This is a genomic window from Micromonospora sp. NPDC050495 (assembly GCF_040655175.1).
GTDB lineage: Bacteria > Actinomycetota > Actinomycetes > Mycobacteriales > Micromonosporaceae > Micromonospora.
Window position 1 is genome coordinate 1 of the sequence record NZ_JBFAJK010000023.1, and the last position, 57,671, is coordinate 57,671.

The window sequence follows — 57,671 nt, forward strand, 5'->3', positions numbered from 1 at the left end:
GACCCCGTGATGGACGCCAGCGACCCGCAGCAGTGGAACGCGTACGGCTACAGCAACAACAACCCGGGCACCTACAGCGACCCGACCGGCCTGAATGGCCGAACCGCTCCGGGTCCTGGTTGGTGTTCCCCACCCCGCCGGGAAAAAGTGAGTCGCCGGTCCACAGGTGCGGCACGCCGGACGGGTCGCGGTAGAGCAGCGCGATCGAGCCCGGGGTGTGCCCCCGCAGGTGGATCACCTCCAGGGCGCAGGAGCCGACCGGCACGGTGTCCCCCTCGCGCAGCGGGGCGGCCTCGATCGGCAGGCCCTCGGCGTCCTCGGCGCCCACCAGCGGGCGGGCGCCGGTCTTCGCCACCACCTCCTCCAGCGCCACCCAGTGGTCCATGTGCTGGTGGGTGGTGACCACGCTGGCCAGTCCACCGTCGCCGATCAGCTCGAGCAGCCGCGGCGCCTCGTTGGCGGCGTCGATCAGCACCTGCTCGCCGGTCTCCCGGCAGCGCAGCAGGTACGCGTTGTTGTCCATCGGCCCCACCGAAACCTTGGTGATGGTGAGCCGGTCGAGGTCGCGGACGTCCGGCGTGCCGCCGGGCGTGACGTCTCCGGTGTAGGTCATGCGGCTTCTATATCCATTCCGGTGGGATCGGCAGGGGACCGTCGGGCGTGACGGTGAGCACCTCGCCGGCGCTGCGCCCGGTCAGCCAGGCGGCGAGTTCCGGCGCGGGGCCGGTGATCGTGGGCGCCCCCTCGGGGTCACCCACGACGAGTTCGGACCGGACGCCGTCGAAGCGCAGCACCATGGCCGGCGCCGCCGGGTTGCCGGCCAGGCCGGTGGCCACCTCGTGCAGCAACCGCTGGGCGAACGCGTCCGGCCAGTCCGCCGGCCGGTAGCCGGCGGCGAGGTCCACGTGGTGCACCTCGATCTCCCGCAGCCGCCCCCAGACCAGCATCGCGGCCGGCCACGGGCCGCGCCGGGTCTGCACCGTGGCCGCCCACGCCTCGACCGGCATGGCCGCCACCGCCGCGGTGAACCGCTCGGCGCTGTGCCGCAGGTCGGCCAGCAGGTCGGCGGCCGGCCGCCCCGACCCGGTCTCGATGTCGGCGGAGCGGGCCTGTGGGCTGGCGTACATCGGGATCGGCTCGCCGGTGCGCGCGGCGGTGAGCAGGTTGACGAAGCCGTCGGCGTTGCGGGCCAGGTGGGTCAGCACGTGGCCGCGGGTCCAGCCCGGCAGCAGGGACGCGGCGGCGACGTCCGCCGGGCCGAAACCGGACACGGTACGCAGCAGCCGCGCCATGGCCTCGTCCAGCTCGCCGGTCAGCAGGAGGGGATCGCTGGTCACGAAACGACCCTAGCGGTACGGCCTGGCAACGTCGCCGGGGAAATAGCTTTCGGCGCGCCGGCGCGCCCCCTACCGTCTGGTCGACGGCTTCGGTCGCGGCGCTGGTTCGGACGCGCCGGGTCGGTGTCGTCGCCGGACACGGCAGCCGGGAGTCGGAGGGGAGGTGGTGAGCATGCCGGTCGCAGCACCCGTGTTCCGCCCTGAACCCCCTCGACACCGATGAGGACACCATGACACTGGATCTGACCGCCCTCGGCTGGGACGCCGACCGGGCGGCCCACGTACCGCGGCACGCCGACCGCCGGCCGGGCCGGGTGGCCCGCGTCGACCGTGGCGTCTGCACCGTGCTCTGCCCGGACGGCCCGGTCCGGGCCAGCCTGGGCGGGGCTGTGCTGGCCGCCGCCGCCCGCGACCTGACCGCGCTGCCCTGCGCCGGCGACTGGGTGCTGCTCGCCACCTGGCCGGACGGGCCGGTGACGGTCGAGACGGTGCTGCCCCGGCGTACCGCCCTGATCCGGCGCACCGCCGGCAAGGACGCCAGCGGGCAGGTGCTCGCCGCCAACCTCGACGCCGCCGCGGTGGTCGAGCCGGTGCACCCCGCGCCGGACGCCGAGCGGATCGAGCGACTGCTCTCCCTGGCCCACGAGTCCGGGGCCGAGCCGCTGCTCGTGCTCACCAAGGCGGACCTGGCCGCCGACCCGGCGGCGGTGGCCCGGCAACTCACCGCGCTCGCCCCCGGGGTGCCGGTGCTGCCGGTCAGCGCCGAGCGGGGCACCGGGCTGGACCCGCTGCGCCGCCACGTCGCCCCGGGGCGGACGCTCGGGCTGCTCGGGCCCTCCGGCGCGGGCAAGTCGAGCCTGGTCAACGCCCTGGCCGGGGCGGACGTGATGCGTACCCAGGCGATCCGCCGCTCCGACGGCAAGGGCCGGCACACCACCACCTGGCGGGCCCTGGTGCCGATCCCCGGCGGCGGCGCGGTGCTGGACACCCCCGGCGTACGGGCCGTCGGCCTGCTCGACGGCACGGCCGGTCTGGACCGGGCCTTCGCGGACATCGCCGAGCTGGCCAGCGGCTGCCGGTACGCCGACTGCGCGCACGACGCCGAGCCGGCGTGCGCGGTGCGCGCCGCGCTGGACAGCGGGGAGCTGCCGCCCCGGCGCTGGGAGAGCTGGCGCCGGCTGCAGCGCGAGGTGGCCTACGAGAGCGGCCGCCGGGAGGCCCGGCTCGCGGCCGAGCGGCGGGGCGGCTGGCGGGGTGGCCGGCGGCGGACGGGGCGTCCGACGGCACCGCCGGCGCCGGGCGGATTCTGACCGGAGGACGGCGGCGGTCGGGTGGGGCGAGCGCGCCCCGCCCGACCGAGCTGACCTGGGGGAATGTGCGCGCGCGGAAACTTGTCATACCTCGGGGCTAGAGTTGCCCGGGCGTCTTCCGTGCGCCTCGACAACCCTCGAAAACCGCTCAGACCACGCTCCGAGCGGACAGATCCGCCTCCATTCTTTCTCCGGGAGCACAGGCACTGTGGCCGACCGACTGATCATCCGTGGCGCGCGCGAGCACAACCTGCGTGACGTCAGTCTCGACCTGCCCCGGGACGCCCTGATCGTCTTCACCGGGCTCTCCGGTTCGGGCAAGTCGAGCCTGGCGTTCGACACCATCTTCGCCGAGGGCCAGCGGCGCTACGTCGAGTCGCTGTCCTCGTACGCCCGGCAGTTCCTCGGCCAGATGGACAAGCCCGACGTCGACTTCATCGAGGGCCTCAGCCCCGCGGTCTCCATCGACCAGAAGTCCACCTCGCGCAACCCGCGCTCCACCGTCGGCACCATCACCGAGGTCTACGACTACCTCCGGCTGCTCTTCGCCCGCGTCGGCGAGCCGCACTGCCCGATCTGCGGCGAGCGGATCTCCAAGCAGAGCCCGCAGCAGATCGTCGACCGGGTGCTCGCGATGGCCGAGGGCACCCGGTTCATGGTGCTCGCCCCGGTGGTGCGCGGCCGCAAGGGCGAGTACGTCGACCTCTTCGCCGAACTCCAGGCCAAGGGCTACGCGCGGGCCCGGGTCGACGGCGTGGTGCACCCGCTGACCGAGCCGCCGAAGCTCAAGAAGCAGGAGAAGCACACCATCGAGGTGGTGATCGACCGGCTCAGCGTCAAGCCCGGCGCCAAGCGGCGGCTGACCGACTCGGTCGAGGCCGCGCTCGGTCTCTCCGGCGGCATCGTGCTGCTCGACTTCGTCGACCTGGCCGAGGACGACCCGGACCGGGAGCGCCGCTACTCCGAGCACCTGGCCTGCCCCAACGACCACCCGCTCGCGATCGAGGACCTGGAGCCCCGGGTCTTCTCCTTCAACGCCCCGTACGGCGCCTGCCCCGAGTGCACCGGCCTGGGCACCAAGAAGGAGGTCGACCCGGAGCTGGTCATCCCGGACCCGGAGCGGACCCTGCGCGAGGGCGCCATCCAGCCCTGGGCCACCGGGCACAACCTGGAATACTTCCTGCGCCTGCTGGAGGCCCTCGGCGAGGCCGAGCACTTCGACGTGGACACCCCGTGGCGGGCGTTGCCGTCGCGGGCACAGAAGACGATCCTGCACGGCTCCGACGACCAGGTGCACGTCCGCTACCGCAACAAGTACGGCCGCGAGCGCTCCTACTACACGGGCTTCGAGGGCGTGATGCAGTGGATCGAGCGCCGGCACGGCGACACCGAGTCGGAGTGGTCGCGGGACAAGTACGAGGGCTACATGCGCGACGTGCCCTGCGCGGCCTGCGGTGGCGCCCGGCTCAAGCCGGAGGTGCTCGCGGTCACCCTGGCCGGCAAGAGCATCGCCGAGGTCTGCAACCTCTCCGTCGGCGAGGCGGCCGACCTGCTCGCCGGCATCGAGCTGACCGACCGGCAGAAGATGATCGCCGAGCGGGTGCTCAAGGAGATCAACGCCCGGCTGAAGTTCCTGCTCGACGTCGGGCTGGACTACCTCTCCCTGGACCGGCCGGCGGGCACCCTCTCCGGCGGCGAGGCGCAGCGCATCCGGCTCGCCACCCAGATCGGCTCCGGCCTGGTCGGGGTGCTCTACGTGCTGGACGAGCCGTCGATCGGCCTGCACCAGCGGGACAACCACCGGCTGATCGAGACGCTGCTGCGGCTGCGCGGGCTCGGCAACACCCTGATCGTGGTCGAGCACGACGAGGACACCATCCGGGTCGCCGACTGGATCGTCGACATCGGCCCCGGCGCCGGCGAGCACGGCGGCAAGATCGTGCACAGCGGGTCGGTGCCGGCGCTGCTGGAGAACGAGGAGTCGGTCACCGGGGCGTACCTGTCGGGGCGCCGGCAGATCCCGACGCCGGCCGTCCGCCGGCCGCAGACCGCGGAACGGGAGCTGGTGGTGCACGGGGCGCGCGAGCACAACCTGCGCAACCTCACCGTCAGCTTCCCGCTGGGCCAGCTCATCGCGGTCACCGGGGTCAGCGGCTCCGGCAAGTCGACCCTGGTCAACGACATCCTCTACGCGGTGCTCGCCAACCAGATCAACGGCGCCCGGCTGGTCCCCGGCCGGCACACCCGGATCACCGGCCTGGAGAACGTGGACAAGGTCGTCGGCGTGGACCAGTCGCCGATCGGCCGCACGCCCCGGTCGAACCCGGCCACCTACACCGGCGTCTGGGACCACGTCCGCAAGCTCTTCGCCGAGACCACCGAGGCCAAGGTCCGGGGGTACGGTCCGGGCCGGTTCTCCTTCAACGTCAAGGGTGGCCGCTGCGAGGCGTGCTCCGGTGACGGCACCATCAAGATCGAGATGAACTTCCTGCCCGACGTCTACGTGCCGTGCGAGGTGTGCAAGGGCGCCCGGTACAACCGGGAGACCCTGGAGGTGCACTACAAGGGCCGCACGGTCGCCGAGGTGCTGGACATGCCGATCGAGGAGGCCGCCGAGTTCTTCTCCGCGATCCCGGCCATCCACCGGCACCTCAAGACGCTGGTCGACGTGGGCCTCGGCTACGTCCGTCTCGGCCAACCCGCCCCGACCCTCTCCGGCGGTGAGGCGCAGCGCGTCAAGCTCGCCTCCGAGCTGCAGAAGCGGTCCACCGGCCGGACCGTCTACGTGCTCGACGAGCCGACCACCGGCCTGCACTTCGAGGACATCCGCAAGCTGCTCATGGTCCTCGAGGGTCTGGTCGACAAGGGCAACACGGTGATCACCATCGAGCACAACCTCGACGTGATCAAGTCGGCCGACTGGATCATCGACATGGGTCCGGAGGGTGGCCACCGGGGCGGCACCGTGCTCGCCACCGGCACGCCGGAGGAGGTCGCCGAGGTGCCGGAGAGCCACACCGGCCAGTTCCTGCGCCCGATGCTCAAGCTCGACGGCGCGGCCAAGGGCGCCGCGGCGGCCACCTCGCGGGCGGCCAAGGCCAACGGCGCCACGCGGCCGCGGGCCAGCCGCAAGGTTCCCGCCGGGGCGCGCTGACCCGGGCGTACGACGGGCGGGCCGCAGGAGCGGTCCGCCCGTGCCGCGCTCGCTTCACGCCGCGCTCGCTTCACGCCGCGCTCGCTTCACGCCGCGCTCGCTTCACGCCGCGCTCGCTCCACGCCGCGCTCGCTTCACGCCGCGCTCGCTCCACGCCGCGCTCGCTCCACGCCGCGCTCGCTTCACGCCGGCCGCAGCTCGGGGTCCACGTCGGTGCGATATCTGCTCGGATATCCCATTGGTGACGCGCCGGTATGAACCGTGCGGCACCCTGGTCCGTGTTGCGAAGCGGGGCCACGGGATCATGGCGAGTGGCGGCAGCCGAGAGAAGGGCCGGACATGAGTGACGATCAGGTGCTGACCGGACCGGGTGGCCAGACCCGGCGCACCCTGCTGGCGGGCGCCGGCGCGGTCGGGGCCGCAGTGGTGCTGGCGGGCTGTGGCGACGACGCGGGGGACACCGCCGGCGGTTCGGCGCCGACCAGCGCCGGTCCTCCCGGCGCCACCAACGCCGGCGATCCGGAGGGCGGCGAGCGGGACAGCAGCGGCCCGCTCGCCCGGACCACCGACATCCCGGTCGGCGGCGGGGCCGTGTTCGCCACCAAGGGCGTCGTGATCACCCAACCGGCGGCCGGCCAGTTCAAGGCCTTCGACCCGATCTGCACCCACCAGGGCTGTCCGGTGTCGAACGTCGACGGCGGCACGATCAACTGCACCTGCCACAACAGCCGCTTCTCGATTACCGACGGCTCGGTGAAGCAGGGCCCGGCGACCAGGCCACTGGCGCCGAAGAACATCAAGGTCACCGGGGAGCAGATCACCCTGGCCTGAGCCGTACCGCCGCGTCCCCCGTCGTGGCGGGGGACGCGCGGCGGCGGGGTGTCGAACGGGGGTCAGTCTCCGGGGGGTTCGTCGTACGGCACCGCCTCGCCGTAGACCTCCCGGTCGGGCACGCGCATCTCGGCGCGCAGTCCGTTCTCGGTGTACTCGATCGGGTGGCGGGGATCGATCTCGAAGTCGCCGTCGCCGTCCGTGTCGACAGGCAGGCCGGCGGCCTGGCGTTCCACGTTCTCCGTGCCGGCCCGGACCTCAAGGTCACCGAAGACCGGGACCGTCTGGGTGTCCGGATCGTCGGGATTCACGTAGCGTCCGTCGAGACGGGTGTCGTTGTCGAAGTCGTAGACATGCGCCATCTCATGGAACAGCACGGCCGACGGCGGCGCGCCCTCGAAGCTGTCGAAGTCGGGGTTGTACTGGATCCAGTAGTCGTCACTGTCCGTGTTCCAGTGTGCCTCGGCGCTCTGCTCGTCGAACTCCTCGATCCGGAAGCGGTCCGGGTCGCCGTGCTGGGCCCCGTCCATCTCCGCCAGCATCAGCTGCCCGTTCGGCGAGGACCGGAGCATGTCCAGGTCGTCCTGCACCCGCTCGGTGAACTCGTCCGAGCCCTCGATCTCCAGGTCGGAGGCGAGGTCGTTGGAGACGTCGACGTGGTGGACCCGCTCGGTGTCGTCGAAGGCGTCGGGCCTCTCGGTGCCGGCCGTGCCGGTCTCGGTCTGCCGCTGCCCGTACACCAGATCGCCGTCGACACCGTCGGTGCCGCCCGAGACGGTGTCGGTGCCCTGACCGGTGTAGATGGTGTCGTCGCCGGCGCCACCGGCGATCGTGTCGTTGCCGCGTCCGCCCGAGAGCACGTCGTAGCCCTGGCCGCCGTCGAGGCTGTCGTCGCCCCGGCCGCCCTCGAGATAGTCGTAGCCGTCGCCGCCGGAGAGGCGGTCGGCGCCCGACCCGCCGTAGAGGGTGTCCTCGCCCGACCCGCCGATGAGGCGGTCCTGACCGGTGAAGGTCGCCAGGTAGTCCTGACCCGCGCCGCCACTGACGTAGTCGGCACCGGCGCCGGACTCGATGGTGTCCGCGCCGTAGCCGCCGAGCACGACGTCATCGCCGGAGCCGGTGTGGATGCGGTCGTCCCCCGAGCCGCCGAGCACGGTCAGCGCGCCGACACCCTCGCCGGCCTCCACATGGTCGTCACCGGCCCCGCCGCGGACCGTCAACGCGAAGCCGTCCGGCACCGTCTCGCTCCAGAGCACGAACGACCCGGCCACGATCTCCACCCTGAGCTTGCCGGTGAACGGGTCGCGGACCACCCGGACGTCATTGTCGCCGCCGCCGGCGTTGATGATCATCCGGCCGCCGACGAAGATCACTCCGGGCCCGGGCGGCTCGTTGGGCAGTGTGAACGGGGTCGCCCCGGCGGTGAATCGCCACCATGCGTCCTTGATGGTCTCCAGGGCCGCACTGACCGCCCGCAGGTCCGCCGCCGAGTCCTGCTGCACGTCCACGGCCGGCCGGCGGATCGCCTCAGCGGCCGCGACGGCGGCACCCACGACCGCCACGCCGGCCGCATCCGTCGGGGTGAAGATGACCCCGTCGGCCGACCGGGCCACCCGCACGGCCCCGGTCAACGCCTTCCACTCCTGGTCGAGCAGCAGTTGGGCGCGGCCCAGCGCGTCCGCCAGGTCGTCGACCGCCCGGGCACCGCGCTCGGCCAGCGCGGCGAACTCCTCGAGATCCACCACCAGCTTGCGGCCATGCTCGGCGTACGCCTCCGCGACGTCGCCACTCCACCCGCTGTTGAACAGCGCGTTCGCCCCGTTCCGGGCGTCCGCCGCGCTGTCGCGAGCGGCGTGGGCGAGGCTGCGCCACGCCTTGGCCGTGGCCAGGAGCCGCTCCGGATCGGCTCCCAGTGACCACAGATCGTCCGAGACGATCGGGGCGGGCTGCGCCGATGTGACGGGTGCTCCGGGGATGGTCATGTCAACCGCCGCCGAGTAGGCCACCCATGAGCCCACCGGCGTCGTCGTCGGTCTGCTGAATCGAGAACGCGACCAGGTAGAGACGGTCGACGTCACCTTCCAGGACCGCCTGCAGCACGCCGGCGGCGGTCATCGCCGCCTCCGTCGCGGTCTGGCAGGCGGCATGGGCCGGCTCCGCGGCCAGGGTGTCGCCGAAGGCGATCAGCGGAGCCGGAAAGTGCTCCTGCGCCAGCAGCATCCCGTCGCCGAACTCCTGCGAGGCGGTGAGCATCCGCCCCGCGAAGCCGGCGACCTCTTCGGGATCGACGGCGAAACCAGCCATGCCGCAAGCTAGCAGGGGCGACCACGCATTGACCCCTGCCGTTTCACGATCCGTCAATTCTGATCGCGGACGCTCGCACGCCGGGACGCGTCCGCGGCGCTGGCCGACCTGCGCGGGCTTTTTGACACAGGCCCTGGCTAGGCTTGCGGCGTGGCTGACCCCTCGACCTACCGTCCCGCGACCGGCACCATCCCGGAGTCGCCAGGGGTCTACCGCTTCCGGGACGGCACCGGCCGGGTGATCTACGTCGGCAAGGCGCGCAACCTGCGCAGCCGGCTCAACTCCTATTTCGCCGACCCGGTCAACCTGCACCAGCGCACCCGGCAGATGGTCTTCACCGCCGAGTCGGTGGACTGGATCACCGTGGCCACCGAGGTCGAGGCGCTCCAGCAGGAATACACCTGGATCAAGCAGTACGACCCCCGGTTCAACGTCCGCTACCGTGACGACAAGTCGTACCCCTATCTCGCGGTCACCCTCGACGAGGAATACCCGCGCCTGCAGGTGATGCGCGGCGCCAAGCGCAAGGGGGTGCGCTACTTCGGGCCGTACTCCCACGCCTGGGCGATCCGCGAGACGCTGGACCTGCTGCTGCGGGTCTTCCCGGCGCGGACCTGCTCGTCCGGGGTGTTCAAGCGGGCCGGCCAGGTCGGCCGGCCCTGCCTGCTCGGTTACATCGGCAAGTGCTCCGCGCCCTGCGTCGGCAGCGTCACCGCCGAACGGCACCGGGAGATCGTCAACAGCTTCTGCGACTTCATGGCCGGCCGCACCGACACGATGGTCCGGCGGCTGGAGAAGGACATGCTGGAGGCCAGCGAGCAGCTGGAGTTCGAGCGGGCCGCCCGGCTGCGCGACGACGTGGCCGCGCTGCGGCGAGCCATGGAGAAGCAGACCGTGGTGCTCGGCGACGGCACCGACGCCGACGTGGTGGCCTTCGCCGACGACCCCCTCGAAGCCGCCGTCCAGGTCTTCCACGTCCGCGGCGGTCGGGTCCGCGGCCAGCGCGGCTGGGTGGTGGAGAAGACCGAGGAGCTGACCACCGGTGACCTGGTGCACCACTTCTGCACCCAGGTCTACGGCGGCGAGCAGGGCGAGGCCGACGTGCCCCGCGAGCTGCTCGTCCCCGAGCTGCCCGGCGACGCCGACGCGCTCGCCGACTGGCTCTCCACCCGGCGGGGCAGCCGGGTGTCCCTGCGGGTGCCGCAACGCGGCGACAAGCGCGCGCTGCTGGAGACCGTCGAGCGCAACGCCAAGGACGCGCTCGCCCGACACAAGCTCAAGCGGGCGGGCGACCTCACCACCCGCAGCCAGGCGCTCGACGAGATCGCCGAGGCGCTCGGCATGCGTACCTCGCCGCTGCGGATCGAGTGTTTCGACGTGTCCCAGATCCAGGGCACCGACGTGGTGGCCAGCATGGTCGTCTTCGAGGACGGGCTGCCCCGCAAGAGCGAATACCGGCGGTTCATCGTCCGCGGCGCCACCGACGACCTCTCCGCCATGTCCGAGGTGCTGCGCCGGCGCTTCGCCCGCTACCTCGATGCCCGCGCCGAGACCGGAGAGATCGGTGAGGAGACCGCCGGGGACCCCGACCGGCCCGGCATCGACCCGACCACCGGGCGGCCGCGCAAGTTCGCGTACCCGCCGCAGCTGGTCGTGGTCGACGGCGGCGCGCCGCAGGTGGCCGCCGCCGCGCAGGCCCTCGCCGAGCTGGGCATCGACGACGTGGCGCTCTGCGGCCTGGCCAAGCGGCTGGAGGAGGTCTGGCTGCCCGACGACGAGTTCCCGGTCATCCTGCCCCGCACCTCCGAGGCGCTCTACCTGCTGCAACGCGTACGCGACGAGGCGCACCGGTTCGCCATCACCTTCCACCGGCAGCGCCGGTCGAAGCGGATGACCGAATCGGCGCTGGACAACATCCCCGGCCTCGGCGAGGTACGCCGCAAGGCGCTGCTGCGGCACTTCGGCTCGCTCAAGCGGCTCTCCGCCGCCACCGTCGAGGAGATCACCGAGGTGCCCGGTGTGGGCCGGCGGACCGCCGAGGCGATTCTCGCCGCCCTCGACGAGTCCGGCTCGGCCAAGACCCCTTCCTGACCCGCTCCCGGCGGGCCCGCCTCGTCCGCCGGGAGTGGCCAGCCGTTCATTGCGGTTGATCCACGCCGGGATGCGGCAAACGGGGCTATCCGGCGTCGAGGAAGGGCCGGATCGCCGCAAGTGGGTGGATCGTCCTCCCATCCGATGCGATCATCCTCCCGCCTGATGCGGCACCCGGGGCCGGTGTCCTTCCGCTCGCTACTGGTCTGTTGAGCTGAACGACTCGCCGTCACGGCGGCCAGCCGGTCAGCGCGGCTGATCCACGCCGGGATGCGGCAAACGGGGCCATCCGGCGCCGAGGAAGCACCAGATCGCCGCAACTGGGTGGATCATCCTCCCGCCTGATGCGGCACCCGGGGCCGGTGTCCTTCCGCTCGCTACTGGTCTGATGACATGAACGACTCACCGCCACGGCGGCCAGCCGGTCAGCGCGGCTGATCCACGCCGGGATGCGGCAAACGGGGCCATCCGGCGTCGAGGAAGCACCAGATCGCCGCAACCGGAGTGGATCATCCCTTCCGTGCCCCGGTGTGGGTCGTTTCCGCCATCGAGGTCGGTAGTGTCCGGACCCCCGGTCCCGGGCTTCGGCACCCCCGAGCATCGCGGCGCTGCCGAACTCTCATCCCGGGCTCCGGCCGCGCCGTCTGCCCGGGTCCTCCCGGATCTGGGTGGTGGGTGGTGGTGGCCGTTGGGTGGTTTGGGGCCTGGTGTGCCGTGGTCGGGGCCACCCGCAGGGTGGAATCATGCGGGGGTCGGGGTCGTTGAACATGGCAGACCGTAGAGCAGCCCCGCCCCAGGGTGCGTGGAGCCCGGCCGGAATGATCGGCCACCGGCCGTCGTTATACCCCCGGACCGCGCAGTCCACCCCGGGTCAAGCCGAGGGGAACGATCCCCGGCCCCGGGCCGTTACATCCCCCGGACCGTGCACCACCGGTCCACCCGGTCCCAAGGCCGAGGGAATGATCCCCGGCCCCGGGTCGTTACATCCCCCTGGACCGTGCACCACCGGTCCACCCCCGGGATACCGGCAGGCCGAGGGAATCACTTCCCCGCCACCGACGGTTACACCCCGGGCACGCCCGAGCAGGTCACCCCCTGACCGCCGGGCGCATCCCCCAAAAACTTCCCCCCCTTTTTGCGCGCGGCAGCAGACACCCCCCGTGTGGCTGTCGCGTCACCCCCGATCAGAGAGGCACTCACCATGCGTACCACTCTGCTGCGTAACACCGTTCTGACCGCCGCCGGCTTCGCCGCCACCGCTGGTGGCATCGCCGGCCCCGCCATCGCCGCCCACGCCGCCCCCGCCGAGAAGACCGCGCAGGTCACCACCGACCGCAAGGGCCACGGCGAGCGCGAACTCGACGTCCGCTACGAAGCCCAGCCCAACTTCTACTACTGCGGCCCCGCCGCCACCCGCAACGCCCTGTCCGTGCTCGGCAAGAACATCGACGTCGACACCATGGCCAAGGAAATGGGCACCACCGAGAACGGCACCAACAGCATCAACGACATCACCCCCGTCCTGAACAAGGAAACCGGCAAGACCTACCGGTCGGTGGAGATCAAGGACGGCAAGGCCGACGACAAGCAGACCGACACCCTGCGCGCCGACATCGTGCGCACCGTCGACGACGGCCGCGCCGTGGTCGCCAACATCGCCGGCACCGCCACCGACACCGACGGCAACACCCACTCCTTCGAAGGCGGCCACTACATCAGCGTCGTCGGCTACCACGACAACGGGAAGACCGTCACCATCGCCGACAGCGCCAACCCCAACACCGCCTCCTACCGCATCAGCGTCGACAACCTCGCCGACTGGATCGCCACCCGCGGCTACAGCGCCTCCTGACCGGCTATCCGCTGACAGGAGCGAGCACGAAGGGCCGGCCCCCACAAGGGGTCGGCCCTTCGTCGTGTCCGCGGACGGACCCGGTCTCAGGACTCGGCGAGGATGCCGAGGATCCCGTCGCCGTACTTGGCCAGCTTGTTCTCGCCGACGCCGCTGATCCGGGACAGTTCGGCCAGCGAGGCGGGTGCCTCCGTGGCGATCTGCCGCAGGGTGGCGTCGTGGAAGATGACGTACGCCGGGACGCCCTGCTCCTTGGCGGTGGCCGCGCGCCAGGCGCGCAGCCGTTCGAACACCGACGCGGCGGCCGGGGTGAGGTCGGCGACCACGGTGGCCGCCCCGCGTGGCTTCGCCGACCGGCTGGCCGCCGGCCGCTCCGGCTCCCGCCGCAGGGTGACCGTACGGCGGCGGCCCAGCACCTCGGCGCTGGCCTCGGTGAGCGCGAGGGTGCCGTAGTCGCCCTCCACGGCGAGCAGCCCTTCGGCGAGCAGTTGCCGCACCACGCCTCGCCACTCGGCCTCCCGCAGCTCGGTGCCGATGCCGAAGGTGCTCAGCGCGTCGTGACCGTACTGGTCGATCTTGTCGGTGTGCTTGCCGAGCAGGATGTCGATGCTGTGCCCGGCGCCGAAGCGCTGGTTGCGTTCCCGGTCCAGCCGGAAGACGGTGGAGAGCAGCTTCTGGGCGGCGACCGTGCCGTCCCAGGACTCCGGCGGCTCGAGGCAGGTGTCGCAGTTGCCGCAGTTGGCCGTGCCGCCTTCGCCGAAGTATTCGAGCAGCTGCGCCCGGCGGCAGCGGACCGTCTCGCAGAGCGCCAGCATGGCGTCCAGGTGGCTGGCGAGGTTGCGCCGGTGCGCGAGGTCGCCCTCGGACGTCTCGATCATCTTGCGCTGCTGCACCACGTCCTGCAGCCCGTACGCCAGCCAGGCGGTCGACGGCAGCCCGTCGCGCCCGGCGCGGCCGGTCTCCTGGTAGTAGCCCTCCACCGACTTGGGCAGGTCGAGGTGGGCGACGAAGCGCACGTCGGGCTTGTCGATGCCCATGCCGAAGGCGATCGTGGCGACCATGACCAGCCCGTCCTCGCGCAGGAAGCGCTGCTGGTTGGTCGCCCGGGTCGCCGCGTCCAGCCCGGCGTGGTACGGCAGGGCCGGGATGCCCTGCTGGACCAGGAACTCGGCGGTCTTCTCCACCGAGGCGCGGGAGAGGCAGTAGACGATGCCGGCGTCGCCCGGGTGCTCGTCGCGCAGCAGGGCGAGCAACTGCTTGCGCGGCTCCCGCTTGGGCACGATCCGGTACTGGATGTTGGGCCGGTCGAAGCTGGCCACGAAGTGGCGGGCGTCGGTGAGTTGGAGCCGGGTGGCGATCTCGGTGCGGGTGGCCCGGGTCGCCGTGGCGGTCAGCGCGATGCGCGGCACCGCCGGCCAGCGTTCGTGCAGCATCGACAGGTTGAGGTAGTCGGGGCGGAAGTCGTGCCCCCACTGCGACACGCAGTGCGCCTCGTCGATCGCGAACAGCGCGATGCGGCCTCGCTCCAGCAGGCCGAGGGTGGCGCGTACCGCCAGCGCCTCCGGCGCCAGGTAGAGCAGGTCCAGCTCGCCGGCGAGGAAGGCGGCCTCGACCCGGCGCCGCTCGGTGAGGTCCTGCGTCGAGTTGAGGAAGCCGGCCCGGACGCCGACGGCGGTGAGCGCGTCGACCTGGTCCTGCATGAGCGCGATGAGCGGCGACACGACCACCGCGACGCCGTCGCGGACCAGCGCCGGGATCTGGTAGCAGAGCGACTTGCCGCCGCCGGTCGGCATCAGCACCAGCGCGTCGCCGCCGGCCACCACGTGCTCGACGACCTCCTGCTGGAAGCCGCGGAAGGTGTCGTAGCCGAACACCCGGTTGAGCACCCGCAGCGCGTCCTCGGTCCGCTGATCGGTGGGGGAGACCATTCGCGCAGTCTACGAGCGGGCCCGGACAACACGGCTACGACTCGTCCCCGTCGCGGGAGGGTGTTGACGACGCGCTGAACAAGCGTTTAATGTTTTGAACATGCGTTCAGCTCCTGACGATGGCGACCTCACTGGCAAGGCCAACATCCGCAACGCCGCGCTGCGCCTGTTCGCCGAGCGCGGGCATGATGCCGTCACGGTGCGGGAGATCGCTGCGGCGGCAGGGGTGTCACCCGCGCTCGTCGTGCATCACTTCGGCAGCAAGGACGGGCTGCGGGCCGCCGTGGACGGCTACGCCGCGCAGGCGTTCGACGCGCTCTTCTCGATGGACGAGCGGGACGTGGCCGAGGCGATCAGCGGGGACAGCGGCGCGTCCATCGCCGAGATGTTCGCCCGGGCCTTCCCGCACGGCTCGCCGTTGCCCGCGTACCTGCGCCGCCTGCTGCTCGTCAACGACCCGGCGGGAGCGGCGTTGTTCGGTCGCTGGCACGCCCGCACTCGCCAACTGCTCGACTCGATGACCGAGATCGGCGCCGCTCGACCGGCTGAGGACCCCGCGGTCCGGGCGGCGTTCTTCCTGGTCAATGACCTCGCACTGGTCCTGCTGCGCAACCAGATCGCCGCCGCGATCGGAGTCGATCCGCTCACCCCGGAGGGCATCGCCCGGTGGGCCAGAGAAGCCACCGCCGTCTACACGGAGGGCGCGTTCGTGACGCCGCCCGGGGAGGAAGCCTCGTGAGTCAGCCGGCCCATGTCATCCACATCCAGAACCTCACCAAGGCGTTCGGCAAGGTGCGTGCCCTCGACGGATTGGATCTCACGGTGCGGCCGGGCGAGGTGCATGGTTTTCTCGGTCCGAACGGGGCGGGCAAGTCCACCGCCATCCGCATCCTGCTCGGGCTGATGCGGGCGACCCGCGGTCACGTCGAGTTGTTCGGCGCCGACCCCTGGCGGGCGGCCGCCACGCTGCACGGGCGGCTGGCCTACGTCGCCGGGGACGTCGCGCTGTGGCCCGCCTTGACCGGCGGCCAGTGCCTCGACGTCATCGGGGCCACGCACGGCGCGGTCGACGAGACGCGCCGGGGCCGTCTGATCGAACGCTTCGAGCTCGATCCGACCAAGCGGATCCGGGATTACTCCAAGGGCAACCGTCAGAAGGTCGCCCTCGTGGCCGCGCTGGCCGCCCAGGTGGACCTACTCATCCTCGACGAGCCCACGTCCGGGCTCGATCCGCTGATGGAGCAGGTCTTCCAGCAGTGTGTGCGGGAACGGAGGAACGACGGTGTCACCGTGTTGCTCTCCAGCCACATCCTCAGCGAGGTCGAAGCGCTGGCCGACCGGGTGAGCATCATTCGCCGTGGCCGCACCGTCGCCACCGGCAGCATCGCCGACCTGGGCCGCCACGCCCGGACCTCGGTGCACGCCGTCACCGTCGAGGAGCCCGAAGACCTGGCCCACGCGGATGGGGTGGCCGACTGGGCCTGCGAACGGCTCGACGGGCAGGTCGACGTCAGGTTCACCACCGACGCCGACCACCTCGACGAGATGATCGGCAGGCTGCACGCCGCACGGATCCGCACCCTGACCGTCGCTCCGCCGAGGCTCGATGCGCTGTTCCTGCGCGCCTACGGGAACGCTCCCGACGCCCGGGAGACCGGCGAACCGCTTGCTGAGGACGCGCGATGAGCGGCCGGTACCCACCGGCGGTTCCCGGCCGGAGCGGGCTGGGCGCCATGGTGGGCATCGTCTGGCGTACGCACCGCCGCGGCATCGTGGTCTGGGTGCTCGCTCTCGCCGCGAGCATGATCGCGACAGCCGTCGCCGTCGCCGGTCTCTACGACACCCCGGCCAAGATCCACACCTATGCCGAGGCGGTCACCGCCGGCAGCGCGCTGGCCGCGCTCAACGGCCACGTCGAGGGCATCGACAGTCTGGGTGGGGTGATCCAGGACGAGTTCGGCTTCCTGGCCTCGTTCCTGCTTCCGCTGCTGGGAATCGGCCTGATCGCCGGGTCGACGCGACGCGAGGAGGAGTCGGGCCGGCTCGAGACGATCCTCGGCGGTCGGATCGCCCGGCACCAGCCCGTCCTGGCGGCCCTCGTGGTAGCGACCGCGGCGATCGTCGTCACGTCGGTCCTGTTCGCCGCCGGCCTGGTGCTCGCCGGTGTCCCGACGTCCGGCGCGATCCTCTACGGCGCGGCTCTCGGCGCGCTGGCCTTCGTGTTCGCCGGGTTCGCGGCTCTGGTGGCGCAACTCGTGCGCCACGCCCGCGGGGTGTACACGTGGAGCCTGATCGCACTCGCCGGGGCGTACGTCCTGCGCGGCGTCGGCGACACGGCTACGAGCCGGTTGACCTGGCTGTCCCCGCTCGGGTGGGCGGAGAAGACCGCGCCGTTCGGGAACCAGCGGTGGTGGGTGCTCGCCGTCCCGGCCGTTGCCGGCGTGGCCTCGGGCGGCGCGGCGGTGTGGCTGGCCGCCCGCCGGGACGTCGGCAGCGCCCTGCTGCGTGGCGGCCCGGGCCCGGCCCGAGCGACCTGGCTGCGGCGGCGGCCGATCGGCTTCGCGGTCTGGCTGCACCGCCCGGCGACGGCGGGCTGGCTGGCGGGCGCGATCCTGCTCACCGGGATGATGGGCGCGCTGGCCCGACAATTTCTCGACGCGCTGGCCGGGAATCCCGCGCTGGGCGACGCCGTGGGCATCAGCGGCCCTCGGCCGTTGGACGGCTTCATCGCCATGACCCAGCTCTACCTTGCCGTCCTCGGCGCGGGGTACGTCACCCAGGCGATCGGCACCCTGCGGGCCGAGGAAGCCGAGGGCCGCCTGGAGACCCGGCTCGCCGGCACGCTCTCCCGGACCCGCTGGCTTGCCGCCCACGGCGCGGTCGTCGCGGCCGGGCTGGTGCTCATCGTCGCCGGCTCGTCGGCGGTCCTCGCCCTGTCGACCGCCTGGTCGGTGGGCAGCACCGGCGAGACCGGCGCCGTGCTGCGGGCCGGCCTGGACTACCTGCCGGCGGAACTGGTGTTCGCCGGCCTCGCCCTGGCCGTGTTCGGCCGCTGGCCGCGCGGCTTCGCGCTCAGCTGGGCGGCGTACGCCGTGGCGACCTTCATCGCCCTCCTCGGCCCCGGCCTGAAACTCGCGCGATGGGTGCTCGACCTCGCCCCCACCACGCATGTCGGGGCACCACCGCTGGCCGATGTCGACGCCGGCAAGCTGGCCGCGCTGGCCGTCATCGCCGTCGCGCTCGCACTGGTGGGGTTCGTCGCCTTCCGCCGTCGGGGCATCCCCCACGCCTGATGCGTCGGCCATGCCTTCCGCCCCGCCCACCGTCGCCGACCAGGTCGTCGCGCACTGCGCTCAGCACGCACACCGGGAAGCCGGACGGGCGGCCGGGCCGGCCCCGATCCCCGGCAAACCGGACAAGTACCTGTTCGGGTCCCCACCCGTGGAATCCCGGACGGGCGTGCAGCCGTTAGAGTCGCTGACTGACCATGCGCGGCCGACCGGCCGCGGCGCCACGGCTTGGGGGTAGCGGGTGAGCGAGTCGCGGACGGGAGACCCGGTGCCGACGGCCGGCACGGAGCCGGCCCTCGGCCGGCCGGCGCCGGCCGAGGCGGACACCACGTTGGTGGTGGTCACCGGCCTCTCCGGCGGTGGCCGCAGCACGGTCGCCCGGGCGTTGGAGAACGTCGGCTTCTACGTGGTCGACAACCTGCCCCAGGCGCTGATGCTCGACATGGCCGAGCTGGCCTTCAAGGCCGGCGGCGCGGCCCGGCGTACCGCGATGGTGCTGGACGTGCGCTCCCGTGCCTTCTCCACCGACCTGGCCGGGGCGATCCGGGAGCTGCGCGAGCGCGGCTTCCACCCCCGGGTGGTCTTCGTCGACGCCGACGACGAGGTGCTGATCCGCCGCTTCGAGAGCGTCCGCCGGTCCCACCCGTTGCAGGGCGAGGGACGGCTGGCCGACGGCATCGCGGTGGAGCGGGCGCTGCTGGAGGAGGCCCGCGACCAGGCCGACGTGATCATCGACACCAGCCATCTGAACGTCAACCAGCTGCGCCGCCGGGTGGAGGAGCTCTTCGGCGGCGAGGACGCCCGCCGGCTGCGGATCACCGTGCTCTCCTTCGGCTTCAAGTACGGCCTCCCCCCGGACGCCGACTTCGTGATGGACGCCCGGTTCCTGCCCAACCCGTACTGGGTGCCGGAGCTGCGCGAGCACACCGGTCGGGAGGAGGCGGTCAGCGCGTACGTGCTGGGCCAGGAGGGCGCGGAGGGCTTCGTGGCCGGCTACGCCGACCTGGTCAACGCCACCACGGCCGGTTTCGAGCGGGAGGGCAAGCGCTACCTGACCGTCGCGGTCGGCTGCACCGGCGGCAAGCACCGCAGCGTCGCCATCGCCGAGGAGCTGGCCGCCCGGCTGCGCCAGTCCGGCATCGCGGCCAACGCCCAGCACCGGGACCTGGGGCGGGAATGATCCCGACCAGGGTGGTCGCGTTCGGCGGCGGGCACGGGCTCTCGGCGTCGCTGCGCGCGCTGCGGCGCTGCGTACCCGAGCTGGACCTGGACATCACCGCGGTGGTCACGGTGGGCGACGACGGCGGCTCCAGCGGGCGGCTGCGCGCCGAGCGCGGCGGCCTGCCCCCGGGTGACCTGCGGCAGGCGCTGGTCGCCCTCGCCGGCGACCACCCGGCCACCCGGCGCAGCGCCGCGCTGTTCCAGCACCGCTTCCCGGCCGCGGCGCGGCCGGCGGGCGTCACCGTGGGGCCGCCGCCCGGCGGCGCCGCGCTGGCCGCCGGGGCCGGCGCGACGGCGGCCGACCCGCTCGCCGGGCACGCGGTCGGCAACCTGCTGCTGCACGGGCTGATGGAACTGCTCGGTGACCCGGTGGCCGCGCTCGACCACGCCGGGGCGATGCTCGGCGCGGTCGGCCGGGTGCTGCCGATGTCGTGCCAGCCGGTGGGCATCGAGGCCCGGGTGCGCGGCGCCGACCCGGACCACCCCGACGAGGTACGGGTGCTGCGTGGCCAGCACCAGGTGGCGGTCACCACAGGGCGGGTGGAGTCGCTGCGGCTCACCCCGGCCGCGCCGGCGGCCTGCGCGGAGGCGGTCGCCGCGGTCCGCGCCGCCGACTGGTTGATCTTCGGGCCGGGCAGCTGGTACACCAGTGTGCTGCCCCACCTGCTGGTGCCGGGGCTGGCCGACGCGATCGTGTCCAGCCCGGCCCGTCGGCTGGTGACCCTCAACCTGGTGGCGGAGAAGGAGACCCTGGGGCTCTCCCTGCCCGACCATCTGGACACCCTCGGGCGCTATCTGCCCGAGCTGAAGGTGGACATGGTGCTGGCGGACTCCACGGCGGTGGGTGATCCCGAGGCGGTCGAACGTGCGGCAGAATCGCTGGGTGCCCGGCTGGTCCTCGCCCCCGTCGCCGTCACCGACGGCACGCCCCGTCATGATCCAGCCGCGCTGGGCGCCGCACTGGTGCCCGTCCTGGGCGCCGATCGTTAGACACGTACGTAATCACCGGCGACACGCCGGTACCGGTCCGTGAGGGGGCGCACTATGGCGATGACGGCCGCGGTCAAGGACGAGCTGAGTCGGGTCGACGTACCCAAGCCGTGCTGCCGGCGCGCGGAGATGGCCGCCCTGCTGCGCTTCGCGGGTGGCCTGCACATCGTGTCCGGCCGGGTGGTGGTCGAGGCGGAGCTGGACACCGGCGCGGTCGCCCGGCGGCTGCGCCGGGAGATCGCCGAGGTGTACGGCTACCCGAGCGAGATCCACGTGCTCGCCTCCGGCGGGCTGCGCAAGGGCAGCCACTTCATCGTCCGGGTGGTGAAGGACGGGGAGGCCCTCGCCCGGCAGACCGGCCTGCTCGACGTCCGTGGCCGTCCGGTGCGCGGGCTGCCGCCGCACGTGGTGGCCGCGAACGTCTGCTGCGCGGTCTCCGCCTGGCGGGGCGCGTTCATGGCGCACGGCTCGCTCACCGAGCCGGGCCGCTCCAGCGCGCTGGAGATCACCTGCCCGGGCCCGGAGTCCGCCCTGGCGCTGGTCGGCGCGGCCCGCCGGATCGGCATCACCGCGAAGAACCGCGAGGTACGCGGGGTGGACCGGGTCGTGGTCAAGGACGGCGACGCGATCGCCGCCCTGCTCACCCGCATCGGCGCCCACTCCAGCGTGCTGGCCTGGGAGGAGCGGCGGGTGCGCCGGGAGGTCCGGGCGACCGCCAACCGGCTGGCCAACTTCGACGACGCCAACCTGCGCCGCTCGGCCCGCGCCGCGGTAGCCGCCGCCGCCCGGGTCACCCGGGCGCTGGAGATCCTCGCCGACGATGCCCCCAACCACCTCACCTCGGCCGGCCAGCTGCGGCTGGAGCACCGGCAGGCCTCGCTGGAGGAGCTGGGCGCGCTGGCGGAGCCGCCGCTGACCAAGGACGCCATCGCCGGCCGGATCCGCCGGCTGCTCGCGCTGGCCGACAAGCGGGCCCGCGACCTGGGCATCCCGGATACCGAAGCGGCCGTCACGCCCGACATGCTCGTGGTCTGATAGGACCGTGCGGCTGTTCGCGTGCGGGCGGGATCACCACCCGCCGCAGCGCGGTGGCGCACGCTCGGATAGGGTCGCTGCGTACGGCAAGGGGGCCGGCACAGGCATTCCTCGCCGTACTCACCGCCTCGGGCGGTCAGGTCTCCACAGACCGCGGCGGGGTGGCCGAGATGACATCGTCAACGGCCGGCTCCTACGGTCGGCGCACACACCTCCGCCGGCCGTGGTCTGACGCCGGCGGACCAGAACGCGAGGAGATGGGACCTGTGACCATCCGGGTTGGCATCAACGGCTTCGGCCGGATCGGCCGTAACTTCTTCCGGGCAGTGCTGGCGTCCGGTGCGGACATCGAGGTCGTGGCGGTGAACGACCTGACCGACAACGCGACGCTCGCCCACCTTGTCAAGTACGACAGCATTCTGGGCCGCCTCCCGCACGAGGTGAAGGCGACCGCCGACGAGATCACCGTGGGCGGCAAGACCATCAAGGCGTACGCCGAGAAGGACCCGGCCAAGCTGCCGTGGGGCGAGGTCGGCGCCGACGTCGTGATCGAGTCCACCGGCTTCTTCACCGACGCCACCAAGGCGAAGGCGCACATCGACGGCGGGGCCAAGAAGGTCATCATCTCCGCGCCGGCGAAGAACGAGGACGTCACCGTGGTCATGGGCGTCAACCAGGACCAGTACGACCCGGCCAAGCACAACATCATCTCGAACGCGTCCTGCACCACCAACTGCCTCGCCCCGATGGCGAAGGTCCTGCACGACACGTTCGGCATCACCAAGGGTCTGATGACCACGATCCACGCGTACACGCAGGACCAGAACCTGCAGGACGCGCCGCACAAGGACCTGCGCCGGGCCCGCGCCGCCGCGCTGAACATCGTGCCGACCTCGACCGGCGCCGCGAAGGCGATCGGTCTGGTGCTGCCGGACCTCAAGGGCAAGCTGGACGGCTACGCGCTGCGGGTGCCGATCCCGACCGGCTCGGCCACCGACCTGACCGTGGAGGTCGGCCGGGAGACCACCGTGGACGAGGTCAACGCCGCGCTGAAGGCCGCCGCGGACGGCCCGCTCAAGGGCATCCTGGTCTACAACGAGGACCCGATCGTCTCCGCCGACATCGTCACCGACCCGGCGTCGTGCATCTTCGACGCGCCGCTGACCAAGGTGATCGGCAACCAGGTCAAGGTCGTCGGCTGGTACGACAACGAGTGGGGCTACTCGAACCGCCTCGTCGACCTGGTCAAGCTGGTGGGTAGCTCGCTGTGAGTGCGAGGAGCGAGCTTGCGCCCGCAGCCACGAACGGAGGGCTGGCTCTGTGAGCATCCGCACCCTCGACGACCTGCTCGGCGAGGGGGTGTCGGGTCGGCGCGTGCTGGTGCGCGCCGACCTGAACGTCCCGCTCGACAAGCAGACCGGTGACATCACGGACGACGGCCGGATCCGGGCCGTGCTGCCGACGCTGAGCGCGCTGGTCCAGGCCGGCGCCAAGGTGGTCGTCTGCTCGCACCTGGGCCGTCCCAAGGGCGCGCCGGACCCGCAGTTCAGCCTCCGCCCGGTGGCCGGGCGGCTGGGCGAGCTGCTCGGCGCGCCGGTCCACTTCGCCGAGGACACCGTCGGCGACTCGGCCCGCGCCACGGTGGAGGGCCTGGCCGACGGCCAGGTCGCCGTGCTGGAGAACCTGCGCTTCAACAAGGGCGAGACCAGCAAGGACGAGGCCGAGCGGGGCGCCTTCGCCGACCAGCTCGCCGCCTTCGGCGACGCGTACGTCGACGACGCGTTCGGCGCGGTGCACCGCAAGCACGCCAGCGTCTACGACGTGCCGGCCCGGCTGCCGCACGTGGCGGGCCGGCTGGTGCTGCGCGAGGTCGAGGTGCTCAGCCGGCTCACCGGCGAGCCGGAGCGGCCGTACGTGGTGGTGCTGGGCGGGTCCAAGGTCTCCGACAAGCTGGCGGTGATCGAGGCCCTGCTGCCGACGGTCGACCGGCTGCTCATCGGCGGCGGCATGTGCTTCACCTTCCTCAAGGCCCAGGGCCACGAGGTGGGCAGCTCGCTGCTCGAGGACGAGATGGTGGAGACCTGCCGCAACCTCCTGGAGCGCGAGCCCGGCAAGATCATGCTCCCGGTCGACGTGGTGGCCGCGGTCGCCTTCGCGCCGGACGCCGAGCACCACACGGTCCCGGCGGACGGCATCCCGTCCAAGCGGGTCGGGCTGGACATCGGTCCGGAGACGGTGGCCGGCTTCGCCGCCGCGCTGTCCCAGGCGAAGACCGTCTTCTGGAACGGCCCGATGGGCGTGTTCGAGATGGCCGCGTTCGCCAACGGGACCCGCGGGGTGGCCGAGGCGATCGCCAAGTCCGGGGCGTTCAGCGTCGTGGGCGGCGGTGACTCCGCGGCGGCGGTGCGGACGCTCGGGCTGGACGAGTCGGCGTTCGACCACATCTCCACCGGCGGCGGCGCCTCCCTGGAGTACCTGGAGGGCAAGACCCTCCCCGGCATCGCGGCCCTGGAGAACTGAATGGCGAGCCCGACCCGCCGGCCGTTGATGGCCGGCAACTGGAAGATGAACTTGAACCACCTCGAGGCCAACCTGCTGGTGCAGAAGCTGGCCGCGAGCCTCAACGAGAAGCAGCTCACCGACGTCGAGTGCGTGGTGTTGCCGCCCTTCACCGACCTGCGCACCGTGCAGACCGCGGTGGACGGCGACAAGCTGCTGATCGGCTACGGCGCGCAGGACCTGTCGCCGTACCAGTCGGGCGCGTACACCGGGGACATCTCCGGGCCGATGCTCGCCAAGCTGGGCTGCACCTACGTGGTGGTCGGCCACTCCGAGCGGCGGCAGTACCACCACGAGGACGACGCGCTGGTCAACGACAAGGTGACCGCCGCGCTGGCGAACGGGCTGACCCCGATCCTCTGCATCGGTGAGGGCCTGGAGGTCCGGGAGCAGTTGCGGCACGTGCCGCACTGCTGCGACCAGCTCGACGGCGCGCTCCGAGGGCTCACCGGGGAGCAGGTCACCAAGGTCGTCGTCGCGTACGAGCCGGTCTGGGCGATCGGCACGGGCAAGACGGCGACGCCGGAGGACGCCCAGGAGGTTTGCGGCGAGGTGCGCAAGCGGCTCGTGGAGACCTTCGGCCAGGACACCGCGGACCAGGTCCGGATCCTCTACGGCGGCTCGGTGAAGTCGTCCAACGTCGCCTCGATCATGGCCCAGCCGGACGTCGACGGCGCCCTGGTCGGGGGCGCGAGCCTGGACGCCGAGGAATTCGCGCAGATCTGCCGGTTCCCGGAGCACATCTCCCGCTGATCGCTCGCTATCCTTGACGCTGCCCGTCCACCGGTCGGTGCCACCGTGCCCGACAGGACGGGCAGTGATCGCAACGAGAGGACTGACCCCCGCCATGCCGATCTGGTTCGCCTACACGATGATCGTGTTGCTGGTCATCACGAGCATCCTGCTCACCCTGCTGATCCTCCTGCACCGCGGCAAGGGTGGCGGGCTGTCGAGCATGTTCGGCGGCGGCGTCAGCTCCAGCCTGGCCGGCTCCTCGGTGGCGGAGAAGAACCTCGACCGTTACACCGTTCTGGTCGGGATCGTCTGGTTCGCGTGCATCGTCGGGATCGGGCTCTGGCTCCGCCTCCAGCTCAACAGCGCCACCTGAGTCGGCACTCAGAGGCGTACAATCTGCGCGCGGTCCGTCACGGACCGCGCGCAGTTTTGTTTTCCGCTGTGCACCGCGTCGCCCGCCGCCCACCCCCCCGGCGGTGGTCCCCTCCGACGACAGGAGCGAGCAGCCGTGCCGAGTGGCAACGTCATCCGGGGTTCCCGGATCGGGTCCGCCCCCGAACGCTTCGACCAGCGCACCGAGCCGGCCCCGCGCCGCCCGGTCGCCTACTGGTGCCGCAACGCCCACCGGGTCGAGTTCCTCATCGCCGCCGAGGCCGAGGCCCCCGCGGTCTGGGACTGCCCGCGCTGCGGCGAGCCGGCCGGCCCCGACCCCGACAACCCGCCGGGCCAGGCCCGCCCCGAGCCCTACAAGACCCATCTGGCGTACGTGCAGGAGCGGCGCACGCCCGAGCAGGCCGAGGCCCTGCTCGCCGAGGCCCTCGACGCGCTGCACCGCCGCCGCCGTCGGGGGGCGTGAGTGGGTTCGGCGGTTCGGCGCGTCCGTCTCGGTGGTGTGGTGCTGCGCCGCCGCCGTCGGGGGGCGTGAGCGGGCCGGGGAGCCTGACGCGAGCGCCCGCGCGAGCGTGCGGACCGGACGCCGAGGTGCCTGGTAGCCGCCTACGGACTTGACGACGCAGCTGGATCAGCCCCCCGGGGGCGACGCCGCTCGGCGACCGCAAGGCCGGTGGTGGGGCGACCCGCCGGGGCGATCCACTTGTGTCATCAAGTCGGTAGCGCGGGAGACCCTACCTGCTGGCGCCAGCGAGCCGGGCCACGGTGCATCAAGGTCCAGCCGCGACGGGCGATGCAGCCCGCGCCGAGCCGCCCCAAGGCGGACGCGCCGGGCCCATGCTCAGCGCAGGCTGCGCGACCTGGGCGGCACGTCGGCCGCCGCGGCCCGGTCCAGCAGCCAGAGGGTACGGGTCACCCCGTGCGCCCCGGCCGCCGGCAGCTGCACCGGACCGGCCCCGGCCAGGGCCATGCCCACCGCCCGAGCCTTGTCGCTGCCCGCCGCCACCAACCAGACCTCCTCGGCCGTGTTGATCGCCGGCAGGGTGAGCGTGGTGCGTACCGGGGGCGGCTTCGGGCTGCCCCGGACCGCGCTGACCGGGCGGTTGTCGTGGTGCACCGGGTGCTCCGGGAAGACCGAGGCGACGTGCCCGTCCTCACCGACACCGAGCAGGAGCACGTCGAAGTGGGGGAGCGCGGCGTGCCCGGGCCGGGCGGCCCGGGCCAGTTCCTCGGCGTACCCGGCGGCGGCGGTCTCCGGGTCGTTGCCGGCCGGTCCGTCGGAGGCCGGCATCGGGTGGATCCGCGCCGGGTCCAGCGGCACCACGTCCAGCAGCGCGGCCCGGGCCTGGGTCTCGTTGCGCTCCGGGTCGCCGGCCGGCAGGAACCGCTCGTCACCCCACCAGACATCCACCCGGGACCAGTCCACGGCGTCCCGGGCCGGCAGCGCGGCCACCGCCCGGTAGACCGCCGCGGCGATCCGCCCGCCGGTCAGCACCACCGACGCCTGGCCCCGGTCCGCCTGCGCGTCGAGCAGCTTCACCACCAGCCGGGCCGCCACGGCCTGCGCCAGCAGGTCGGGATCGGCGTGTACGGCGACACTCGCCTCACTCATCCATCGCGCCTTCGTGTTCCGACCGCCCCACGGCGGTCACCTGTGCTGTCCGGCCGCGGTGCGACCGGGCCATCGCCCGTCACCCGTTGGCGGTCGCGCCCGCGTGCGCGGAGATCCCGGCCTCGGCCCGCTCGGCGGTCGCCGGATCCTTCCACACGTGCACCCGCTGGCTGGGCCGCTGATCCAACCCGGAGAGGCCGGCGGTGGCGCCGAGCGCCTCCGCGTACACCTGGTCGGCGTCGAGGCGGCGCAGCTCCTCGGCCAGCTCGTCGCCGAGCGGGCGGCGGACCAGCGGCAGGGTGCGGTCCTCCTGCCCGGTACGCCGGAAGACGGCCACGCTGTCGTCCCGGGTCAGGGTCAGCGAGTCGCCGTTGGCGCAACGCAGCTGCACCTCCCGCATCCGGGGGTACTCGTCGGTGTCCTTGCGGACCGGGTCGATGCCGAGCCGGGCCGTGAGCCAACCGCGCATCAGCGCCGCCGTCGGGTCGCTCCGGGGCGCCACCACGGTCGCCTCGATGATCCTGGCCTGGGCGGTGTCGAACGCGCCGGCCACCAGGGTGCGCCACGGGGTGATCCGGGTCCAGGCCAGGTCGGTGTCGCCCGGTGCGTAGTCGGCGGCCCGCTGGCGCAGCGCGGCGATCGGGTCGGCGGCCTGCGCCGCGTCGGTGATCCGCCGGTCCGCCACCACGCCGAGGAAGTCGGTGGCGATCTCCTGGGGCGGCTCACCGTGCCACCAGGTCACCACCGGCACGTCCGGCACCAGCAGCGGCATGACCACCGATTCGGCGTGCAGCGCCAGCCGGCCGTACATCCGCATGACCACCGCCTCGCACGGGCCCAGCCGGCCGCCGACGACGATCTCCGCGTCGAGGCGGTTGCGCTCCCGCTCGACGTCGCTGCGTACCACCACGAGCAGCCGGCACGGGTGCGCGGCGGCCGCGATGGTCGCCGCCGCCTCCGCCTCCCGGACCCGCTTCTCGTCCACCACCACGATCAGGCTGAGTGCCATGCCACTGGCCACCCCGCCCGCGCTGCGCCGCTCGGCGGCGAGCGCCTTGACCACCTCGTTGCCGGTCGTGTCCCACAGCCCGATCACGGGAGCCTCCTGGTCCGTCGGCCCGCGCCGCCGTGCGACGCCGCCACGTTGCTGTGCCCGTTGGTCCGCTCGCTCATGCCACTCACGCCCGCCGCCAGGCCCGGCCGTCGCGGGCCAGCATCTCGTCGGCGGCCCGCGGTCCCCACTCGCCGGCCCGGTACGGCTCCGGCTTGGTGCCCACCCAGGCGTGCTCCAGCGGGTCCACGACCTGCCAGCTCTGCTCCACCTCGGCCGCGTCCGGGAAGAGCGTCCGGTCGCCGATCAGCACGTCCAGCACCAGCCGCTCGTACGCCTCCGGGCTGGACTCGGTGAACGCCTCGCCGTACTGGAAGTCCATCGCGATGTCCCGGACCTCCATGGTGGTGCCCGGCACCTTGGAACCGAACTTCAGCACCACGCCCTCGTCGGGCTGCACCCGGATGACGAGCTGGTTGGGGCCGAGCGACTCCATGTCGGCCGCTTCGAACGGCAGGTGCGGCGCCTTCTTGAACATGATGGCCACCTCGGTGACCCGCCGCGGCAGCCGCTTGCCGGCCCGGATGTAGAACGGCACCCCGGCCCAGCGCCGGTTCTGGATGCCGAGCTTGACCGCCACGTACGTCTCGGTGGTGGAGTCCGGCGGGACGCCCTCCTCCTCCAGGTACCCGACGGCGCGCTCGCCGCCCACCCAGCCGGGCAGGTACTGGCCGCGCACGGTGTCCCGGGCGGCGTCCTGCGGCACGGTGATCGCCTTGAGCACCTTCAGCTTCTCGGCCCGGATCTCGTCGGCGTCGAAGCTGGTCGGCTCCTCCATGGCGACCAGGGCGAGCAGCTGGAGCAGGTGGTTCTGCAGCACGTCGCGGGCGGTGCCCACCGAGTCGTAGAAGGCGGCCCGGGTGCCGATGCCGACGTCCTCGGCCATGGTGATCTGCACCGAGTCGACGTACTTGGAGTTCCACAGCGGCTCGAACAGGTTGTTGGCGAACCGCAGGGCCAGGATGTTCTGGACCGTCTCCTTGCCCAGGTAGTGGTCGATCCGGAAGACGTCCTGGCGGGTGAAGACGTCGTCGACCAGGTCGTTGAGCGCCTTGGCGGAGGGCAGGTCGTTGCCGAACGGCTTCTCCACCACCACCCGGCGCCAGCCGCCGGACTTGGCGTTGTCCGCCATGCCGGTGCGGGCGAGCTGCTTGAGCACCACCGGGAAGGCCGCCGGGGGGATGGAGAAGTAGAAGGCGGCGTTGCCGGTGATGCCGTGCGAGTCGCGCAGCTCGTCGAGGGTGTTGGCGAGATGGTCGAACGCGGCGTCGTCGTCGAACGAGCCGCCGACGAACTTGATGTTGCCGGCGAGCCGGGCCCAGACCTCCTCCCGCCAGGGGGTGCGGGCGTGCTTCTTCGCCGCGTCGTGGGCCAGCCCTTCGAAGTCACCGTCGCCCCAGTCGCGCCGGGCGAAGCCCAGGACCACGAAACCGGGCGGCAGCAGCCCCCGGTTGGCCAGGTCGTAGACCGCCGGCAACAGCTTCTTGCGGGCCAGGTCACCGGTCACCCCGAAGATCACCAGAGCGCACGGCTCCGGGATCCGTGGCAGCCGCCGGTCCTGCGGGTCGCGCAACGGGTTCCCCGTGGCCGCTTCGCCTGACGACTGCGGGGTCCGCAGGGCCGGCTCACTCCTCGCGCTCACGGTGCCTCCTCGCTCCGCCGAATCCACATCGTTCATCGTCACGTCCGTGTCCGTCCGGCCGCATCCAGCAGCTGGGCGACGCCCGCCGCCCGCTCGGTCAGGTGCAGTCGTAGCACCGCGCGCCCACGACCGGCCAGCGCCTGCCGGTCGCCGGCGGCCCGGGCCGCCTGAAGCTCCCCGAAGGTGTACGGGCGGCCGGGCACCGGCAGATCGCTGGTGACCGCGCCGGTCACCTGAAGGTAGCTCCCGACCGGGGGACCGCCCAGGTGGTACTGCCCCGTGGCGTGCGGGTGCCGCGGGCCCCAGCCGAAGGTGACCGGTCGCCCGGTCGCCCCCGCCAGCAGCGCGCGCAGCCCGGCCACCGCCGCGTCGGCGGACCGGTCGAGGTACGCCGTCACGGCCAGATACCCGTCGTCACCGAGCCCGTCGAGCAGCCGGCGCAGCACCCCGGCCAGGTCGGTGGGGAAGCCGCCCGGCGCGTGCACCTCGACCGCGCCCTCGGTGAACGAGGGGGTCTCCGCCGGCACCCCGGCGCCGAGCAGCCGGGCGGTGTGCTCCTTGCTCGCGGCGACGTCCGGTTCGTCGAACGGGTCGACGCCCAGCGTGACGGCCGCCACCGCGGTGGCGTACTCCCAGGTCAGGAAGTGGGCGCCGAGGGGGCCGTTGACCGCCACGTCCGCGCCGACGGCCGGCGCCCGGCCGGGGGCGAGCGCACCGCCGTAGCTGATCGTGAGCACGTCCGGGCCGGTGGCGCCGGGCGCGTCGGGGGCCTCCACGACCACCGGCAGCAGGCCCATTCCGGCCTTGCCGGTGGACTCGGCGAGCAGCTGCTCGGCCCAGTCGCCGAGCCCTTCGACACCGGTGCCGTCGGGCACCAGGGCGACGGTGGCCCGGCCCGTGGTGGCCGCCGCGCCCAGCGCCGCGCCGAGGGCCAGGCCGGGATTGTCGCGGTCGCGTCCCAGCGCCCCGGCGAGCGCGTCGGCCTCGTCCAGGAGATCGGCCACCGGCACCCCGGCCAGCGCCGTGGGGACCAGCCCGAACGCGGTCAGCGCGGAGTACCCGCCGCCCACCTGCGGGTCGGCCGGGATGGTCAGCACGCCCAGTTCGTTCGCGGTCGCCTCCAGCGCCGAGCCGGGGTCGGTGACCACCACGAAGTGCCGGGCGGTCTCCGCCTCGGTCATCCCGGCGTCCAGGAACGCCTGCCAGTAGGCCCGCCGGTGGCTGTCGGTCTCCAGCGTCGCGCCGGACTTGCCGGAGACCACCACGACGGTCCGGTCCAGCCGGTCGGTGAGGGCGGCGCGGACCTGCCCGGGATCGGCGGTGTCCAGCACGGTCAGCGGCCGGCCGAGGGCACGGGCGGTCACCTCCGCGGCGAGCGACGAGCCGTCCGTCCCGGCGAGCACCACGTGGTCCAGCCCTTCCAGCTCGGCGGTCAGCTCGGCGAGCTGGGGGAGGAGTTCCCGGCTGCGGCCGTGGGTGTCCAGCCAGCCGAGCCGGAGCTTCGCCCCGGCCGCCGCGGCCGGGCCCCAGAGGGTGGGGTCCTGCCCGGCGAGCCGGCCCGGGACGTCCCGGGCGACCAGGTCCTGCCGCACCGAGGCCCGGTCGACGGCGTCGGCGCCGCGTACGGCCAGCCCGCCGGCGCTCTCCGCGGGACCGGCGAGCGGCTCGCTCACGGGGTCACCCCGGTTGGCGACCACGGGGCGCGCCGGACCGGCTCATTTCTCGCGCGCGCGATCCGTACCGCGTGCGGGCCGGTCCGGGTGGGAACGGCGGGGCACGTCCCGGGGCGCTGCCCCGGGACGCGTCCGGCGCCGTTCGTCACGCGTTGCCTCCGGCCTGGGCGGCGGCCTGCGCGTTGCCCTTCGCGGCGCGGCGCGGCTGCCCACTGCCCTGGGCGGCCGCCTCGAGCGACTTGCGCACCCCGTCGAGCAGCTCCCGCCAGCTCGCCTCGAACTTCTCCACGCCCTCCCGCTCCAGCGTGTCGATCACGTCCGCCATGTCGACGCCCACCGCTTCCAGGTCGGTGAAGACCTTGCGGGCCTCGTCGTACCCGCCGGTGACGGTGTCGTCGCGGGTCTCGCCGTGGTCGGCGTACGCGTGGATGACCGCTTCCGGCATGGTGTTGACCGTGCCGGGCGCGATCAGCTCCTCGACGTAGATGACGTCCCGGTAGTCCGGGTTCTTGGTCGACGTGGAGGCCCAGAGCGGGCGCTGCGGGTGGGCGCCGGCCTCGGCCAGCTGCTGCCACCGCGCGGAGCCGAAGACCTCGCAGTACCGCTCGTACGCCAGCCGGGCGTTGGCCACGGCGGCCTTGCCGCGCAGCGCCTTGGCCTGGTCCGAGCCGATCTTCTCCAGCCGCTTGTCCACCTCGGTGTCGACCCGGGAGACGAAGAACGACGCCACCGACCCGATCTTCGACAGGTCGTGGCCGTTTGCCTTCGCCTGCTCCAGACCGGCCAGGAAGGCCTCCATGACCTGCGAGTACCGGTCCAGCCCGAAGATCAGGGTGACGTTCACGCTGATCCCCTCGGCCAGCGTGGCGGTGATCGCCGGCAGGCCCGCCTCGGTGGCCGGAATCTTGATGAACAGGTTCGGCCGGTCGACCAGCCACCAGAGCGACTTCGCCTCGGCGACGGTGCGGTCCGTCTCGTGGGCCAGCCGCGGGTCCACCTCGATGGAGACCCGGCCGTCCACCCCGGCGCTCGCGTCGTACGACGGGCGCATCACGTCGCAGGCCCACCGCACGTCGTACGTGGTGAGCAGGCGGACCGCCTCCTCCACCTGGACGCCTCGGATGGCCAGGTCGTGCAGCTGCCAGTTGTACTCGTCGGCGTCGGCGAGCGCCTTGGCGAAGATGGTCGGGTTGGTGGTCACGCCGGCCACGTGGGACTCGCGGCGGAGCTGGTCCAGCCCGCCGGAGCTGAGTCGTACCCGGGAAAGATCATCGAGCCAGATGGCCACCCCCGTGGCCTGCAGCTCGCTCAGCCGGTCCGTCATGACGTCCGCTCCCCTCAGTTGCCGGTCGTGAAACCGGTGATGTCGCCCACCCGGGTCAGCGCCGCGTGCGCGGCGGCCACGATCCGGTCGGGGGTGAACCCGAACTGCTCGAAAAGCACGGTGTGCGGCGCGCTCGCCCCGTAGTGCTCCAGGCTCACGCTCTCGCCGCTGTCCCCGACGATGCCCCGCCAGGACATGGCGATTCCCGCCTCCACGCTCACCCGTGCCTTTACCCCGCGCGGCAGCACCGACTCCCGGTACGCCTCGTCCTGCTCGAAGAACCATTCCTGGCAGGGCATCGAGACGACCCGGGTGGGGGTGCCGTCGGCCTCCAGCCGCTCCCGCGCGGTGAGGCAGAGCTGCACCTCGGAGCCGGTGCCGACGATGATCACCTGCGGCTTGCCGTTGGACGCCTCGGCCAGCACGTAGCCGCCCTTGGCGACGCCCTCGGCGCCGGCCAGCTCGGTGCGGTCGAGGGTGGGCAGCCCTTGCCGGCTCAGCGCCAGCGCGGTCGGCCGGTCGGTGTGCTCGAGGGCCTGCCGCCACGCCCAGGCGGTCTCGTTGGCGTCGGCGGGGCGGACCACGTCGAGGCCGGGGATGGCGCGCAGCGCGGTCAGGTGCTCCACCGGCTGGTGGGTCGGGCCGTCCTCGCCGAGGCCGATCGAGTCGTGCGTCCAGACGTAGACCACGGGCAGCTTCATCAGCGCGGCGAGCCGCACCGAGGGGCGCATGTAGTCGCTGAACACCAGGAAGGTGCCGCCGTACGGGCGGGTGCCGCCGTGCAGGGCGATGCCGTTGAGGATCGCGCCCATGGCGTGCTCGCGGATGCCGAAGTGCAGGGTGCGGCCGTACTCGTCGCCCGGGAAGTCCTTGGTGGCGTGCACCGCGGGGACGAACGACGGCTCGCCCTTCATGGTGGTGTTGTTGCTCTCCGCGAGGTCGGCGGAGCCGCCCCAGAGCTCGGGCAGCACCGGGGCGAGCGCCTCCAGCACCTTGCCGGAGGCGGCCCGGGTGGCGATGCCCTTGGCGTCGGCCGGGAAGGTCGGCAGGGCGTCGGCCCAGCCCTGCGGGAGGGTACGGGTCGACATCCGGTCCCAGAGCGCCTTGCGCTCCGGGTTGGCCTGCGCCCACGCGTCGAACGAGGTGGTCCACTCCGCCTGCGCCTCGGCGCCGCGCTCCATCACCTGGCGGGCGTGCTTGAGCACCTCGTCGTCGACCTCGAAGGTGCGCTCCGGGTCGAAGCCGAGGATCTCCTTGGTGGCCTTGACCTCGTCGGCGCCGAGCGCCGAACCGTGGATCTTGCCGGTGTTCTGCTTGTGCGGCGCGGGCCAGCCGATGATGGTGCGCAGCGCGATGAAGGAGGGGCGGCCGGTCTCCGCCTTGGCGGCCAGCAGCGCCTCGTACAGCGCCTCGACGTCCTCGTGGTAGTCGCCCTGGTCGGCGTCGCCGCGGCGCCAGTCGACGGTCTGCACGTGCCAGCCGTACGCCGCGTAGCGGGCCGCCACGTCCTCGCTCTTGGCGATCCGGGTGTCGTCCTCGATCGAGATCTCGTTGTCGTCGTAGATCACGCAGAGGTTGCCGAGCTGCTGGTGGCCGGCGAGGGAGCTGACCTCGTGGCTGATGCCCTCCTCGATGTCGCCGTCGGAGGCGATGCACCAGATGTCGTGGTCGAAGGGGGACCGCCCGGAGTCCGGGTCCGGGTCGAACAGGCCGCGCTCGCGGCGGGCCGCCATCGCCATGCCGACCGCGTTGCCGAGACCCTGGCCGAGCGGGCCGGTGGTGGTCTCCACGCCCGGGGTGTGACCGTGCTCCGGGTGCCCCGGGGTGAGCGAGTCCCACTGGCGCAGCGCCTTGAGGTCCTCCAGGGCCAGCGGGTAGCCGGAGAGGAAGAGCTGGATGTAGAGGGTGAGGCTGGAGTGGCCGGCGGAGAGGACGAAGCGGTCCCGGCCGGGCCAGTTCGGGTCCGCCGGGTTGTGCCGCATCACCCGGTTGAAGAGGAGGTACGCCGCCGGGGCGAGACTCATCGCCGTACCCGGGTGGCCGTTGCCGGATTTCTCCACGGCGTCCATGGCCAGCACGCGGACCGTGTCGACGGCCCTGCGGTCGAGGTCGGACCAGTTGAGAGCGGGAAGCTCGGGTCGGTTGGCAGCCACGATTGGTGTGCTCCTCGGGAGATGGGCGGAACCCTCACTGATGACCCTATCGAGCGGCCCTAAACGTCCGCCCGGGGATCTCTGCATGCTCGTCTGTACGGCTCCGACCGGATCCACCGTTCACCTCGCCGTGTGACGGTCCGCACCGTTGCCGGGTCCCCGGGGCAGCCAAAACGACGACGCGTAGTGTGTGGGGCGGTGTGTGGGCCCGCCGGGCGGGTCCGGGCCGACCCCGACCTCCCCCGCCGAAGCCGGAAGGTGGCAATCCGTGAGCATGATCACCGAGCGCCCCGTCAGCAACTCTGCCGGGCAGCCGCCGGTGAGCACGTTGACGGAGACGCCGGCGGCCGGCCGGCGGGACGTCCGGGCCGTGGTGAGCGCGTACGTGGCGCTGACCAAGCCGCGGATCGTCGAGCTGCTGCTGGTCACCACCGTGCCGGCGATGATGCTCGCCGACGGCGGGATGCCGTCGCTCTGGCTGGTGGCCGTGGTGCTGGTCGGCGGCTCGCTCGCCGCCGGCGCGGCCAGCGTGCTCAACTGTTACATCGACCGGGACATCGACCAGTTGATGCGGCGCACCAAGCGCCGGCCGCTGCCCGCGCACACCGTGTCGCCGCGCAGCGCGCTCATCTTCGGGCTGGTGCTGGCGGTGATCTCGGTCGCGCTGATGGCGGCGACCACCAACTGGCTGGCGGCCGGCCTCACCCTCGCCGCGATCGCCTACTACGACCTGGTCTACACGCTCTGGCTCAAGCGGACCACGGCGGCGAACACCTTCTGGGGCGGGATCTGCGGGGCGGCGCCGGTGCTGATCGGCTGGGCGGCGGTCACCGGCTCGCTGGCGCCGGCCGCGTGGGGCCTGTTCCTGGTGGTCTTCTTCTGGCAGTTGCCGCACTTCTACGCGCTGGCGATCAAGTACAAGACCGACTACGCCCGCGCCGGCATCCCGATGCTGCCGGTGGTGGCCTCGGTCCGCCGGGTCAACGCCGAGATCCTGGCCTTCTCCTGGCTGACCCTGCTCTCCTCGCTGGCCGTCTGGCCGCTGGGCATGAGCCCGATCTACGGGGTGACCGCGCTGGTCGTCGGCGGCGTCTTCGTGGTCGAGGCGCACAAGTTGTGCCGGCGCGCGACGCGCGGCGAGGCGGTCAAGCCGATGCGGCTGTTCCACTGGTCCACCACCTACCTCACCATCCTGTTCGCGGCCGTCGCGCTCGACGCCCTGCTGTGAGCCCCGCCGGCCCCGCCGGGGCTGGCTGGTTTCCCGGGCGCGCGGAATTCATCAGAATTTTTTCCGGGCCGCGGCAGGGTTATCGAAGTGGGACAGACTGTGACGATCCCGGCCGTCCGTTTCGCCCCGCCATAGGCGGACACAGGGGGCGAATCACCTGTGGTCTTCCTTAAACCCGTAGGTAATTGGCATCACAATTAGTTCATCGTTCTCGCACACGTGGGTGGAAGTCTGCTTAGGCTTCGCGTCATGGCAGATGGTTCCGATACGACGCTGACGGCCGACAAGACCGTCGCCGAGCAGGCCCCCAACGGCCTGGTCGCGGGCATCAAGTCGTTCGCCGCCGGGCACGGCGGGGCGAAGGCGGTCATCGAGTACGTCGGCAAGCGCGGAGCGCGCATCGTCCTCGTGGGTTCCGACGGAGCGTGGGCCGACCAGTTCGCGGACGGCACCGACGTGGCACGGCAGGCCTGCGCCACGGCGGGAGTCACCGTCGAGAACGCCTGGGAGCGTGAGCTGATGGACCAGATGCGTCCGAGCAACGACCTCTGGCGGTCGATGGCCCGGCGCACGATGTCCCGTTGATATAAATTGACCGATCACCACCAGTCGACCCGGGGGAAACCCCGGGTCGCTCTCGTCACCTGCACCGCCCTGCCCGACCTCGACCCGGACGACCGGCTCGTGCTCGCCCCGCTCGCCGCCCGCGGCATCGCCGCGGAGGCGGTGGTCTGGGACGACCCGGCCGTGACCTGGACGGCGTACGACCTGGCCGTGCTCCGCTCGCCCTGGGACTACGCGCTGCGGCGCGACGCGTTCGTCGACTGGGCGCGCACCGTGCCCACCCTGGCCAACCCGGCCGACGTGGTCGCCTGGAACACCGACAAGCGCTACCTGGCCGAGCTGGCCGCGGCCGGCGTGCCCACGGTGCCGACCGCCTGGGTGGAGCCGGGCGCGGACTGGCACCCGCCCGCCGACACCGGCGAGTACGTGATCAAGCCCGCGGTCAGCGCCGGCAGCCAGGACACCGGCCGGTACGACCTGGCCGACCCGGAGCACCGGGAGCTGGCCGCCGCGCACCTGCGGCGGCTCGGCGGAGCCGGCCGGGTCGCCATGGTCCAGCCGTACCTCGACGCGGTGGACACCGCCGGCGAGACCGCGCTGCTCTTCCTGGCCGGCCCGGACGGCCTGGCGTTCAGCCACGCGATCCGCAAGGGGCCGATGCTCACCGGCCCGGACCTGGGCGTGGCGGCGCTCTACAAGGAGGAGCGGATCGAGCCCCGGACGGCCACGCCCGCCCAGCGGGACGCCGCCGAGCGGGCCCTGGCCGCCGTTCCCGGCGGCCCGGACCGGCTGCTCTACGCCCGGGTGGACCTGATTCCCGGCCCGGCCGGGGCGCCCGTCCTGGTCGAGCTGGAGCTGACCGAGCCGAGCCTGTTCGTCGGGTACGCCGACGGCGCCCCGGACCGGCTCGCCGAGGCGGTCGCCACCCACCTGGCCCGCCGGTCCTGACCCACGCCGCGGCCCGCGCCGGAGCGGGTCGCGGCCGGGGTCACCGCTCGTCGCAGTGGTTGCGTTCCCAGCGGCCGCCGATCGGCGGGGTGTCCAGCCGGACGGCGGCCTCGTTGCCGGCGAGGTCGTTCTCCTCCACCCGGCAGGACACGCAGCTGCCCGCGCCGGTGATCCAGAACCCGTAGGTCTGGGTGTCCTCGTCCCGGTGCCAGATCCGGTTGCCCCGCACGATGGCCGAGTCGAACGGGGCGTTCACCGCGATCCCGGCGCGCTCCGGCGGCCCGGCCGGCAGCTCGTACGGCGTGCCCGGCTCCGGGGTGGCCTCGTTCCAGCCGGTCGCGCCGTCCGGGCGGACCTCGGCCAGGGACAGCTCGGTGCCGGTGTTGTCGGCCACCACGGCGGTCCGCGAGCCGACGTGCACGACCTTGCCCCGGTGCCCGCCGGCCGGCCAGTCCGCGGCCCCGTCGCTGACCCGGCGCGGGCCGTAGCGCACCGTGTCGCCCGAACCCCGGCAGGCCGGCCCGGATCGCCGCCCGTTGTCCCGGAGCCGGTTGCCCACCACCGCCGCGTCGATCATCGGCCGGTCGATCCGGATCCCGTCGAGCCCGTTGTCCCAGATGTCGTTCTCCTCGATCACCACGTCCGCCGCGGCGCCCCGGTACCCGTGGCCGAGGTCGTGCTCGTGGTAGCCGTACCCGCCGTTGCGGCTGATCCGGTTGCCGCGCACCGCGTAGGGGCCGGGGGTGTTGCCCATGCTGATCCCGTCGCCCACGTTGCGGTCGACCACGCAGCCGGTGAGCAGCCCGCCGCGACCGGCGATCCCGGCCGTGCCGTTGGCCGAGACGTCGAAGCCGGCCTCCAGGTTGTTGGTGAGCGTGCAGCCGGAGACGATCAGGCCGTCGGCGCCCCAGTCGGAGATGCCGAACCGGTTCGCCTGGCTGTGGCAGCCGATGATGCGGAAGCCGCGCGGCGGCGCCCAGTAGTCCTTCTGCAGCTCCAGGAAGATCCCGTTGGTGCCGTTGCCGAGGGTGGTGCAGTTGGCGATGGTGAGCCGCTCCACGTCGCCCCAGCCGCCGATGCCGACGCCGATGCCCGCGCCGCCCATCTGCTCGCCGTTGTCCAGCCGGCCGCAGCCCACCACGACCACTCCGTCGATCAGGCTGTCCTGGAGGAAGTCGCAGCCCAGGCCGGTCGCGCCGGTGTGGTGGATGTAGAGGTTGCGGAACACGCCGCGCACCACGTACTGCAGGCCCAGGCCCTTGGCCAGGTAGTCGTACCGGGCCATGCCGACACCGGAGCCGTCGATCTCGAAGTCGGCGAACGTGCAGTCGGCGATGTGCCGGTCCCGGTCCGCGCCGTGCTGCACGGTGGTCCAGTACGCCAGCGGGACCGGGTCGCTCCGGTTGCCCTCGTTGCTGAGCAGGAACCGGGTGGCCGCCGGGCCGGCGCCGAGCAGCGAGACGCCGCTGCGCCAGACCGTGCCGGCGTCCCGGATCGAGTAGATGCCGGGCGGGCAGTAGATCACCCGGGCCCGGCCGTCGGCCTCGTAGCCCTCGCCCAGCCGGTCCACCAGGGCGGACAGCGCCGGCTGGTCGTTGGTCACGCCGTCGCCGGTGAGCCCGAACTGCTGGGCGTCGCACCACAGCGGCGCGCCGGCCACCGGGGTCAGCCGCTGCGGGACGGTCGTGGATAGGCCCTTGCGCGACACCGGCGGCTCCCCTCGGCGGACGGTCCTGCCGCGGGGCGCATTCCCGCTGCCGTCGGCCGGTAACGCCGGGAGCGTGGCTCAGGCGGCGGCGGTGACCCGCTGCCCGGTCGGGGCGGCCGGGGCCGGCGGGGCGGCCGGCTGCCGCTCCCGGGTGGCCCAGAGCACGCCCAGGGTGGCCAGCAGCACCAGGCAGGAGCCGAGCATGTGCGCGGCGACCAGCGCGGCGGGCAGGTGGGTGAAGTACTGCACGAAGCCGATCAGCCCCTGGCCCAGCTCGACCGCCACCAGCACGCCGGCGGCCCGCGCGGCGCGCGCGGCGCCGACCGCCCGGAACGCGAAGAGCAGCGCCACCGAGAGGCCGATCAGCAGGAACACCCCGTCGGCGTGCACCTGGGAGATCGCCTCCGGGTCCAGCCCGTTGCGGGCCGCGCCCTGGTCGCCCGCGTGCGGCCCGCTGCCGGTCACCCAGGTGCCGACCACGAGCACGGCCGCGCTCACCACGGTGGTGAGCGCGGCGAGGGTACGCAGCGGCGCCGGCACGGTGGGGGTGACCGGTCCGTCCGGCTCGGTGGTGCGCTTCCACAGCGCGTACCCGGCGGCGATCACCGCCATCGAGGCGAGGAAGTGCAGCCCGACCACCCACGGGTTGAGGTTGGTGAGCACGGTGATGCCGCCGATCACCGCCTGGGCGGGGATGCCCAGGAGCACGGCGACCGCGAGCGGCAGCAGCCCGCGCCGGCGGGGGCGGTGGGCGAGCACGGCCAGCACCACGGCCAGCGCGATGATCCCCACCACGAAGGTGAGCAGCCGGTTGCCGAACTCGATCACCCCGTTGATGCCCATCTCCGGGGTGGTGGTGTAGGACTCGTCGGTGCACCGCGGCCAGGTCGGGCAGCCCAGTCCGGACCGGGTGAGCCGGACCCCCCCGCCGGTGACCACGATCGCCACGTTCGCGATGATCGAGGTGTACGCGAGGCGGCGCAGCAGCGCGGCGGAGACCGGGAACCGGACGGAAGCCTTCACGGAGCGAATCCTACGCACCGTAGTGGACCACGATCGGGTGACTCCGCCGGCCCGGTGGTCGGGATCACCGGACCCCGGGTTTGCGGCCCTCCGGCGAATTACGTAACGTTGGCGTTGTGAAAAACGCGGCGGCGCTCTCCGGGCCCCAGCCGGCGACCGGTGCGGTCACCGCTGACGGCTCCCGGCCGCCGCGCGCCCTCCGGGGCGCCGAGCTCGAGCCGTCGCCGGCCGCGTCCGCCGATCTCTCCACCCGGGACCGGGTCACCCAGCTGCTGCTGGAGCGGGGGGCGACCACCGCCGCCCAACTCGGCTCGGCGCTCGGGCTCAGCCCGGCCGCGATCCGCCGGCACCTGGACGCGATGCTCGCCGACGGCGACGTGGTGGCCCGCGAGCAGGTCGTGCGGGGCAGCCGGGGCCGGGGCCGGCCGGCGAAGGTCTTCGTGCTGACCGAGGCGGCGCGGGTGCGGTGCGGCACCCACCACTACGACAACATCGCCACCGCCGCGCTGCGCTGGATCGCCAGCAGCGGCGGCGCGCAGGCCGTCGAGGCGTTCGCCGCCGAGCAGGTGACCGCGCTGGAGGAGCGCTGCCGGGCCGCCATGGAGGACGCCGGCGACGACCCGCTCGCCCGGGCGGAGGCGCTCGCCGGGGCGCTGACCGCCGAGGGTTACGCTGCCAACGCGTCCACGATCGCCTCCGGCGGCCAGCTCTGCCAGCACCACTGCCCGGTGGCGCACGTGGCCGCCGAGTTCCCCCAGCTGTGCGAGGCCGAGACCGCGGTGATCTCCCGCCTGGTCGGCACCCACGTGCAGCGCCTGGCCACCATCGCGCACGGCGACGGGGTGTGCACCACGCACATCCCGACCCAGCCGCGGCAGAGCCCGCGTGCGGGCGCCCAGTCCGGTAACACCGTCACCACTGTGAGGACAGATAGATGACCGAGCAGATCGTCCAGCCCCTGACCCAGGAGGAGCAGCTCGCCGCCCTCGGTCGTTACGAGTACGGCTGGGCCGACCCCGACGTCGCCGGGGCCGTCGCCCAGCGCGGCCTCAACGAGGCGGTGGTCCGGGACATCTCGGCCAAGAAGAACGAGCCGGCCTGGATGCTCGACCTGCGGCTGAAGGGCCTGCGCCTGTTCGGCCGCAAGCCGATGCCGAACTGGGGCGCGGACCTCACCGGGATCGACTTCGACAACATCAAGTACTTCGTGCGGTCCACCGAGAAGCAGGCCACCAGCTGGGAGGACCTGCCCGAGGACATCAAGAACACCTACGACCGGCTGGGCATCCCCGAGGCGGAGAAGCAGCGGCTGATCGCCGGCGTCGCGGCGCAGTACGAGTCCGAGGTCGTCTACCACAAGATCCGTGAGGACCTTGAGGAGCAGGGTGTCATCTTCCTGGACACCGACACCGCGCTGCGCGAGCACGAGGACATCTTCAAGGAGTACTTCGGCACGGTGATCCCGGTCGGCGACAACAAGTTCGCCGCGCTGAACACCTCCGTCTGGTCCGGTGGCTCGTTCATCTACGTGCCGAAGGGCGTGCACGTGGAGATCCCGCTGCAGGCCTACTTCCGGATCAACACGGAGAACATGGGCCAGTTCGAGCGGACGCTGATCATCGTCGACGAGGGCGCGTACGTGCACTACGTCGAGGGCTGCACCGCGCCCATCTACTCCTCCGACTCGCTGCACAGCGCGGTCGTGGAGATCATCGTCAAGAAGAACGCCCGGTGCCGCTACACGACCATCCAGAACTGGTCGAACAACGTCTACAACCTGGTCACCAAGCGCGCCGTCTGCCACGAGGGCGCGACCATGGAGTGGATCGACGGCAACATCGGCTCCAAGGTGACCATGAAGTACCCGGCGGTCTACATGACCGGCGAGCACGCCAAGGGCGAGGTGCTCTCGGTCGCCATGGCCGGCGAGGGCCAGCACCAGGACGCCGGCGCCAAGATGGTGCACGCCGCGCCGCACACCTCCTCGACCATCGTGTCGAAGTCGATCGCCCGGGGCGGCGGCCGCACCTCGTACCGGGGTCTGGTGCAGGTGCTGGAGGGCTCAACCAACAGCCGGAGCACGGTGAAGTGCGACGCCCTGCTGGTCGACACCATCTCCCGCTCGGACACCTACCCCTACGTCGACATCCGCGAGGACGACGTGTCGATGGGGCACGAGGCGACCGTCTCCAAGGTCAGCGAGGACCAGCTCTTCTACCTGATGAGCCGGGGCCTGAGCGAGGACGAGGCGATGGCGATGATCGTGCGTGGCTTCATCGAGCCGATCGCCAAGGAGCTTCCGATGGAGTACGCCCTGGAGCTCAACCGCCTGATCGAGCTGCAGATGGAGGGCGCGGTCGGCTGACGCCGCCGCTCCCGGGCGGCGGGCCGGTCTCCCCGGCCCGCCGCACCAGCCCCCAGATCTCGTCGTCCCGGCACAGACAGACCAAGGAAGAGATGACTACCCAGGCTTCCGCGCCGCCCGCGACCAAGTCGCAGGCGCTCCGCTCGTACGACGTCGCCGACTTCCCGGCCCTCACCGGCCTGGAGGAGGAGTGGCGTTTCACCCCGCTCAAGCGCCTGCGTGGCCTGACCGGCGGCGAGGTGCCGGCCGCGACCGGCACGGTCCGCCACGAGCACGGCGATCTGCCCGAGGGCGTCACCGTCGGCCGGATCGGCCGGGACGACCCGCGGGTGGGCAGCGTGCTCACCCCGTTCGACCGGGTCAGCGCCCTGGCCTATGGCGGGTTCGACGAGGCGCTGCTGGTGCAGGTCGCCCGGGACGCCGTGGTCGCGGCGCCGGTGCGCCTGCGGGTGGTCGGCGCCGGCGCGGACGCGCTCGCCCTCGGCCACACCGTCGTCGAGGTGGGCCGGTTCGCCGAGGTGACCCTGGTGCTGGAGCACGTCGGCTCGGCCACCCTGGCGGACAACGTCGAGGTGGCCGTGGGCGACGGGGCGAAGCTCATCCTGGTCACCGTCGCGGACTGGGCGGACGACGCGGTGCAGGCCCAGCACCTCAAGGTGAAGCTGGGCCGCGACGCCAAGGTGATCCACGTGCAGGTCAGCCTCGGCGGCGACCTGGTCCGCCAGTACACCTCGGTGGAGTACACCGGGCGCGGCGGCGAGGCCGAGCTGTACGGCCTCTACTTCGCCGACTCGGGCCAGCACCTGGAGCACCGTCAGCTGGTCGACCACACGGTGCCGGACTGCCGCAGCTACGTCGGCTACCGGGGCGCCCTGCAGGGCGACAGCGCGCACACCGTCTGGGTCGGTGACGTGCTGATCCGGGCCGAGGCGACCGGCACCGACACGTACGAGATCAACCGCAACCTGCTGCTCACCGACGGCGCGCGGGCGGACTCGGTGCCGAACCTGGAGATCGAGACCGGCGAGATCGCCGGCGCCGGCCACGCCAGCGCGACCGGCCGCTTCGACGACGAGCAGCTCTTCTACCTGATGGCCCGGGGCATCCCGGAGTCCGAGGCCCGCCGCCTGGTGGTGCGCGGCTTCTTCGCCGAGCTGATCAACAAGATCCCGGTCGAGGAGCTGCGCGAGCGGCTCGGTGACGCGATCGAGGCCCGCCTCTCCAAGGCCGGCGCCTGATGATCAAGATCTGTTCCACCGAGGACGTGCCGAAGGGCACCGTGATCAGCGCCGACGTCGACGGCACCCAGATCGCCATCGTGCACGCCGAGGACGACGCGTTCTACGCCGTGTACGACGAGTGCTCGCACGCCGCGGTGCCCCTCTCCGAGGGCGAGGTCGACGGCTGCACGCTGGAATGCTGGCTGCACGGATCCCGTTTCGACCTGCGTACCGGTGAGCCCACCGGGCTGCCCGCGACCGAACCTGTTCCCGTCTATCCCGTCGAAGTCCGCGACGGCGACATCTACCTTCCCGTGGGCGCCGACGGCCGCCCGCTGCCGAGCAATGGAGTGACCCGCTGATGAGCACCCTGGAGATCCGCGACCTGAAGGTGTCGGTCAAGCTGCCCGAGGGTGAGCTCAAGCCGATCCTGGCCGGTGTCGACCTCACCGTGAAGTCGGGCGAGACCCACGCGATCATGGGCCCGAACGGCTCCGGCAAGTCGACCCTGGCGTACTCGATCGCCGGCCACCCCAAGTACGAGATCACCGGCGGCTCGGTGACCCTCGACGGCGAGGACGTGCTGGCCATGTCCGTCGACGAGCGGGCCCGCGCCGGGCTCTTCCTGGCCATGCAGTACCCGGTCGAGGTGCCCGGCGTCTCGGTGGCCAACTTCCTGCGTACCGCCAAGACCGCCATCGACGGCGAGGCGCCGAAGCTGCGCACCTGGGCCGGCGAGCTGCGCGGCGCCATGGAGAAGCTCCAGATGGACCCGGCGTTCGCCCAGCGCAACGTCAACGAGGGCTTCTCCGGCGGTGAGAAGAAGCGGCACGAGATCATGCAGCTGGAGCTGCTCAAGCCGCGGATCGCGATCCTCGACGAGACCGACTCCGGCCTGGACGTGGACGCGCTGCGGGTGGTCAGCGAGGGGGTCAACCGGGTCCGCGACACCGGCGACACCGGCCTGCTGCTGATCACCCACTACACCCGGATCCTGCGCTACATCAAGCCCGACTTCGTGCACGTCTTCGTGGCCGGCCGGATCGTCGAGCAGGGCGGCCCGGAGCTGGCCGACAAGCTCGAGGAAGAGGGCTACGAGCGGTACGTCGCCGGGGCCGGCGCGGCGCGGGCCTGACCTGACATGAGCTCCATCGCGATCCCGGCGGGCATGCCGCAGTACGACGACGTGCCCCGCTACGACGTGGCGCGGGTGCGGGCCGATTTCCCGATCCTGGACCGGGAGATCAACGGGCACCCGCTGGTCTACCTGGACAGCGCCAACACCTCACACAAGCCGCGTCAGGTGCTCGACGTGCTCGCCGAGCACTACGCGCGGCACAACGCCAACGTGTCGCGCTCGGTGCACACCCTGGGCACCGAGGCGACCGAGGCGTACGAGGGGGCCCGCGCGAAGATCGCCGCGTTCATCAACGCGCCGAGCGTGGACGAGGTGGTGTTCACCAAGAACTCCACCGAGGCGATCAACCTGGTGGCGTACGCGTTCTCCAACGCCTCGCTGCGGCCGGACGCCGACCCGCGGTTCCGGATCGGGCCGGGTGACGAGATCGTCATCTCCGAGATGGAGCACCACTCGAACATCGTCCCGTGGCAGCTCCTCGCCGAGCGGACCGGCGCGACGCTGCGCTGGTTCCCGCTCACCGAGCAGGGCCGGCTGGACGAGTCCGGGCTGGACGACCTGGTCACCGAGCGGACGAAGATCGTCTCCCTGGTGCACACCTCGAACATCCTCGGCACGGTGAACGCCACCGGGCGGATCACCCAGCGGGTCCGCGAGGTCGGCGCGCTGCTGCTGCTCGACTGCTCGCAGTCGGTGCCGCACCTGCCGATGGACGTGGTCGACTACGACGCCGACTTCATCGCCTTCACCGGGCACAAGATGTGCGGCCCGACCGGCATCGGGGTGCTCTGGGGCCGGGCCGAGCTGCTCGCCGCGATGCCCCCGGTGCTGGGCGGCGGGTCGATGATCGAGACGGTCACGATGGCCCGGTCGACGTTCGCCGCGCCGCCGGCCCGGTTCGAGGCGGGCACCCCGCCCATCGCCGAGGCGGTGGCGCTCGGCGCGGCGGTGGACTACCTCTCCGGGGTGGGGATGCGGGCCATCCAGTGGCACGAGAAGGAGCTGACGGCGTACGCGCTGGACGCCCTCGCCACCGTGCCGGGGCTGCGGATCTTCGGCCCGACCGTGCCGGTGGGCCGGGGCGGCACCATCTCCTTCGCGCTCGACGACGTGCACCCGCACGATGTCGGGCAGGTGCTCGACTCGCTCGGTGTGCAGGTGCGGGTGGGTCACCACTGCGCGAAGCCGGTGTGCACCCGGTTCGGGGTGCCGGCCACCACGCGGGCGTCGTTCTACCTGTACACCACCACGGCGGAGATCGACGCGCTGGTGGCCGGCCTCGAGCAGGTGCGGAAGGTGTTCCGGTGAGCCGGGCGACGCGGGGAGCCCGGCGACTCGACGGGAGGGCAGCCTGATGCAGCTGGAGTCGCTCTACCAGGAGATCATCCTGGATCACTACAAGCACCCGCACGGCCGTGGCCTGCGGGACACGGCGGAGCCGGGCGCCCGGGTCGGCGAGGCGCATCACGTCAACCCGACCTGCGGCGACGAGATCACCGTGCGGGTGGCGACCGACGGCAAGGTGTTCACCGACATCTCGTACGACGGGATGGGCTGCTCGATCAGCCAGGCCTCGGCGAGCGTGCTGCACGAGCTGCTGCGCGGCCGCGCCGCGGACGACGCGGCCGTGGTGCACGAGGCGTTCGTCGAGTTGATGTCCGGGCGTGGCCAGGTCACGCCGGACGAGGACGTGCTCGGAGACGGGGTGGCGTTCGCGGGTGTCGCGCGCTACCCGGCCCGGGTGAAATGCGCGCTGCTGTCGTGGATGGCGTTCAAGGACGCCGCGGCACGCGCCGGGGTGGGCGTGAGCCCGGAGGTGAAGGCATGAGCAGCGACGAAACCAGCACGCCGGACGGCGGCGCCGTGGCGACCGACGGCACGGCTCCGGCCGGCGCGGCGGGCGGCGGCAAGGCCGCGGTCGACGACATCGAAGAGGCGATGAAGGACGTCGTCGACCCCGAGCTGGGCATCAACGTGGTCGACCTCGGCCTGGTGTACGGCATCCACGTCGACGAGGAGAACGTGGCCACCCTGGACATGACGCTCACCTCGGCGGCCTGCCCGCTGACCGACGTGATCGAGGACCAGGCCCGGCAGGCGTTGACCACCGGACCGGGTGGCGGCCTGGTCAGCGACATCCGGATCAACTGGGTGTGGCTGCCGCCGTGGGGCCCTGACAAGATCACCGACGAGGGCCGGGACCAGCTCCGCTCCCTCGGCTTCAACGTCTGACCGACCGGTCACCCGTCGAGCGCGACACCCCTTGCGGGGGTCGCGCTCGACGCGTTCGCGGGCCCGCACGTGGTCGGGGCCGGCGGTCAGTCGCGCTCCTCGATCGCCTGCACGCAGCGCGCCAGCAGGTGGCGCAGGGTCCGTCGCTCCTCGTCCGTGAACGTGTCCGCGAGGCGGCGTTCGATGCGTACGGCCGCCCGATCGGCGACGGTCAGCACTTCCTCGCCCGCCTCGGTGAGGTGGGTCTCGAGGACGTGCCGGTGCCACCGGTGCGGTGCGCGGGCCACCAGGCCGCGTTCCTCGAGGGTTTTCAGCACGGCCGCCATGGCCTGCGGAGTGACGAGGCAGGACCGGGCGAGCGCCGCGCCCGAGATGCCAGGGCTATCGGCGAGCGCCAACAGCGCGGCGTACTGCGCGACGGTCAGGTTCGCGGGCCGCAACGCGGCGTTCTTCGCCGCCATGAGCGCCTGTTCGGCGCGCTTGATGTCGAGGCCGAGTCGCTCCCCGGCCGGCATTCCCATGACGCACATCGTAGCCTCTGGAATTTCGATCAGGGCTCGTATTAGCATCAAAGCCTTGATGGTAGATCAGGCTTTGGGGGCCTCGTGGACGGAAAGACCATCCTCATCACCGGTGCGACCACCGGGCTGGGCCGGCAGGTGGCTCGGGATCTGGCCGGGCGCGGCGCCACGCTGCTGCTGCACGGCCGGGACCCGGAGCGGTTGGTTCGGGTGGCCGGGGAGTTGGGCGCGGAGGCGACCGTGCGGACCTACCCGGCCGACTTCGCCGACCTGGCGCAGGTACGCGGGCTGGCCGACCGCATCCGGCAGGTCGAGCCGCGACTCGACGTGTTGGTCAACAACGCCGCGGTCGGCGGCGGCAGTGATCCCACCCGGCGCGAGATCAGCCGACAGGGGCACGAGCTGCGGCTGACCGTGAACCACCTGGCACCCCACCTGCTGACCCGGGAGTTGACGCCGCTGCTCGCCGCCTCCGGCCGGGCCCGGGTGGTGAATGTCGCGTCGATGGGCCAGGCGCCGATCGACTTCGACGACCTGATGTTCAACCGGCACTACGACGGAGTCCAGGCCTACTGCCGGGCCAAGCTCGCCATGATCATGAGTAACTTCGATCTCGCGGCGGAACTGGGCGGCCACGGCATCACCGTGAACGCACTGCACCCCGCCCATCTCATGGACACGCCGATGGTCCGGACCAGCGGCCTGGCGCCCGCCGTCACCGTGCACGACGGTGCGCTGCCCACCCTGCGATTGATCATCGACTCCGCGCTCGGGAAGGTGACCGGGCGCTACTTCGACCGGTTCGACGAGGCCCGCGCCCACGAGCAGGCGTACGACGGCGTGGCCCGCGCCCGCCTGCGCGCGGCCACCCGCGAGCTCATCGACCGGTAAGGGCGTCGCTCGGGCGGGGCGAAAACCAGTGGCGGGACCGGGGGGGCGGCGACCAGGATGACCGCGTGATCGAGGCGTACCCGAAGCAGGTCTCTGTCCGCGCGGCCACCGCCGCGCGTCGACAGCGCACCCTGCCGCCGGCCGCCTCGACCCGCCGCCCACCGTCGTGACCGGGGCGTTCCTCGCCGGCCTGGTGGCCGGCTACGGGGTCGCCGTCCCGGTCGGCGCGATCGCGGTCCTCATCCTCGGGCTCAGTGCCCGTACCGGTTTCCGGGTCGGCGCGGCGGCCGCCCTCGCCGTGGCGACCGCCGACGGGATCTACGCGGCGGTTGCCGCGTTCGGCGGCGCCGGACTGGCCGGGGTCATCGCGCCGGTCGCCGGTCCGCTGCGGATCGTCGCCGCGCTGGTGCTGCTCGGGCTCGCCGGCCACGGCCTGTGGCGGGCCTGGTCGGCCCGGACCCGGGAGGTCGCGGAGGCGCCGGCGGGACGGGGGCTGCACAGCCCCGGGCGGGCGTACGCGGTGCTGCTGGCCCTGACCCTGCTCAACCCGGCCACGGTGGTCTACTTCGCCGCGCTGGTGCTCGGCCGCCAGGACACCGCCGACCCGGACGCGGCCACCGCCGCGCTCTTCGCGGCGGGCGCGTTCCTGGCCTCGGCGAGTTGGCAACTGCTGGTGGCCGGCGGCGGCACCATGGTCGGCCGGGTACTGGCCGGCGCGCGCGGACGCCTGGTCACCGGGCTGGTCTCCAGCGCCCTGATCGCCACCCTCGCGATCGTCACCCTGCTGCCCGACTGAGCCGTGCTCCGGGGCCGGACCGCCGCTGATCCGGCTGGTGGACCCGGGCTCGGTCCGGGGCGCGGCCCAGTCTGGCGGGCCGGCCGGCTCGGCGATGCCGTACGGTCGGACGGTGACCAGCCGACCCGCAGCCGGGGGCGGCCGGTGGGTCGAGGTCGACCCGGCCCGCGTCGCCCGCTGGGTCGAGGGCTTCGCCGACCGGCACGGCCCGCCCACCACCACCGTCCAGGGGTACGGGCTGCTGCTCGCCGCCCCGGACGGCGCGACCGCCGAGCTGCACACCCCGCCCGGTGCGCCGGCCGGCGTCGACGTACCCAGCTTCGTCGCCGCCGCGGCCGGGCCGCGCCGCCTGGGGCTGCTGCTGGCCCGCAAGGGCGCGGTGGCGGTCGGCGTGGCCGACGGCACCGACCTGGTGGTCTCCAAGGTGGACACCCGGTACGTGCAGGGCCGTACCGCCGCCGGCGGGTGGTCCCAGCAGCGGTTCGCCCGGCGGCGCGACAACCAGGCGAAGGCCGCCCTGGGCGACGCGGCGGAGCTGGCCGTACGCCTGCTGCTGCCGGAGGTGGCGACCCTCGCCGCGCTGGTCGGCGGCGGCGACCGGCGGGCGGTCGACACCGTGCTCGCCGACCGGCGGCTGGCGCCGCTCGCCGCGCTGCGCGCGGACCGGTTGCTCGACGTGCCGGAGCCCCGGCACGCGGTGCTGGTCGCCGCGGTCTCCGCCGCCCGAGCGGTCCACATTCTGGTCCGCTGAGCGGGAAAGATCCCCCTCAAGACGGTCAATCCAACCCGTCGACGGTGCATCGAATCGACTCGATGCATAAAGTCGGTGCCAGCGAAGTGGTGGGTCTCCGGGCGACCCGCCGGGGCAGCTTCCGTCTCCGTCATCCAGGCACCGACATCGTTGGGAGAGCACAACTACATGAACGGATATCAGGACGGCCGGCTGCGGACCCGGTGGCGCCGTGCGGCCCGGCTCCTCGCCGCCGCGTCGGCGCTGGTCACCGCGAGCGCCGGCCTCACCGTCGCGCTGACGGTCGGCCCGGCAGCCGCCGGTGGCAGCCCCGCGGCGCGCGCCGCGTTGGCCGCCCCCGCGGCCACCAGCGTCACCGCGGGCGGGGCGCACACCTGTGCGGTCCTCGCCGACGGGGGACTGTGGTGCTGGGGCTCGAACTACAGCGGCCAGCTCGGTGACGGGACCATGACGAACCGGAGCACCCCGGCGCGTGTCGGCACCGCCACCTGGGTCGGTGTCGACGCCGGCTCCAGTCACACCTGCGGGGTGCAGACCGACGGGACGCTGTGGTGCTGGGGCTCGAACTTCCGGGGCCAGCTCGGCGACGGGACCACCACGAGCCGGACCGCCCCGGTACGCGTCGGCACCGCCACCACCTGGGCCCGGGTCAGCGCCGGCTCCACGCACACCTGCGCGGTGCGGACCGACGGCACCCTCTGGTGCTGGGGCTTCAACCGGACCTCCCAGTTGGGCGTCGGCGTCTCGCCCTATGTGGCGAACACCCCGTTGCAGGTCGGCACGGCGACCAACTGGGCGAGCGTCACGACCGGTTACGCGCACACCTGCGGGGTCCGCACCGACGGGACGCTCTGGTGCTGGGGCTACAGCTCCGACGGGCAGCTCGGCCTCGGCACCCTGGGCTCGCAGACCACGCCGGCGCAGGTCGGCACCGCGACCACCTGGACCGGCGTTGCGGCCGGCTACGCGCACACCTGCGGGATCCGGTCCGGCGCCCTGTGGTGCTGGGGTGAGAACGGGTACGGGCAGCTGGGCGTGACCGGCAGCTACCAGACCGCGCCGGTCCAGGTCGGCACGGTCACCAGCTGGAGCAGGGTGAGCGCCGCGAGCGGCGACACGTCGTGTGCGGCCCGCACCGACGGCAGCCTGTGGTGCTGGGGCAAGAACACCACGGGGCAGGTGGGCGACGGCACCACCACCCACCGGTCCGCACCGACCGCGGTCGGCACCGCCACCACCTGGACCGGCGGCTTCGACGTCACCAACCACAGCTGCGGGATCCGCACCGACGGCGGCCTGTGGTGCTGGGGCGACAACAGCGGTGGGCAGTTGGGTGACGGCACCACCACCCCGCGGAGCACCCCGGCCCAGGTGACCCTGCTGGGCTGACCGGCACCGCCGGTCACGACGCGGGCCGTCGGCCTGACCGCTGGTGGTGTGCCAGCGGGACAGGCCGACGGCCCGGGTGGGATGTGGATCAGCCGGCGGCCGGACTCACCGCGCGCTGCCGAAGGTGTCGCAGGCCTTCGGGTCGCCGGTGGAGTAGCCCTTGGTGAACCACTGCTTGCGCTGCTCGGACGTGCCGTGGGTGAACTCGTCCGGGTTCACCGGGCGGCCCGAGCGCTGCTGGATCGCGTCGTCGCCGATCTTCTCGGCGGTGTCGATCGCCTGCTGGATGTCCTGCTCGGAGATGCTCTTGAAGATCTTCTGGCCGCCCTCGTCGGCGGTGCCGGTGGCGTTCTTGGCCCAGGCGCCGGCGTAGCAGTCGGCCTGCAGCTCCAGCTTCACCGAGAGGGCGTTCGCGCTCTGCGGGTCGCGCTGCTGCTGGCGGCGCATCTGCGCCTCGGTGCCGAGCAGGTCCTGCACGTGGTGGCCGTACTCGTGGGCCAGCACGTACGGCTGGGCGAACTCGCCCTCCGCGCCGAGCTGGTCGGCGAGCAGCCGGTAGAAGGTGAGGTCGATGTAGACCAGGTCGTCGGCCGGGCAGTAGAACGGCCCGACCCCGGAGTCGGCCTGGCCGCAGCCGGTGCTCACCGCCTGGCTGAAGAAGACGGTCTTGGAGGGCTGGTACTGGTCGCCAAAGACCTCGGGCAGGGCGGTGCGCCAGTATGCCTGGATCGAGTTGACGTAGAGGGTGTTGCGGCAGTCCAGCTGCTGGAGCGCGTCCTGCGCCGAGCACTTCTGCTCCAGCGAGGTGTTGTCGCCCTGGCTCGAGCCGCCGTCACCCCCGGTCATGGCGTTCAGCCCGAAGCCGCCGCCGACCAGGGCGACGAGGACGGCGATGATGAGGCCCACGAGGCCACCCCGGCCACCGCCGCCCATCGGGATCGGGATGCCCATCCCGCCGCCTCCGCCGGACCCTCGCCGGTCATCGACCTGACTGGTGTCGATCCGTGCGTTCTCGTTCAGCTCCATGTTGACCCCGATCACCGATTTGTCCGTGTGTGGTGGTTGCGGTACCGGACCGGGTCCGGACGGCATTTCGGTACCCGATGATCTTGTCAGGTAATCCGGGGGTGGCACCCGGAGCCGCCCGGTACAATTGCCGGCGTGCTGCGCTGCGAAGGCTGAACCGCCCCGCGCCGACGGGAAATGACGACCCGCCGGCGCTTTCGCGTGCCCTGAGTCAGCCTTCCGGACCCCGAGAGCGAGTACCTCACCATGATCACTGCCACCGGCCTGGAACTGCGCGCCGGTTCCCGGATCCTGCTGTCCGACACCACGCTGCGGGTGCAGCCGGGTGACCGGATCGGCCTGGTCGGCCGCAACGGCGCCGGCAAGACCACCACCCTCAAGGTGCTGGCGGGGGAGGGGCAGCCGTACGCCGGGCAGATCGACCGGCGCAGCGCCATCGGCTACCTGCCGCAGGACCCGCGTACCGGCGACCTGGAGGTCACCGGCCGGGACCGGGTGCTCTCCGCCCGCGGGCTGGACCTGCTGATGGCCCAGATGAAGGAGCTGGAGGACAAGCTCGCCGAGGGCGCCGACGACGAGCGGCTGGTCCGCCGCTACGGCGCCCTGGAGGACCAGTTCGCCGCCCTCGGCGGGTACGCGGCCGAGGCCGAGGCGGCCCGGATCTGCGCCAACCTGGGCCTGCCCGACCGGGCCCTGGCGCAGACCATCGGCACCCTCTCCGGTGGCCAGCGCCGCCGCATCGAGCTGGCCCGGATCCTGTTCCGCGACGCCGGCGAGAACGGCGGCGGCATCCTGCTCCTCGACGAGCCCACCAACCACCTCGACGCCGACTCGATCACCTGGCTGCGCGGGTTCCTCGGCAACCACAAGGGCGGCCTGATCGTGATCTCCCACGACGCGTCGCTGCTGGAGGCGGTGGTCAACAAGGTCTGGTTCCTGGACGCCACCCGCTCCGTGGTCGACGTCTACAACCTGGGCTGGAAGGCGTACCTGGAGGCGCGGGAGACCGACGAGCGGCGCCGCCGCCGGGAGCGGGCCAACGCGGAGAAGAAGGCCGGCGCGCTGATGGCCCAGGCGGACAAGATGCGGGCCAAGGCCACCAAGACCGTCGCCGCGCAGAACATGGCCCGGCGGGCGGAGAAGCTGCTGTCCGGCCTGGAGGACGTGCGGGTCGCCGACAAGGTGGCGAAGGTGCGCTTCCCCACCCCGGCGCCGTGCGGCAAGACCCCGCTCACCGCGGCCGGCCTGTCCAAGTCGTACGGGTCGCTGGAGATCTTCACCGACGTCAACGTGGCGGTGGACCGCGGCTCCCGGGTGGCCATCCTGGGTCTCAACGGCGCCGGCAAGACCACCCTGCTGCGGATGCTCGGCGGCCTGCTCGAGCCGGACACCGGCGAGGTACGCCCCGGGCACGGCCTGCGGCTCGGCTACTACGCCCAGGAGCACGAGACCCTGGACGTGGAGCGGACGATCCTGGAGCACATGCGCAGCGCGGCGCCGGAGCAGACCGACACCGACCTGCGCAGGATCCTCGGCGCGTTCCTCTTCTCCGGCGAGGACGTGGACAAGCCGGCCGGCGTGCTCTCCGGCGGCGAGAAGACCCGGCTGGCCCTGGCCACCCTGGTCTGCTCCGGCGCGAACGTGCTGCTGCTGGACGAGCCGACGAACAACCTCGACCCGGTCAGCCGCGAGCAGGTGCTCGACGCGATCGCCCGCTACCCCGGCGCCATCGTCCTGGTCACCCACGACCCCGGCGCCGTCATGGCCCTCAAGCCCGACCGCGCCATCCTCCTGCCCGACGGCGACGAGGACGCCTGGTCCGACGACCTCCTGGAACTGGTCGAACTCGCCTGATCCCGCACCCCGTCCCACCCCACCCCGCCGGCGGGGTGGGGGGAGGGGTCAGGGGAAGAGGGTCAGCAGGTGGGGTAGCACGCCGGAGGTGGCCAGGATGGTGGTGCCGACGGCGATGAAGATCAGCGGGACCAGGCGGTGGCCGGCGCGGGCGACCAGGTCGACCACCCGCGGGTGACTGCCGAGCAGGGCGGCGGCCGCGCACCAGACCGCCACGAGGGCGGCGAAGACCAGCAGCCAGACCAGGCCGGTGACCGGGCCGAGCGAGCGGAACACCGGCACGTACACCGCGATGTTGTCGGCGCCGTTGGCGATCGTCACGCCGGCCACCCCGAGCAGCCCGTTGACCACCGCGGGCGGCTCCTCACCGTCGGCGCGGCGGGCCAGCAGTGCCCGTACGCCGAGCGCGATGGGCAGCAGCCCGAGCAGCCCGGGCCAGGGGTCGGGCACCACCAGCAGCCCGGCGGCCGCCACCACCGCGACGGCGACCAGCGTGCCGATGCCCGCGTACTGCCCCGCGACGATCTGCCAGGGGCGGGGCCGGCCGGTGCCGCGCGCGGTCACGAAGAGAACGGTGAGCACGACGATGTCGTCGACGTTGGTGGCAGCGAAGACGGTCGCCGCGCCGGCCACCGCGGCGAGCAGGTCGGTCACCCGAGGCAGCGTACGGAACGGGCGGCGGGCCGCTGGTGATCTACCCGGTCGGCCGCGGCCGACCGGTCGGAAGGATCACTCTATCGGGAAGGTGACATTGCATAGCGTGTCGGTTGGCGAAGAGTTGATATCTGGCGCATGATCGTTCGAGGCGGTCTAATAGGTGGGACCGTATCCGAACCGCACAGTCTGGGACGTGAGGACACAGCATGGCAGCCACTGGCACAGCCACCAGCACTGAGAAGGGTCGCCGGATCGTCGGAGCCGAGCGTCAGACGCTCGCCAAGGACCTGGTAAAGCGGTACACCGGCGGAGAGAGCATCCGGGCGCTCGCGGCCTCGACCGGCCGGTCCTACGGATTCATCCACCGGGTGCTCACCGAGTCCGGGGTGCAGCTGCGGCAGCGCGGCGGCGCCCGGCGCCGCAAGAAGGCGTGACCCGCCCCGCAGCGTCGTCCACCAGCGCCGTGCCCCGGGCGGTCCGGTGACCGCCGAGACGACCGGGGTACGACTCCACTGCGACGGGCCGGTCGCGACGGTCACGTTGTGCCGGCCCGACGTGCTCAATGCCCAGACCCCGGCCATGTGGCGCGCGATGAGCGACTTCTCCCGGGAGCTGCCCGGTGACGTCCGCGTCGTCGTCGTGCGTGGCGAGGGGCGGGCCTTTTCCGCCGGCCTCGACCTGTCGGTGGCCGGTGCCGCCGGCCCGGGCTCCTTCGCCGAGCTGGCCACCCTTCCCGAGCAGGAGTGCGCCGACCGGATCGCCGAGTACCAGGGCGGTTTCAGCTGGCTGCACCGTCCCGACGTGATCTCGATCGCCGCGGTGCAGGGCCACGCCATCGGTGCGGGCTTCCAGCTCGCCCTCGCCTGTGACCTGCGGGTGCTCGCCGAGGATGCCCGGCTCTCCATGGCCGAGGTGACCCTCGGCTTGGTCCCGGACCTGGCCGGCACCAAGCGCCTGGTCGAGCTGGTCGGCTACTCCCGCGCCCTGGAGATCTGCGCCACCGGCCGCCGGATGGACGCGGCCGAGGCCGACCGGATCGGCCTGGCCACCCTGGTGGTGCCCACCGCCGACCTGGACGCGGCGGTGCACGACCTGACCGCCGGTCTGCTGGCCAACAACCGGGACGCGATCATCGAGATCAAGGCGCTGCTGGCCGGCGCCGGCCAGCGCAGCCACGCCGAGCAGCAGCGGGTCGAGCGGGAGGCGCAGACCCGCCGGCTGCGTGACCTGGCCGGCCGGGGCGAATAGTAAGGACCCTTCGGGAAGATCCGGGTTACTCGCGAGGTTGTCACAGGCGTCGGGAGAATTGAGCCCGACGGTTCATGCTGCCCGACCACCCGGAGGTGACGGATGTCCAACCACATGGCCGGTGGCGGCATGGGGGGCTGGAGCATGCTCCGGTCGATGCGCAACCGCGACGAGATCTCCAGCCACCAACTCAAGCACGGCACCGCGAAGCGGATCGTGGCGTTCGCCCGCCCGTACCAGCGGGACATCGTGATCTTCCTGGTCACCGTGGTGATCGCCGCGGTGATCGGGGTGGCGACCCCGCTGCTCGCCGGTGACGTGATCGACGCGATCGCCGGTGGCGGGTCCAACGCCCGCCAGACCGTGGTCCGGCTCGCGGTGATCATCGCGGTGCTGGCCGTCGCCGACGCGCTCTTCTCGCTGGCCCAGCGCTGGTACTCGGCCCGCATCGGCGAGGGCATCATCCTCGACCTGCGCACCCGGGTCTACGACCACGTCCAGCGGATGCCGTTGCAGTTCTTCACCCGCACCCAGACCGGCGCCCTGGTCAGCCGGCTCAACAACGACGTGCTGGGCGCCCAGCGGGCGTTCACCTCGACCCTGTCCGGCGTGGTCAGCAACGTCATCCAACTGGTGCTCACCGCCGGCGCGATGCTCTTCCTGTCCTGGCAGATCACCGTGCTGGCGCTGGTGCTGCTGCCGATCTTCATCATCCCGGCCCGCCGGGTCGGCCGCCGGCTGGCCGAGATCACCCGCGAGTCGTACAACCTCGACGCCAAGATGAACGCCACGATGACCGAGCGGTTCGGCGTCGCCGGTGCGCTGCTGGTCAAGCTCTTCGGCTCGCCCGAGGTGGAGGCGACCCGGTTCGCCCGCCGCGCCGAGCGGGTGCGCGACATCGGCATCCAGTCCGCGATGTATTCGCGCACCTTCTTCGTGGCCATGCTGCTGGTCGCCTCGCTCGCCCAGGCCCTCACCTACGGCCTCGGCGGCTGGCTCGCGGTCACCGGCGCGGTCAGCGCCGGCACCGTGGTCAAGCTGGCCCTGCTGCTCACCCGGCTCTACGGGCCGCTCACCGCGCTCTCCAACGTCCGGGTCGACGTGATGAGCGCGCTGGTCTCCTTCGACCGGGTCTTCGAGGTCCTCGACCTGCGCCCCGGCATCGCCGAGAAGCCCGACGCCGTGCCGGTGCCCCGGCGCAACGGCCGGGTCGAGTTCCGCGACGTGCGGTTCCGCTATCCGAGCGCCGCCGAGGTGTCGCTGGCCTCGCTGGAGGACGTCGCCGCGCTGGACCGTACCGCCAACGAGCCGGTGCTCAAGGGCGTCTCGTTCAGCGTCGAGCCGGGCCAGATGGTGGCGCTGGTCGGGCCGTCCGGCGCCGGCAAGTCGACGCTGTCCATGCTGATCTCCCGGATCTACGACGTCACCGACGGGCAGGTGCTGGTCGGCGGCGTCGACGTCCGGGACGCCACCCTGGCCTCGCTGCGCGACGAGATCGGCGTGGTCACCCAGGACTCCCACCTGTTCCACGAGACCATCCGGGAGAACCTGCGCTACGCCAAGCCGGACG

Annotated in this window: 51 protein-coding genes (1 of these 51 running past the window's edge); 35 read left to right on the plus strand and 16 right to left on the minus strand. The window is 72.6% G+C overall.

Annotated features, from left to right (window positions below; translation table 11 throughout):
- Both AB0I11_RS21485 and AB0I11_RS21490 read right to left on the minus strand, forming a co-directional pair.
- Positions 1–613 (minus strand): MBL fold metallo-hydrolase (locus tag AB0I11_RS21485; protein WP_357323077.1); only part of this gene is annotated, 613 nt, incomplete at its 3' end.
- Between the two features lie 7 nt (positions 614–620).
- Complete coding sequence (locus AB0I11_RS21490; RefSeq protein ID WP_357323080.1) at positions 621–1,337, minus strand: maleylpyruvate isomerase family mycothiol-dependent enzyme; 717 nt, start codon at positions 1,335–1,337, stop codon at positions 621–623.
- 230 nt (positions 1,338–1,567) lie between these two features.
- Here AB0I11_RS21490 and rsgA point away from each other — a divergent pair, with 230 nt between their 5' ends.
- The 3 genes from rsgA to AB0I11_RS21505 all read left to right on the plus strand — a co-directional run bounded on the left by rsgA (position 1,568) and on the right by AB0I11_RS21505 (position 6,632).
- Positions 1,568–2,647, plus strand: a complete 1,080-nt coding sequence (gene rsgA / locus AB0I11_RS21495) for a ribosome small subunit-dependent GTPase A (RefSeq protein ID WP_357323083.1) — start codon at positions 1,568–1,570, stop codon at positions 2,645–2,647.
- A 208-nt stretch (positions 2,648–2,855) separates the two neighbouring features.
- Positions 2,856–5,801 (plus strand): excinuclease ABC subunit UvrA, encoded by a 2,946-nt coding sequence (gene uvrA, locus AB0I11_RS21500; protein ID WP_357323086.1) that lies wholly within the window; start codon positions 2,856–2,858, stop codon positions 5,799–5,801.
- A gap of 339 nt (positions 5,802–6,140) precedes the next feature.
- Entirely contained in the window at positions 6,141–6,632 is a 492-nt protein-coding gene (locus tag AB0I11_RS21505; protein WP_357323089.1) for a Rieske (2Fe-2S) protein, read from the plus strand.
- Between the two features lie 62 nt (positions 6,633–6,694).
- On the opposite strand, the gene AB0I11_RS21510 is transcribed toward AB0I11_RS21505, so the two are convergent.
- Together AB0I11_RS21510 and AB0I11_RS21515 are read right to left on the minus strand one after the other, a co-directional pair.
- Positions 6,695–8,614 (minus strand): M91 family zinc metallopeptidase, encoded by a 1,920-nt coding sequence (locus AB0I11_RS21510; RefSeq protein ID WP_357323092.1) that lies wholly within the window; start codon positions 8,612–8,614, stop codon positions 6,695–6,697.
- A 1-nt stretch (position 8,615) separates the two neighbouring features.
- Positions 8,616–8,936 (minus strand): hypothetical protein, encoded by a 321-nt coding sequence (locus AB0I11_RS21515; RefSeq protein ID WP_357323095.1) that lies wholly within the window; start codon positions 8,934–8,936, stop codon positions 8,616–8,618.
- Positions 8,937–9,086: 150 nt separating this feature from the next.
- On the opposite strand from AB0I11_RS21515, the gene uvrC reads away from it, so the two are divergent.
- Complete coding sequence (uvrC, locus tag AB0I11_RS21520; protein ID WP_357323098.1) at positions 9,087–11,027, plus strand: excinuclease ABC subunit UvrC; 1,941 nt, start codon at positions 9,087–9,089, stop codon at positions 11,025–11,027.
- Positions 11,028–12,228: 1,201 nt separating this feature from the next.
- Positions 12,229–12,879: a C39 family peptidase gene (locus tag AB0I11_RS21525; RefSeq protein WP_357323101.1), complete on the plus strand. Its 651-nt coding sequence runs from the start codon at positions 12,229–12,231 to the stop codon at positions 12,877–12,879.
- An 86-nt stretch (positions 12,880–12,965) separates the two neighbouring features.
- Here AB0I11_RS21525 and recQ read toward each other — a convergent pair whose 3' ends face one another.
- A complete protein-coding gene (gene recQ, locus AB0I11_RS21530; RefSeq protein ID WP_357323104.1) occupies positions 12,966–14,807 on the minus strand; it encodes a DNA helicase RecQ in 1,842 nt (613 codons plus the stop codon).
- Positions 14,808–14,907: 100 nt separating this feature from the next.
- On the opposite strand from recQ, the gene AB0I11_RS21535 reads away from it, so the two are divergent.
- From AB0I11_RS21535 to AB0I11_RS21585, 11 genes are all read left to right on the plus strand, one after another.
- Entirely contained in the window at positions 14,908–15,546 is a 639-nt protein-coding gene (locus AB0I11_RS21535) for a TetR family transcriptional regulator (protein ID WP_357323107.1), read from the plus strand.
- Complete coding sequence (locus tag AB0I11_RS21540) at positions 15,543–16,493, plus strand: ABC transporter ATP-binding protein (protein ID WP_357323111.1); 951 nt, start codon at positions 15,543–15,545, stop codon at positions 16,491–16,493. Before AB0I11_RS21535 ends, AB0I11_RS21540 begins: the two co-directional genes overlap by 4 nt.
- A complete protein-coding gene (locus AB0I11_RS21545) occupies positions 16,490–18,100 on the plus strand; it encodes a hypothetical protein (protein WP_357323114.1) in 1,611 nt (536 codons plus the stop codon). The genes AB0I11_RS21540 and AB0I11_RS21545 overlap by 4 nt, the downstream gene beginning before the upstream one ends.
- 265 nt (positions 18,101–18,365) lie before the next feature.
- Entirely contained in the window at positions 18,366–19,277 is a 912-nt protein-coding gene (gene rapZ, locus AB0I11_RS21550; RefSeq protein WP_357323315.1) for an RNase adapter RapZ, read from the plus strand.
- On the plus strand, positions 19,274–20,308 hold the full coding sequence (locus AB0I11_RS21555; RefSeq protein ID WP_357323117.1) for a 2-phospho-L-lactate transferase CofD family protein: 1,035 nt from the start codon (positions 19,274–19,276) through the stop codon (positions 20,306–20,308). Before rapZ ends, AB0I11_RS21555 begins: the two co-directional genes overlap by 4 nt.
- 54 nt (positions 20,309–20,362) lie before the next feature.
- A complete protein-coding gene (whiA, locus tag AB0I11_RS21560) occupies positions 20,363–21,343 on the plus strand; it encodes a DNA-binding protein WhiA (RefSeq protein ID WP_262286278.1) in 981 nt (326 codons plus the stop codon).
- A gap of 266 nt (positions 21,344–21,609) precedes the next feature.
- The gene (gap, locus tag AB0I11_RS21565) at positions 21,610–22,614 is read left to right on the plus strand and encodes a type I glyceraldehyde-3-phosphate dehydrogenase (protein ID WP_046571207.1); all 1,005 of its coding nucleotides are present in this window, start codon (positions 21,610–21,612) and stop codon (positions 22,612–22,614) included.
- 49 nt (positions 22,615–22,663) lie between these two features.
- Positions 22,664–23,863 carry a phosphoglycerate kinase gene (locus AB0I11_RS21570; protein ID WP_357323121.1) on the plus strand — a complete coding sequence of 400 codons (1,200 nt, stop codon included), beginning with the start codon at positions 22,664–22,666 and terminating at the stop codon, positions 23,861–23,863.
- On the plus strand, positions 23,864–24,655 hold the full coding sequence (tpiA, locus tag AB0I11_RS21575; RefSeq protein WP_357323124.1) for a triose-phosphate isomerase: 792 nt from the start codon (positions 23,864–23,866) through the stop codon (positions 24,653–24,655).
- A 94-nt stretch (positions 24,656–24,749) separates the two neighbouring features.
- The gene (gene secG, locus AB0I11_RS21580; protein WP_046571212.1) at positions 24,750–25,010 is read left to right on the plus strand and encodes a preprotein translocase subunit SecG; all 261 of its coding nucleotides are present in this window, start codon (positions 24,750–24,752) and stop codon (positions 25,008–25,010) included.
- Positions 25,011–25,145: 135 nt separating this feature from the next.
- Entirely contained in the window at positions 25,146–25,493 is a 348-nt protein-coding gene (locus AB0I11_RS21585; protein ID WP_357323128.1) for an RNA polymerase-binding protein RbpA, read from the plus strand.
- A gap of 375 nt (positions 25,494–25,868) precedes the next feature.
- Here the strand turns inward: AB0I11_RS21585 and pgl are convergent, their stop codons facing one another.
- The 6 genes from pgl to tkt form a co-directional block, all read right to left on the minus strand.
- On the minus strand, positions 25,869–26,639 hold the full coding sequence (gene pgl / locus AB0I11_RS21590) for a 6-phosphogluconolactonase (protein ID WP_357323131.1): 771 nt from the start codon (positions 26,637–26,639) through the stop codon (positions 25,869–25,871).
- Between the two features lie 79 nt (positions 26,640–26,718).
- On the minus strand, positions 26,719–27,735 hold the full coding sequence (locus tag AB0I11_RS21595) for a glucose-6-phosphate dehydrogenase assembly protein OpcA (RefSeq protein ID WP_357323134.1): 1,017 nt from the start codon (positions 27,733–27,735) through the stop codon (positions 26,719–26,721).
- A gap of 82 nt (positions 27,736–27,817) precedes the next feature.
- Positions 27,818–29,428: a glucose-6-phosphate dehydrogenase gene (zwf, locus tag AB0I11_RS21600; protein ID WP_357323137.1), complete on the minus strand. Its 1,611-nt coding sequence runs from the start codon at positions 29,426–29,428 to the stop codon at positions 27,818–27,820.
- Between the two features lie 2 nt (positions 29,429–29,430).
- Entirely contained in the window at positions 29,431–31,065 is a 1,635-nt protein-coding gene (locus AB0I11_RS21605) for a glucose-6-phosphate isomerase (protein ID WP_357323141.1), read from the minus strand.
- 145 nt (positions 31,066–31,210) lie between these two features.
- A complete protein-coding gene (tal, locus tag AB0I11_RS21610) occupies positions 31,211–32,389 on the minus strand; it encodes a transaldolase (RefSeq protein ID WP_357323143.1) in 1,179 nt (392 codons plus the stop codon).
- Between the two features lie 14 nt (positions 32,390–32,403).
- Positions 32,404–34,542: a transketolase gene (tkt, locus tag AB0I11_RS21615; protein ID WP_357323146.1), complete on the minus strand. Its 2,139-nt coding sequence runs from the start codon at positions 34,540–34,542 to the stop codon at positions 32,404–32,406.
- A 268-nt stretch (positions 34,543–34,810) separates the two neighbouring features.
- Here tkt and AB0I11_RS21620 point away from each other — a divergent pair, with 268 nt between their 5' ends.
- The 3 genes from AB0I11_RS21620 (at position 34,811) to AB0I11_RS21630 (ending at position 37,282) form a co-directional block, all read left to right on the plus strand.
- Entirely contained in the window at positions 34,811–35,770 is a 960-nt protein-coding gene (locus AB0I11_RS21620) for a heme o synthase (protein ID WP_357323149.1), read from the plus strand.
- A gap of 249 nt (positions 35,771–36,019) precedes the next feature.
- A complete protein-coding gene (locus AB0I11_RS21625; RefSeq protein WP_357323152.1) occupies positions 36,020–36,355 on the plus strand; it encodes a hypothetical protein in 336 nt (111 codons plus the stop codon).
- Between the two features lie 6 nt (positions 36,356–36,361).
- Positions 36,362–37,282: a hypothetical protein gene (locus tag AB0I11_RS21630; RefSeq protein WP_357323156.1), complete on the plus strand. Its 921-nt coding sequence runs from the start codon at positions 36,362–36,364 to the stop codon at positions 37,280–37,282.
- Between the two features lie 40 nt (positions 37,283–37,322).
- Here the strand turns inward: AB0I11_RS21630 and AB0I11_RS21635 are convergent, their stop codons facing one another.
- Positions 37,323–38,990, minus strand: a complete 1,668-nt coding sequence (locus AB0I11_RS21635) for a right-handed parallel beta-helix repeat-containing protein (RefSeq protein WP_357323159.1) — start codon at positions 38,988–38,990, stop codon at positions 37,323–37,325.
- Between the two features lie 78 nt (positions 38,991–39,068).
- A complete protein-coding gene (locus tag AB0I11_RS21640) occupies positions 39,069–40,031 on the minus strand; it encodes a COX15/CtaA family protein (protein WP_357323162.1) in 963 nt (320 codons plus the stop codon).
- Positions 40,032–40,282: 251 nt separating this feature from the next.
- On the opposite strand from AB0I11_RS21640, the gene AB0I11_RS21645 reads away from it, so the two are divergent.
- The 8 genes from AB0I11_RS21645 to AB0I11_RS21680 all read left to right on the plus strand — a co-directional run bounded on the left by AB0I11_RS21645 (position 40,283) and on the right by AB0I11_RS21680 (position 46,968).
- The gene (locus AB0I11_RS21645) at positions 40,283–40,951 is read left to right on the plus strand and encodes a transcriptional regulator (protein WP_357323318.1); all 669 of its coding nucleotides are present in this window, start codon (positions 40,283–40,285) and stop codon (positions 40,949–40,951) included.
- A complete protein-coding gene (gene sufB, locus AB0I11_RS21650) occupies positions 40,948–42,378 on the plus strand; it encodes a Fe-S cluster assembly protein SufB (protein WP_357323165.1) in 1,431 nt (476 codons plus the stop codon). Before AB0I11_RS21645 ends, sufB begins: the two co-directional genes overlap by 4 nt.
- A 92-nt stretch (positions 42,379–42,470) precedes the next feature.
- Positions 42,471–43,616, plus strand: coding sequence for a Fe-S cluster assembly protein SufD (sufD, locus tag AB0I11_RS21655; protein WP_357323169.1), 1,146 nt, complete (start codon positions 42,471–42,473; stop codon positions 43,614–43,616).
- Positions 43,616–43,960: a non-heme iron oxygenase ferredoxin subunit gene (locus tag AB0I11_RS21660; RefSeq protein ID WP_357323172.1), complete on the plus strand. Its 345-nt coding sequence runs from the start codon at positions 43,616–43,618 to the stop codon at positions 43,958–43,960. The genes sufD and AB0I11_RS21660 overlap by 1 nt, the downstream gene beginning before the upstream one ends.
- On the plus strand, positions 43,960–44,733 hold the full coding sequence (sufC, locus tag AB0I11_RS21665) for a Fe-S cluster assembly ATPase SufC (protein WP_357323175.1): 774 nt from the start codon (positions 43,960–43,962) through the stop codon (positions 44,731–44,733). The genes AB0I11_RS21660 and sufC overlap by 1 nt, the downstream gene beginning before the upstream one ends.
- A 6-nt stretch (positions 44,734–44,739) precedes the next feature.
- Complete coding sequence (locus tag AB0I11_RS21670; protein ID WP_357323178.1) at positions 44,740–46,044, plus strand: cysteine desulfurase; 1,305 nt, start codon at positions 44,740–44,742, stop codon at positions 46,042–46,044.
- 46 nt (positions 46,045–46,090) lie between these two features.
- Positions 46,091–46,564 carry a Fe-S cluster assembly sulfur transfer protein SufU gene (gene sufU / locus AB0I11_RS21675; protein ID WP_357323181.1) on the plus strand — a complete coding sequence of 158 codons (474 nt, stop codon included), beginning with the start codon at positions 46,091–46,093 and terminating at the stop codon, positions 46,562–46,564.
- Complete coding sequence (locus AB0I11_RS21680) at positions 46,561–46,968, plus strand: metal-sulfur cluster assembly factor (RefSeq protein ID WP_357323184.1); 408 nt, start codon at positions 46,561–46,563, stop codon at positions 46,966–46,968. Before sufU ends, AB0I11_RS21680 begins: the two co-directional genes overlap by 4 nt.
- An 86-nt stretch (positions 46,969–47,054) precedes the next feature.
- On the opposite strand, the gene AB0I11_RS21685 is transcribed toward AB0I11_RS21680, so the two are convergent.
- A complete protein-coding gene (locus tag AB0I11_RS21685) occupies positions 47,055–47,489 on the minus strand; it encodes a MarR family transcriptional regulator (protein WP_357323187.1) in 435 nt (144 codons plus the stop codon).
- Positions 47,490–47,573: 84 nt separating this feature from the next.
- Here AB0I11_RS21685 and AB0I11_RS21690 point away from each other — a divergent pair, with 84 nt between their 5' ends.
- The 4 genes from AB0I11_RS21690 (at position 47,574) to AB0I11_RS21705 (ending at position 51,316) form a co-directional block, all read left to right on the plus strand.
- Positions 47,574–48,380 (plus strand): SDR family NAD(P)-dependent oxidoreductase, encoded by an 807-nt coding sequence (locus tag AB0I11_RS21690; protein WP_357323190.1) that lies wholly within the window; start codon positions 47,574–47,576, stop codon positions 48,378–48,380.
- A gap of 166 nt (positions 48,381–48,546) precedes the next feature.
- The gene (locus AB0I11_RS21695; RefSeq protein ID WP_357323193.1) at positions 48,547–49,176 is read left to right on the plus strand and encodes a LysE family transporter; all 630 of its coding nucleotides are present in this window, start codon (positions 48,547–48,549) and stop codon (positions 49,174–49,176) included.
- A 112-nt stretch (positions 49,177–49,288) separates the two neighbouring features.
- A complete protein-coding gene (locus AB0I11_RS21700) occupies positions 49,289–49,927 on the plus strand; it encodes an acVLRF1 family peptidyl-tRNA hydrolase (protein ID WP_357323196.1) in 639 nt (212 codons plus the stop codon).
- Positions 49,928–50,095: 168 nt separating this feature from the next.
- On the plus strand, positions 50,096–51,316 hold the full coding sequence (locus AB0I11_RS21705) for a hypothetical protein (RefSeq protein ID WP_357323199.1): 1,221 nt from the start codon (positions 50,096–50,098) through the stop codon (positions 51,314–51,316).
- A gap of 105 nt (positions 51,317–51,421) precedes the next feature.
- Here the strand turns inward: AB0I11_RS21705 and AB0I11_RS21710 are convergent, their stop codons facing one another.
- The gene (locus AB0I11_RS21710) at positions 51,422–52,342 is read right to left on the minus strand and encodes a neutral zinc metallopeptidase (RefSeq protein WP_357323322.1); all 921 of its coding nucleotides are present in this window, start codon (positions 52,340–52,342) and stop codon (positions 51,422–51,424) included.
- Between the two features lie 246 nt (positions 52,343–52,588).
- Here AB0I11_RS21710 and AB0I11_RS21715 point away from each other — a divergent pair, with 246 nt between their 5' ends.
- Positions 52,589–54,196 (plus strand): ABC-F family ATP-binding cassette domain-containing protein, encoded by a 1,608-nt coding sequence (locus AB0I11_RS21715; RefSeq protein ID WP_357323202.1) that lies wholly within the window; start codon positions 52,589–52,591, stop codon positions 54,194–54,196.
- A 48-nt stretch (positions 54,197–54,244) separates the two neighbouring features.
- Here AB0I11_RS21715 and AB0I11_RS21720 read toward each other — a convergent pair whose 3' ends face one another.
- Entirely contained in the window at positions 54,245–54,850 is a 606-nt protein-coding gene (locus AB0I11_RS21720) for a cadmium resistance transporter (RefSeq protein ID WP_357323205.1), read from the minus strand.
- A gap of 209 nt (positions 54,851–55,059) precedes the next feature.
- On the opposite strand from AB0I11_RS21720, the gene AB0I11_RS21725 reads away from it, so the two are divergent.
- The 3 genes from AB0I11_RS21725 to AB0I11_RS21735 form a co-directional block, all read left to right on the plus strand.
- Complete coding sequence (locus tag AB0I11_RS21725; RefSeq protein WP_007072022.1) at positions 55,060–55,287, plus strand: helix-turn-helix domain-containing protein; 228 nt, start codon at positions 55,060–55,062, stop codon at positions 55,285–55,287.
- Positions 55,288–55,333: 46 nt separating this feature from the next.
- Positions 55,334–56,101, plus strand: coding sequence for an enoyl-CoA hydratase/isomerase family protein (locus AB0I11_RS21730; protein WP_357323208.1), 768 nt, complete (start codon positions 55,334–55,336; stop codon positions 56,099–56,101).
- Positions 56,102–56,215: 114 nt separating this feature from the next.
- A protein-coding gene (locus tag AB0I11_RS21735; RefSeq protein WP_357323325.1) for an ABC transporter ATP-binding protein crosses the window boundary here: on the plus strand, positions 56,216–57,671 show its 5' portion. It continues 530 nt past the right edge of the window; only the first 1,456 of its 1,986 coding nucleotides appear in the window; it begins with the start codon at positions 56,216–56,218; the stop codon falls past the right edge of the window.

What these genes read in the sequence shown, in the direction of transcription:
- AB0I11_RS21555 (WP_357323117.1), top strand. Translation starts at nt 19,274, where the DNA reads ATGATCCCGACCAGGGTGGTCGCGTTCGGCGGCGGGCACGGGCTCTCG.
- sufD (WP_357323169.1), top strand. Translation starts at nt 42,471, where the DNA reads ATGACTACCCAGGCTTCCGCGCCGCCCGCGACCAAGTCGCAGGCGCTC.
- AB0I11_RS21725 (WP_007072022.1), top strand. Translation starts at nt 55,060, where the DNA reads ATGGCAGCCACTGGCACAGCCACCAGCACTGAGAAGGGTCGCCGGATC.
- AB0I11_RS21705 (WP_357323199.1), top strand. Translation starts at nt 50,096, where the DNA reads ATGAACGGATATCAGGACGGCCGGCTGCGGACCCGGTGGCGCCGTGCG.
- rsgA (WP_357323083.1), top strand. Translation starts at nt 1,568, where the DNA reads ATGACACTGGATCTGACCGCCCTCGGCTGGGACGCCGACCGGGCGGCC.
- AB0I11_RS21660 (WP_357323172.1), top strand. Translation starts at nt 43,616, where the DNA reads ATGATCAAGATCTGTTCCACCGAGGACGTGCCGAAGGGCACCGTGATC.
- AB0I11_RS21680 (WP_357323184.1), top strand. Translation starts at nt 46,561, where the DNA reads ATGAGCAGCGACGAAACCAGCACGCCGGACGGCGGCGCCGTGGCGACC.
- sufB (WP_357323165.1), top strand. Translation starts at nt 40,948, where the DNA reads ATGACCGAGCAGATCGTCCAGCCCCTGACCCAGGAGGAGCAGCTCGCC.
- AB0I11_RS21525 (WP_357323101.1), top strand. Translation starts at nt 12,229, where the DNA reads ATGCGTACCACTCTGCTGCGTAACACCGTTCTGACCGCCGCCGGCTTC.
- sufC (WP_357323175.1), top strand. Translation starts at nt 43,960, where the DNA reads ATGAGCACCCTGGAGATCCGCGACCTGAAGGTGTCGGTCAAGCTGCCC.
- AB0I11_RS21670 (WP_357323178.1), top strand. Translation starts at nt 44,740, where the DNA reads ATGAGCTCCATCGCGATCCCGGCGGGCATGCCGCAGTACGACGACGTG.
- tpiA (WP_357323124.1), top strand. Translation starts at nt 23,864, where the DNA reads ATGGCGAGCCCGACCCGCCGGCCGTTGATGGCCGGCAACTGGAAGATG.
- tal (WP_357323143.1), bottom strand. Translation starts at nt 32,389, where the DNA reads ATGACGGACCGGCTGAGCGAGCTGCAGGCCACGGGGGTGGCCATCTGG.
- AB0I11_RS21510 (WP_357323092.1), bottom strand. Translation starts at nt 8,614, where the DNA reads ATGACCATCCCCGGAGCACCCGTCACATCGGCGCAGCCCGCCCCGATC.
- sufU (WP_357323181.1), top strand. Translation starts at nt 46,091, where the DNA reads ATGCAGCTGGAGTCGCTCTACCAGGAGATCATCCTGGATCACTACAAG.
- secG (WP_046571212.1), top strand. Translation starts at nt 24,750, where the DNA reads ATGCCGATCTGGTTCGCCTACACGATGATCGTGTTGCTGGTCATCACG.
- AB0I11_RS21545 (WP_357323114.1), top strand. Translation starts at nt 16,490, where the DNA reads ATGAGCGGCCGGTACCCACCGGCGGTTCCCGGCCGGAGCGGGCTGGGC.
- AB0I11_RS21625 (WP_357323152.1), top strand. Translation starts at nt 36,020, where the DNA reads ATGGCAGATGGTTCCGATACGACGCTGACGGCCGACAAGACCGTCGCC.
- AB0I11_RS21710 (WP_357323322.1), bottom strand. Translation starts at nt 52,342, where the DNA reads ATGGAGCTGAACGAGAACGCACGGATCGACACCAGTCAGGTCGATGAC.
- AB0I11_RS21715 (WP_357323202.1), top strand. Translation starts at nt 52,589, where the DNA reads ATGATCACTGCCACCGGCCTGGAACTGCGCGCCGGTTCCCGGATCCTG.
- AB0I11_RS21685 (WP_357323187.1), bottom strand. Translation starts at nt 47,489, where the DNA reads ATGGGAATGCCGGCCGGGGAGCGACTCGGCCTCGACATCAAGCGCGCC.
- zwf (WP_357323137.1), bottom strand. Translation starts at nt 29,428, where the DNA reads ATGAACGATGTGGATTCGGCGGAGCGAGGAGGCACCGTGAGCGCGAGG.
- whiA (WP_262286278.1), top strand. Translation starts at nt 20,363, where the DNA reads ATGGCGATGACGGCCGCGGTCAAGGACGAGCTGAGTCGGGTCGACGTA.
- AB0I11_RS21535 (WP_357323107.1), top strand. Translation starts at nt 14,908, where the DNA reads ATGCGTTCAGCTCCTGACGATGGCGACCTCACTGGCAAGGCCAACATC.
- AB0I11_RS21515 (WP_357323095.1), bottom strand. Translation starts at nt 8,936, where the DNA reads ATGGCTGGTTTCGCCGTCGATCCCGAAGAGGTCGCCGGCTTCGCGGGG.
- pgl (WP_357323131.1), bottom strand. Translation starts at nt 26,639, where the DNA reads ATGAGTGAGGCGAGTGTCGCCGTACACGCCGATCCCGACCTGCTGGCG.
- AB0I11_RS21505 (WP_357323089.1), top strand. Translation starts at nt 6,141, where the DNA reads ATGAGTGACGATCAGGTGCTGACCGGACCGGGTGGCCAGACCCGGCGC.
- recQ (WP_357323104.1), bottom strand. Translation starts at nt 14,807, where the DNA reads ATGGTCTCCCCCACCGATCAGCGGACCGAGGACGCGCTGCGGGTGCTC.